Here is a 47,279-nt window from a genome sequence, read left to right as displayed (position 1 = left end):
ACGATGCGGCCGGGGAGCGCGCCCACGTAGGTGCGCCGGTGGCCGCGGATCTCCGCCTCGTCGCGGACGCCGCCCAGCGCGACCCGGACGAACTCACGGCCCATGGCCTTGGCGACGGACTCGCCGAGCGAGGTCTTGCCCACGCCGGGCGGGCCGACGAGCGCGAGCACCGCGCCATCCCCGCGCCGCCCTCCCCGGGCTCTCGGCTTCGCTCGAGCAGGGGGGACCCCCATTCCACGCCCAGCCCCCGGTCGGCACGCCGCTTGCGCACCGCCAGGTACTCGGTGATCCGTTCCTTGACGTCGTCGAGGCCCGCGTGGTCCGCGTCGAGGACGGCGCGCGCGCCGGGGATGTCGTAGGCGTCCTCCGTGCGCTTGTTCCACGGCATCTCCAGGACCGTGTCGAGCCAGGTGCGGATCCAGCCGCCCTCGGGGCTCTGGTCGGAGGCGCGCTCCAGCTTGTCGACCTCCTTGAGGGCCGCTTCGCGGACCTTTTCGGGGAGGTCGGCGGCCTCCACCCGCGCGCGGTAGTCCTCCGACTCGTTCCCCGGGTCGCCGTTGAGCTCGGCCAGCTCCTTGCGGACGGCCTCGAGCTGGCGGCGGAGGAGGAACTCGCGCTGCTGCTTGTCGACGCCCTCCTGGACGTCCTTGGCGATCGACTCGGCGACGTCCTGCTCGGCGAGGTGCTCGCCGAGCTGCTTGGCGGCGAGCCGCAGGCGGACGACCGGGTCGGCGGTCTCCAGCAGCTCGACCCGCTGGGCCACGGTGAGGAACGGCGAGTAGCCGGCGTTGTCGGCGAGCTGGGAGACGTCGTCGATCTGCTGGACGCGGTCCACCACCTGCCAGGCGCCGCGCTTGCGGAGCCAGCTCGTGGCGAGGGCCTTGTACTCCTTCATCAGCTCGGCGACCGCGCCGGGGAGGGGGTCGGGGGTGACCTCCTCGACCACCGTGCCCTCGACCCAGAGCGCGGCGCCCGGACCCGTCGTCCCGGCGCCGATGCGGACGCGGCGCAGGCCGCGGATGAGCGCGCCGGGGTCGCCGCCGGAGAGCCGGCCGACCTGCTCGACGCTGCCCAGGGTGCCGGTGCCGGCGTAGGTGCCGTCGAGGCGCGGGACGAGCAGGACCTTCGGCTTGGACCCGTCCCGCGCGGCGGCCTGGGCGGCCTCCACGGCGGCACGGACCTCGGCGTCGGTCAGGTCCAGGGGCACCACCATGCCCGGCAGGACGACCTCGTCGTCGAGGGGCAGCACGGGCAGGGTGAGCGGTGCGGACGTCGAAGCCATGATCTCCCCTTCGGCAGGCAAGTTGAGCTGTACCGACTCAATGCTCAGCAGGCTACCGATGTTCCCCGGACCGTGTTCGCTCTGAGCGATCAGGCCGCCCGGCGGAAGGCGCGGCGGTAGTCCGTGGGGGTGGCGCCGAAGTGCAGGGTGAAGTGCCGGCGCAGATTGGCGGCCGTGCCCAGCCCGCTGAGCTCCCCGACGCGCTCGACCGGCAGGGCGGTCGTCTCCAGCAGCGACTGGGCGCGGGCGAGCCGCTGGGCGAGCAGCCACTGGAGCGGGGTGGAGCCGGTCGCGGCGTGGAGCCGGCGGTAGAAGGTGCGCGGGCTCATGCCGGCGCGGGCGGCCAGGTCGTCGACGGTCAGCGGCCGGTCGAGGTGCTCGGCGGCCCACTGGAGGACGGGCGCGAGGCCCTCGTCCCCGCTCTCCGGGACGGCGGTCTCGACGAACTGGGCCTGCCCGCCGGGCCGGTGCGCGGGCACCACGAGGCGGCGGGCGAGCTGGTTGGCGACGTGCGCGCCCAGGTCCCGGCGCACGAGGTGGAGGCAGAGGTCGAGGCCGGCGGTGACGCCCGCGCTGGTCAGGGCCGTGCCGTCGTCGACGTAGAGGACCGAGTCGTCCACCTCGACCCGGGGGTGGCGGCGGGCGAGGGCCTCGGTGTGCATCCAGTGGGCGGTGGCCCGGCGGCCGTCGAGGACTCCGGCGGCGGCGAGGGCGAACGCGCCGGCGCACAGCGAGACCATGCGCGCCCCGCGGTCGGCGGCGCGGCGCAGCGCGCGCAGGAGCTCGTCGGGCAGTTCGCGCTCCCCGTCGAGGCACGCCTCGGGGACGGACGGGACGATCACGGTGTCCGCGCCGTCCAGCCCCTCCAGGCCGTAGGGGGTGCGCAGACTGAAGCCGGTGGGGGCGGGCGCCGGGCGGTCCGGGGAGCGGCCGACGGCACAGAGCCGCAGGTCGTACCAGGGGTCGGCGAGGTCGGGGTGCGGGATGCCGAAGACGGTGCAGACGACGCCCAGTTCGTAGAGGTCCCAGAAGGGGACGTCGTCGTCGATCACGGTCACGGCCACGGAACCAGCGCTCATGACCGGATCGTAGCCAGCGGCCTGGCAGGAATTTTGCGGGAGTGGTCAGTCCTGCCACTGTCGGGCCATCGCCGGCGCTGCGAGGCTGAGGACCGCTTGACCGACTTCCTTCCCCGACACCTCAACTCCCTTGAGAGACCTGGAGACACCCCTCATGAGCGCGAACGTGACGGTCCTCGGTCTCGGTGCGATGGGCACGGCGCTCGCCGGCGCGTTCCTGTCGGCCGGGCACCGCACCACCGTCTGGAACCGGACCGCCGGCCGGGCGGACGCCCTGGTGGCGAAGGGCGCGGCGGAGGCGGCCGGGCCCGCCGAGGGGCTGGCCGCCTCCGAGCTGGTCGTGGTCTGCCTGGCGACGTACGGGACCGTCCGCGAGGTCCTGGACCCCGTGGCGGACGGCCTGGCGGGCCGTACGCTCGTCAACCTCACCTCCGGCACGCCGGAGGAGGCCCGCGAGACGGCCGCGTGGGCGGCGGCGCACGGCGCCGCGTACCTCGACGGCGGGATCATGACCACCCCGCCCGGCATCGGCGACCCCGGGTTCATGCTGCTCTACAGCGGCGAGCGGGCGGTCTTCGACGCCCACCGCGAGGTGCTCGCCGCGCTCGGCGACCCCGTCCACCTGGGCGCGGACGCCGGTCTGGCCTCGCTGTACGACACGGCGCTGCTGGGCCTGATGTGGGCGGCCCTGACCGGCTGGCTGCACGGCGCGGCGCTGGCCGGGGCGGACGGCGGTACGACGGCGACGGCGTTCACCGAGGTCGCGGGCCGGTGGATGAAGGCGGTCGGCGTCTTCATGAACACCTACGCCCCGCAGGTGGACGCCGGGAGGTACCCCGGTGACGACGCCACACTGGACGTCCACGCGGCGGCGGTCGAGCACCTGGTGCACGCGAGCGAGGCGCGCGGGATCGCGAGCGGGCTGCCGGAGGTCTTCCGGGAACTGACGCGGCGCGGCGTCGAGGCCGGGCACGGCCGGGACAGCTGGGCGCGGCTGGTGGAGTTCGTCCGCGGGGAGGTCCGGGCGTGACGACGGGGGTGACGGCGGCCGTGACGACGGGCGTGACGACGGACTGGGCCGGGCTGGTCCTCGACGCGGCCGAGCGCTGCACGGCGGTCCTGGAGGGGGCGGGCGGCGACTGGTCGCGGCCGGCCGGGCGGCTGGAGTGGTCGGGGCACGCGACGCTCGACCACCTGGCGCTGGGGCTGACGGGGTACGCGGGGCTGCTGACGGCGAAGCCGCGGGACCGCTACATCACGCTCTTCGCCTCGCTGGACCCCGCGGCGCCGGTCTCAGCGCGGCTGGAGGGCATCCGCGTCGCGGCGTCGTTCCTCGCCTCCGCCGTCCGGGCCACCGCCCCGGCGGACCGGGCGTGGCACCCGTGGGGGCACGCGGACGGGCCCGGCTTCGCGGCCATGGGCGTCGTGGAGACCGTCGTCCACACCCACGACATCGCCGCCGGCCTGGGCCTCGCCTGGACCCCGCCGGACGACCTCGCCGCCCCCGCGCTCGGCCGGCTCTTCCCCGGCGCCCCGCGGGGGCACGCCCCCGGCGAGACGCTCCTGTGGTGCACGGGACGGCTCGCGCTGCCCGGGCACGGCCTGCGCGGGGAGTGGCGCTGGGACGGCCGCGTGCGCTGAGGCGGCGGCCGCGCGGTCGGCGTCGCGCAGCAGGGCGTGGCAGGCGCAGCCGGTGAGCAGGGCGATCGGGTGGCCCCAGCTGGCCAGCGGGTCGGCGAACTCGACCAGGTCCTGGGCGCACATGAGGGACGCGCCGCCGAGCAGGATCCACTTGGGGCGCGGCGGCTGGAGGCAGGCGAGCGCCCCGAGGGCGGCCATCAGGCCGAAGCTGATGCCGTAGTCGAGCCGGTGGAGGGAGGCGGCCGGGAGGCGGCCGGCGGCGACGGCTCCGGCGACGGGGAGTTCGGTGGCGAGGGTCGCCAGCACGTGGCCGAGGAGGAAGACCCCGGCGGCGCGCAGGCTTCCGACGCGGCGTTCGAGGGCGCCGAGGACGGGGGCGAAGGCCGGGCCGAAGAACGACCAGAAGCCGCCCGCGACCCACAGGGCGCTGGCGACGAGGACGACCAGGGGCCGGTCGGCGAGGTGGGCGGCGTCGGTGCTGGAGTCGCGCAGCAAGCGGTTGACGGTGGCCTGGTCGCCGAACTCGGTGTAGGCGGCGGTGGCGAGCAGCACCAGGCCGTACCAGAAGGTGAAGGGGGTGGCCCGGGGGGTGGGGACCCACTGCCGCAGGGCGCGGAGGCGGCGGCGGGCGCCGGGCGCGCGGGGAGCGCTTCGGGCCGGCGCTTCCTCGCGCGCGCCGGCGGGGTCAACCGCGGTCACTCGGCCGGGCCCCTTTCTCCCCTGGGCGTGCTCGGACTCGGGCGGCGGCCCGTGGGGCGCGGCCGCACTACGAAACCCTACGGCTCCTGGCCCCGGGAGGAATCACGTTCCGGCCGTGAGGCCGCCCACGCTTGTCAACCTCTTAACCTTCCGATGCGTCCGTCGAACACCAACGATCACCGGAGGCCCGTATGTCCGCTCCGTTCCCGTCGAAGTTCACGTCGGAGTTCACGTCGGAGTTCACGTCGAGGACCGCGCCGGAGTCCACGTCGCGGTCCACGTCGGAGTGCGCGTCCGGGGGGCGTTTTTCGTCGGAGGAGCGTTTCCCTTCGGAGGAGCGTTTCGCGTCGGAGGAGCGTCCCGTGACGCTCGACCGGCGCGAAGGCCCGTACGGGGAGGTGGTGCTGCGGCGGCGCGGCGCCTCCCCCGGCGTCCTGGAGATCATCGAGAACGGCTGTTTCCTGATGGACACCTCGGACGGCCGCTCGGAGCGGCGGCTGGTGGACGCGGCGCTCGCGGCCCTGCCCGCCGGCCTGGCGGCGCCCGAGGTGCTGATCGGCGGGCTGGGCGTGGGCTTCTCGCTGGTCCGGGCCGCCGAGGAGGCGCGCTGGGGGCGGATCACCGTCGTCGAGCGGGAGCCGGCCGTCGTCGAGTGGCACCGGGCCGGACCGCTGGCGGAGATCTCGGCGGCCGCGCTCGCCGACCCCCGGGTACGGATCGTCCAGGCCGATCTCGTCCGTCACATCCGCACCACAGGGGAGCGTTACGCCGCGCTCTGCCTCGACATCGACAACGGCCCCGGCTGGACCGTCACCGACGACAACGGCAGCCTCTACTCCCCCTCCGGCCTCAGGGCCTGCCGGGAGCGACTGCTGCCCGGCGGGGTGCTGGCGGTCTGGTCCGCACAACCGTCCGCCGAGTTCGAGAAAGCGCTCCGGAATGCCGGGTTCGACGGGGTAACCACCGAAGAGATCAGCGTTGCCCGAGGCGTCCCGGACGTCGTCCACCTCGGCGTCCTCGCCGCGTAGCCGTCCCCCGCCACCTGCCCGTACCCTGCTTGCCACAGTTGTGAGGACCGGCATTCGGGACCGGTGTTCAGGGCTGCCGTTCGGAACCGCCAGGCCCCTCGCCGGGGCCGGCGCCCCGGCCGGCGGACCCGGCGCCGGGGGACGCTTAGGGGCGGGGCGCATGGAGCAGACACACATCGGCCCGGGCGGCACCGCAGCCTCCGCCGGGGCGCAGCGGCGGGTCCTCGTCGTCGAGGACGACCGGACGATCGCGGAGGCCATCGCCGCCCGGCTGCGGGCCGAGGGCTTCCAGGTGCGGACCGCCGGCGACGGCCCGGCGGCGGTGGACACCACCGAGGCGTGGCAGCCGGACCTGCTGGTCCTGGACGTGATGCTGCCGGGCTACGACGGCCTGGAGGTGTGCCGCCGGGTGCAGGCGCAGAGACCCGTGCCCGTGCTCATGCTCACCGCCCGGGACGACGAGACGGACATGCTCGTCGGGCTGGGCGTGGGCGCCGACGACTACATGACCAAACCGTTCTCCATGCGCGAACTGGCCGCGCGCGTCCACGTCCTGCTGCGCCGCGTCGAGCGCGCGACGCTGGCGGCGCACACCCCGCGCAGCGGGATCCTGCGGCTGGGCGAGCTGGAGATCGACCACGCCCAGCGGCGGGTGCGGGTGCGGGGCGCGGACGTGCACCTCACCCCGACCGAGTTCGACCTGCTCGTCTGTCTGGCGAACACCCCCCGCGCGGTGCTCTCCCGCGAGCAGCTGCTGGCCGAGGTCTGGGACTGGGCCGACGCCTCCGGCACCCGCACCGTCGACAGCCACATCAAGGCGCTGCGCCGCAAGATCGGCGCCGAGCGGATCCGCACGGTGCACGGGGTGGGGTACGCGCTGGAGACCCCGGCCGCATGAGGGGCACGGGCCGCAGATGACCGACTGTCCGCCGCCGGGTCCGGCGGCCCGGGTCTGGGAGGCGCTGCGCCCGCTGGACCCGTACCGCTCCGTCAAGGCCGCGCTCGGCTGGCTCGTGGTCGGCTCCGTGGTGATCACCACCTTCCTGGTCTTCGTGGCCTTCCGCTCGGCCACCGGCTTACGCGTGATCACCGTCTTCTCGATCATCGCCTCGCTGCTGATCACCCAGTTCGTGGCGCACGGCCTCACCGCGCCGCTGGACGAGATGACCGAGGTCACCCGGGCGATGGCCGGGGGCGACTACAGCCGGCGGGTGCGCGCCGGGCGGCGGGACGAGTTCGGGGCCCTGGCCCACGCCTTCAACCGCATGGCGGCCGACCTGGAGGCGGTGGACACGCACCGCAAGGAGCTGGTCGCCAACGTCTCCCACGAGCTGCGCACCCCGATCGCGGGGCTGCGGGCCGTCCTGGAGAACGTGGTGGACGGCGTCTCGGCCGCCGATCCCGAGACCATGCGCGCCGCGCTGCGCCAGACCGAGCGGCTGGGCCGCCTGGTGGAGCACCTGCTGGACCTCTCGCGGCTCGACAACGGTGTCGTGCCGCTGCACACGCGCAGCTTCGAGGTGTGGCCCTATCTGGCGCAGGTCATCAAGGAGGCGAGCCTCGCCTGCGGGGCGGGCTCGTCGCCGCGCGTCCGCAAGGACGTCCATCTCCACCTCGACGTCCAGCCGCCGGAGCTGACGGCGCACGCGGACGCGGAGCGGCTGCACCAGGTCGTCGCGAACCTGGTGGAGAACGCCGTGCGGCACAGCCCCCCGCACGGCCGCGTGACCGTCCGCGCCCGGCGCGGCGAGGGCCCCCAGTCGCTGGCCCTGGAGGTCCTGGACGAGGGGCCGGGCATCCCCCCGGCGGAGCGGCACCGGGTCTTCGAGCGGTTCAACCGGGGCGGCTCGGGTCACCACGGGCCGGACAGCGACGGCGGGACGGGGCTGGGGCTGGCCATCGCGCGCTGGGCGGTCGATCTGCACGGCGGGAGCATCGGGGTGGCCGAGTCCCCGCGGGGGTGCCGCATCAAGGTCACTCTTCCGGGAGACCCCCGTTGATCAGTCTTGACGTATGGTCGGGGGCGGAGGCACACATTCGTCCGGATGTGCGGCGTGCTTCGGCGAACCCGAAAGCGCGCGGGTCCGGGGCGGGACGGGGGAAACCTCGTGTGTTTCCCGGTGAGTCATGCCCCGAAACCCCGGAGCGAGTGTGACTTAGGCGACGACTGGCCTCGGCGACCTGCATGGGAGCCCCTGACAGGCGTAGCCTTTATTCCCGCTGTCCACCACCTTAGGAAGCGGAAGAGGGCGGTTGCCGCCGTGTCGCCACAGTCCCCGAACTCATCGAGCATCTCGACCGACCAAGACGGGCAGGGCAAGAGCCCTGCTGACGTGTTCGGTCCCAACGAGTGGCTCGTCGACGAGATCTACCAGCAGTACCTCCAGGACCCGAACTCGGTCGACCGAGCCTGGTGGGACTTCTTCGCCGACTACAAGCCGGGCAAGGACACAAGCTCTGCTGCGGCGCAGCAGGCCGTGACCGGGGGGACGACGCCCCCCGCCACGCCTCCGGCGGCCGCTCCTCCGACGCAGCCCGCGCAGCCCGCGCAGGCCGCCCCCGCGCAGCCCGCCGCCCAGGCCCCGGCCGCCGCGCCGCAGGCCCCGGCGAAGCCCGCGCAGGCCGCCCCGGCCGCGCCCGCCGCCGCCCCGGCGAAGGCCCCCGCGAAGCCCGCGGCCGCCAAGCCCGCGGCGAAGCCCGCCACCGAGGCCCCCGCCGGCCCGGAGTACGTGACGCTGCGCGGCCCCTCCGCGGCGGTCGCGAAGAACATGAACGCCTCCCTGGAGCTGCCGACGGCCACGTCCGTCCGCGCCGTCCCGGTGAAGCTGCTGTTCGACAACCGCATCGTCATCAACAACCACCTCAAGCGCGCCCGCGGCGGCAAGGTGTCCTTCACGCACCTCATCGGCTTCGCCATGGTGCAGGCGCTGAAGCTGATGCCGTCGATGAACTACTCCTTCGCGGAGAAGGACGGCAAGCCCACCCTCGTCAAGCCCGAGCACGTCAACCTGGGCCTGGCGATCGACCTGGTGAAGCCGAACGGCGACCGCCAGCTCGTGGTCGCGGCCATCAAGAAGGCCGAGACGCTCAACTTCTTCGAGTTCTGGCAGGCCTACGAGGACATCGTCAAGCGCGCCCGCGTCGGCAAGCTGACGATGGAGGACTTCACCGGCGTCACCGCGTCGCTGACCAACCCCGGCGGCATCGGCACCGTGCACTCCGTGCCGCGCCTGATGCCCGGCCAGGGCCTGATCATCGGCGTCGGCGCGATGGACTACCCGGCCGAGTTCCAGGGCACCTCCCAGGACGCCCTGAACAAGCTGGGCATCTCCAAGGTCATGACCCTGACCTCGACGTACGACCACCGGGTCATCCAGGGCGCCGCCTCCGGCGAGTTCCTGCGGATCATGCACCAGCTGCTGCTGGGCGAGAACGGCTTCTACGACGAGATCTTCGAGGCGCTGCGCATCCCCTACGAGCCGATCCGCTGGCTCAAGGACATCGACGCCTCGCACGACGACGACGTCACCAAGGCCGCCCGCGTCTTCGAGCTGATCCACGCGTACCGGGTGCGCGGCCACGTCATGGCCGACACCGACCCGCTGGAGTACCGCCAGCGCAAGCACCCCGACCTGGACATCACCGAGCACGGCCTGACCCTCTGGGACCTGGAGCGCGACTTCGCGGTCGGCGGCTTCGCCGGCAAGTCGATGATGAAGCTGCGCGACATCCTGGGCGTCCTGCGCGACTCGTACTGCCGCACCACCGGCATCGAGTTCATGCACATCCAGGACCCCAAGCAGCGCAAGTGGATCCAGGACCGCGTCGAGCGCCCGCACGCCAAGCCGGAGCGCGAGGAGCAGCTGCGCATCCTGCGCCGCCTGAACGCCGCCGAGGCGTTCGAGACGTTCCTCCAGACCAAGTACGTGGGCCAGAAGCGGTTCTCGCTGGAGGGCGGCGAGTCCGTCATCCCGCTGCTGGACTCCCTGCTGGACGCCGCCGCCGAGGCCCGCCTCGACGAGGTCGTCATCGGCATGGCCCACCGCGGCCGCCTCAACGTGCTGGCGAACATCGTCGGCAAGTCCTACGCCCAGATCTTCCGCGAGTTCGAGGGCAACCTCGACCCGAAGTCGATGCACGGCTCCGGCGACGTGAAGTACCACCTGGGCGCCGAGGGCATCTTCACCGGCCTGGACGGCGAGCAGATCAAGGTCTCGCTGGCCGCCAACCCGTCCCACCTGGAGACGGTCGACCCGGTCGTCGAGGGCATCGCCCGCGCCAAGCAGGACATCATCGGCAAGGCGGGCACGGACTTCACCGTCCTGCCGGTCCAGCTGCACGGCGACGCGGCCTTCGCGGGCCAGGGCGTCGTGGCCGAGACGCTCAACATGTCGCAGCTGCGCGGCTACCGCACCGGCGGCACCGTGCACATCGTCATCAACAACCAGGTCGGCTTCACCGCCCCGCCGGAGTCCTCGCGTTCGTCGATGTACTGCACCGACGTCGCGCGGATGATCGAGGCGCCGATCTTCCACGTGAACGGTGACGACCCCGAGGCCGTCTGCCGGGTCTCCCGGCTGGCCTTCGAGTTCCGCCAGACGTTCAACAAGGACGTCGTCATCGACCTGATCTGCTACCGGCGCCGCGGCCACAACGAGTCGGACAACCCCCAGTTCACCCAGCCGCTGATGTACGACCTGATCGACAAGAAGCGCTCGGTGCGCAAGCTCTACACCGAGTCGCTGATCGGCCGGGGCGACATCACCCTGGAGGAGGCCGAGCAGGCCCTCCAGGACTACCAGGGCCAGCTGGAGAAGGTCTTCGTCGAGGTCCGCGACGCCGACGCCGACCCGGCGCCGGTGGAGGCCCCCCCGGCCCCCGAGGGCCCGGAGTTCCCGGTCGCCGTCGACACCGCGATCTCCGCGGAGGTCCTCAAGCGGATCGCCGAGTCGCAGGTCACCACGCCGGAGAACGTCACGGTGCACCCGCGTCTGGTGCCGCAGCTCCAGCGCCGCGCCGCCAGCATCGAGGACGGCACGATCGACTGGGGCATGGGCGAGACCCTCGCCTTCGGCTCGCTGCTGATGGAGGGCACCCCGGTCCGGCTCGCCGGCCAGGACTCCCGCCGCGGCACCTTCGGCCAGCGCCACGCCGTGCTCGTCGACCGCGAGACCGGCGAGGACTACACCCCGCTGCTCTACCTCTCCGAGGACCAGGCGCGCTTCAACGTCTACGACTCGCTGCTGAGCGAGTACGCGGCGATGGGCTTCGAGTACGGCTACTCGCTGGCCCGCCCGGACGCGCTGGTGATGTGGGAGGCCCAGTTCGGCGACTTCGCCAACGGCGCGCAGAACATCGTCGACGAGTTCATCTCGTCCTCGGAGCAGAAGTGGGGCCAGACGTCCGGCGTCACGCTCCTCCTCCCCCACGGCTACGAGGGCCAGGGCCCGGACCACTCCTCGGCCCGCATCGAGCGCTACCTCCAGCTCTGCGCCCAGAACAACATGACGGTGGCCATGCCCACCCTCCCGTCCAACTACTTCCACCTCCTGCGCTGGCAGGTGCACAACCCGCACCACAAGCCGCTCATCGTCTTCACCCCGAAGTCGATGCTGCGCCTGAAGGCCGCGGCGTCGAAGGCGGAGGAGTTCACGACGGGCTCGTTCCGCCCGGTCATCGGCGACGACACCGTCAACGCGGCCGACGTCCGCAAGGTCGTCTTCTGCTCCGGCAAGGTCTACTACGACCTGGAGGCCGAGCGCCGGAAGCGCGGCGCCATGGACACGGCCATCCTCCGCATCGAGCGCCTCTACCCGCTCCCCGGTGCGGAACTCCAGGCCGAGATCGCCAAGTTCCCCAACGCCCAGAAGTACATCTGGGCCCAGGAGGAGCCGGCCAACCAGGGCGCCTGGCCGTTCATCGCCCTCAACCTGATCGACCACCTGGACCTGGCCGTGGGCGCCGACATCCCCGCCCCGAGCGCCTGCGCCGCGTCTCCCGCCCGCACTCCTCCTCCCCCGCGGTGGGCTCGGCGAAGCGCCACCAGGCGGAGCAGGTGGCGCTGGTGAACGAGGTGTTCGACGCCTGATCCGGATCTCCTTGATCCGTCGGCCGAACGGCCCGGGGCCCGTACCCTCGCTTTGCGAGCGGTACGGGCCCCGGGCCGTTTCCCATGCCCTACTCTCTGAACGCGAGCATGTCCCTTCCCCAGGAGACCGCCATGAACCTCTCCACCGAGTTGCCGGACATCCCCCGCACCATCGGCGGCATCGCCGATGCCCTGGACGAGAGATGGCACAGACGCTTCTGGGACGACGTGCGCGGCGTCGACAGCCCCGGCGCCCTCGGCCTCCTGCTGAACGACTGGTGGCGGCAGGCCGTCGTGGACACCGCCGGCGACGACCCCGAGGCCCGCGCGGCCCTGGAGGACGCCGCCGACCTCCACCTCATCGAACTCGCCCGCGCCGAGAGCGACGGCAGCACCCTCACCCACGCCGAGGTCGGCAGTACGCCCGTCCGGCCATAGCGCCAGCACGGGTAGGTGCCCGTACCGCGCCGCAAGCGGTACGGGCACCGACCCGTTCGCAGGTGAAGTCGTGACGGCCGCGGCGCCCCCTGCCCAGGCGTGCAGGACTCAGCACGTTCCCGAACGGGTCACTTGCTTGGTGCGCAGAAGCAGAATGCGACTCTCCTCAGCTGCTCGTGGTCACTTGAGGAGCTCGATGCCTCCGTGGGTCCCGTTTCCGTCGACATCGGAGTACAGGCCGAGGTTGCCATTGTTCCAGCTGATCAGGATGTCGTTGACGCGGTCGTCGTTGTGGGTGAAGGCCCCGGTGGTGAGAATGTGGGCGTTCTTCCAGGCGGAACCGGCGTCGTGGATCTTGGTGCGGCCGTGGTAGCCCTTGGCGTCGACGCCCGGGAAGACGCTGGTCTCCCCGTCCTTCCACTGGATGAGCAGGTCGGAGGTCTTCTTGCCGTTGAATTCCCCGGCGCTGATCTGGGTGGCGTTCTTCCAGGAATTGGCCGCGGCGGACAGTTGGGAGTAGCCGTTCAGCCCCTTGCTGTGGACATCGGTGTACAGCGAGGTGGATCCGTTTTCCCAGAGCACCAGCACGTCGTCGCGCAGGCTGTTGCCGCCGTAGCGGCCGACGGTGATCAGCCGGGCGTTGTTCCAGAAGTTCTTGGGGTCCAGCTGGCGCTTCTTCTTCAGCGTCGTCTCGTTGTGGGCGCCCTTCAGGTCGAGGTGTCCGTACTCGGTCACCTCGGCGTCCTTCCAGCGCACGAAGAGTCCGTCCGTGCCGCTGCCGGCGAAGTTGCCCGCCGCGATGACGCTGGCGTACTTCCAGTCGCTGCCGGCCTTGGCCACCTTGTGCTCGGCCGAGAACGGTGTCTTGGGGTCGGTGCTGTCGGATCCCGGGAAGATGCTGGCCGAGCCGTCCTTCCAGATCACGAACAGGTCCATGCGACGCTTGGCCGCCGCCCCGGCGGCGTTGGTGAAGCGGCCGGAGGCCAAGTGAGCCACGTTCTTCCAGTTGGCCTGCTTCAGGACATCCCGGTAGGCGACGGAGTGGATCCATCCGGTGATGTCGTCGACCCGGGTGTTCGCCGCGGCCCGGCTGGTCACCGATTCATCGGTTCCGAAGCAACCGCCCTGCCCGGACATGCTGTTGATGCCTGCCAGCTCGTAGCGGCCGCCGATCTCCCGGAAGGCTGGGCCGCCGGTGTCGCCCTGGCAGACAGCGGCGTCGGGCGACTTGCCGGACAGGCTGATTGAGGTGCTCTTCACCCCGTCCACGGTGAATCGCGCGTGGTGGAGCCGGTCGGGGACCCATTCGTCGCGGGTTCGTCCGTAGCCGGCGACCCAGAGGTCCTCGCCCGGCAGTACGGCGTTGGCCCCGAGCCCGATGGGGGTGACCCCCGTGACCGGCGTGGCCAGTCGGGCCATGACCAGGTCGCGGTCGGTACGCGGGACGAGTTCGACGACCTCCACCACGCTGCCGCCACCACGGGTGAGGTCGGTGCGACCAACGGTGGCGATCGTCCGAACCTTCGGCGTACCGGCCCGCACAGTCAGGCTCCGCGCCGGATCGTCGGCGAAGCAGCTGGCGGCGGTGACCAGCCACTGCTCCCCCACCAGCGCGGCCGAGCAACTGCGCTCGCCTCCGATGTCGAGCTTGGCCGTGAACGCGAATGCGTCGTCCTTGGCCGGCTCACCGACCACCGCGTTCGCGGGAGCGGCGGTCAGCAGGCCTGCTGTGACGGCGGATAGGGCAAGTCCGGTGATCCACGCGGCGCGTGGACGTATGCCAGGCATTCGTTTGATCCTCAGCGAATTATTAGTGGTGTGGTGAGTCGCGCAGTGGCGAGGTCAGCCCTTGACACGGAGCTTGACCAGAACAGCGGGGCTGCCGGTCGGGTTTACGCCCTGGCCGACCACCTTGGTGTCGTACTTCGACAGTCCAACCTCGGTGGTGCGGCCGTCGGTGGTGAGGCTGGCCTGGACGAGGTAATTTCCGGCGGTGATGGAGATGACCTTGGGTATTTCCAGGGTGAGTTCGCCGGTCTTGCCGGTCCCCGTGACTTTGAAGCAGTACTTCCCGCGGTCGACGTTGTCGAGGTTGTTGGTATTGACGACGATGTCCTGGGTTGCAGCGCAGTCGGACAGGAGGATGTGACCGTCGCCCTTTCGGAGGGCGATACCACGCTCCTTGAGAATCTTCGCCGCGTTGGGGTACTCGAAGCCCTCGACCGCGTAGGACAGCGACGGGTCGTCAGCCGGGTTGACCGAGGGAGCGGCCGCGCTAGTCGTAGACCCTATGGCCAGGGCGGCGGAAACGGCTCCAGCTACGGCAGCAACGAGCGTCCCGCGCAGGGTGGACCTCATCGAGTTTTCCTTTCGACGGGGTTGGCGAACAAAAAAGGGCCGCATCACGGATGTCGGAGAGCGGCACCGATCGAACCTACCACCCTGGCATGACCGTGCGATGAGATGCCTGACGCCGCATCAGTCTCATCCATCTACCTTTTGGGTAACGACTTGACATTGCATCATCCAGGCACCACCCGGCTCCGCTTCCGGCAAGGACTGGCCTGTTCTGACCGTCCCATACGGTGCTTCAGAATCCTCCGGCTATGATCACCGGCGCTAATTGACTGCACGTCAGTCACTTCACCAATTCATGAAGGTAGTTCGTGAGATATAGACCTTGCTTGAAGAGGATGAGGGGCGCGCCCGCGTTCGTCATACGCCTGCTGTGCCTGGCCTTGCTGCCCTTGGCTATCCTCGTCGGGTTGCTAGGCGCTGCTCCTGCCAGGGCGGCGGAGGAGTTGGATACCAACAAGTTCAACCTCTCCGATGTGCTGTGGGACACGGATCGCGGCAACTTGGTCGAGCGGTGGATGAACGGCGGGCCGGGAGTCAAGGCGGCGGCTGAGGCGGCGCTCCTAGGTTCCGATGAGGACGTACGCCGCTTCCTCTACCGCGAGGAAGAGCTCGCGCAGCTTGGGGACGACCGTGTCGCAACGGCCCGGATCTACAGTCTCGGTGGGCCGACGTTGCGCGAGGCTGCTCAGGAGGTCCTGGTCAAGGGCTCCGAGGAGGACATGCGGAAGTTCCTCGAGGAGGGTTGGCAGACCCCGTTCGAGGCCGACCAGCGGATCCTGGTCGCACAGGCAATCAACGAGGGTGGTCCTTCTCTGAAGGAGGCGGGCCAGAAAGCGCTCCTCGGAACGGCCGATGACATGGCCAAGTTCCTGGAGGAGAAGCAGTTCATCGCGCGCGAGGCCGACGAGCGGCTGCGTCTCGTCCAGATCCTCGGGACCGGTGGTCCCGCTACGAAGGAGGCCGCCCAGCTCGCGCTGAAGGGGTCCCCCGACGACGTCCGCGAGTTCCTTGCCGTGGGTCAGCATGTCGCCCGCATGCGCGACCAGGAACGGGCCACTGTCGCCCAGCTCGCGCAGCGGGCGAAGGACGCGGGCCAGGTGGCCAAAAGCCAGACCGAGGCGGCGGCGCGGGCTTCCGACCGGGCCGTGAAGGCGTCCGATCTGGCCAAGAAGCAGGCCCAGAAGGCTGCGGAGGAGACCAAGGCGGCGGGTCAGGACACGGCCCGTGCGGCGCGGTCGGCCCAGCAGGCCGCGGCCGCCGCGCAGGGTGCCGCCAACGCGGCGCAGGAGGCGATAGGCGCGGCGCAGGCGGCCAACTACGCGGCGCGGATGGCCTCCACGGCTGCCGCGAACGCCGCCGCTGCTGCTGCTGGTGCCGCCGAGGCTGCGGCCCGGGCGCGTAACGCGGCTGCGAACGCGGCGAAGGACGCGGGCCGGGCGGGCGATGCCCGTAAGGCCGCCAAGGACGCCTACGCGGCCGCGGAGGCTGCCGAGCTGGCCAGGGACGCCGCCAAGCAGGTGGGTGCCGCTTCGAAGGCCGCAGAGAAGGCCGCGGGCGCGGCCGCGAGTGCCAGCGCCAATGCGCAGGTGGCGGCGAGTGAGGCCGACAGGGCCGGTGGCCTTGCCGGGGTGGCCGACGCGGAGGCGGCCCGTGCCAGGCAGTGGGCCGCGACGGCCCGCGCCCGCGCGGATGACTCCGCTCGGGCCGCCCAGCAGTCGCAGGCTCTGGCGCGTGAGTCGGCGGCCGCCGCGGACGAGGCGGCGAAGGCCGCGGACTCAGCGGCCACGCATGCCCGCAACGCCGGCAAAGCCGCGGAGGAAGCCGCCAAGCATGCGGGGCAGGCGTCCAGTGCGGCCAAGCAGTCGGCCGTCCACGCCATGGAGGCGAAGAAGGCGGCCAACGCCGCGCTCGACGCGGTGAAGACCGCGAACAAGGTGCAGGGCGTCGCCCGCAAGGTCGAGGCCGAGGAACTCAGGGCCCGCACGGCCGCCAGGGTCGAGCAGGCCCGGACCCTGCGGATCGAGCAAGAGCGGCGCCAGGCCGAAGCCGACCGCGCCGACAAGGAGCGCAAGGAACTCGACGAGGAAGCCGACCGCCTCGCCGCCGAAGCCGCCAAGCCCGGTGTCGATGTCAAGGAGGCCGCTGCCAAGGGCCGCAAGGTCGCCATGCGGTCGCTGAAGACCGCAGGCCCCTGGAGCCAGGCCGCCGCCAAGCTCGCCCTCGCGGGCTCCGACGACCAGGTGGTCGAGTACCTGCGGACCGGTCGGCAGGAGGCCCTGCAGGAGGACGAACGCGCCGACGTCCAGCGCCTCGCCGAGGACAGCGGACTGGAATCGGTCCGCAAGGCGGCCAAGGAAGCCCTGAAGGGCGACGCGAAGCAGATAGCCGAGTTCCTGCGCACTGGTCAGCACGAGGCTGCGCTGGGCGACTACCGCCTGCGCGTGGCCCAGATCGTGCACACCGCGGGCCCGGAGCTCAAGAAGGCCGGCCAGGACGCCCTGCTGGACAGCTCCGCCGGCAAGCTCCGCGAATTCCTCAACCGCACGCAGCACATCGCCCGGGAGGCCGACGAGCGCACCCGTGCGGCCCAGCTCATCCACACCGGCGGCCCGGAGGTCAAGGCGGCTGCCAAGGTCGCGATGGAGAGCCCGCCGGAACTCCTGCACCAGTTCATCGAGACCGGCCAGTACTCCGCAGCTCGCCTGGACAACCTGACGGCTACCCACGTCGCGACCGTGCAGCAGCTCATCGCGGGCGCCGCGCGGACCGCGTCCCTCGCCCAGCAGAACGCAGCCCTCGCCTCGGTCGTCGCAGCCAGGGCCGCGAAGGCCGACAAGGAAGCGAACGCCGCCGCCAAGCAGGCCAAGGAATACGCGGGCCAGGCCAGCAAGTTCGCGGGCCAGGCAGCCCAGTACGCCAAGTCGGCCCAAGCCTCGGCCGAGCAGGCCGCGAAGTCCGCACGAGCCGCCACCGAAGCGGCACAAGCAGCGGCACGCGACGCCGAGGCCGCGGAAATCTCCGCTGCCCGGGCCAGCGCATCGGCCCAATGGGCACACCAGTCCGCCGACACGGCCTACGCCGCCGCAGCAGATGCACGCATCTCCGCCGACAAGGCTGGCCAGGACGCCGCCGCGGCCAAGGACGCTGTCGCGAAGATCAAGATCCGTGTCCGCGATCTGAAGGCCGCGGAAAAGGCCATGAAAGAGGCCCAAGGCCAGATCGCCGGCGCAACATCAGAAATCGTCAAGAAACTTCTCGACTTCAAAAACATCGAGGAACAAGCGGCCGGCCAGGAGAAGAAGTGCTCCAAGTGGCGACCCAGCTGCTGGACGGGCTTCATGGGGGTCGTCGCTGAGGTCACGCCCCTGAAGGGCTGGGACCAGTGCGTCTCCGGAGACGATTACCTCGGCTGCCTGGAATTCATCCCGGGCCCGGGCGGAAAGGGCGCGAAGTGGGCCGCCAAGGGCGGGAAGTGGGTCTACGGCAAGTGGGGCAGGAAGGAAGTTGAAAAGGAAGCAGAGAAGGCCGCAGGCAGGTCACAACGCCGCCGCCCTGACCCCGGCTGCAACAACTGTTTCCTGGCTGGCACCAAGGTCCTCATGGGTGACCGCTCCACCCGCAACATCGAGGACATCAAGGCAGGCGACCAGGTCCTCGCAAGCGACCCGGTCACTGGCCGGTCAGCAGCCCGACAGGTCACCCGCGCGATCGTCACCGACAGCGACAAGCACTTCAACGAACTGACGATCACGACCGTCAACGGCCCGAAGAGACTCACCGCCACCTACGAACACCCCTTCTGGGCACCGGACGAACACCGCTGGCTCCCCGCCCGCGAACTCACCCCCGGCACCACCCTCCGCACCAGCGACGGAACCACCGCCCGAGTCCAGGCCAACCGCGCCTACGACCAGCACGCACGCACATACAACCTCACTGTGGACGACCTCCACACGTACTATGTGCTAGCAGGGGGAACGCCGGTACTCGTTCACAACAGCAACGGTGATCTGACTCCTGAGCAGCTGAAGTCCATCGGTTCGTATCGGCAGCTGATCGAGGAGCACGAGGCGAAACTCCGGGATTATCTAGCAAACCCGGATGCCTACGACAACAAGGGGTACCTCAAGAATGCTCCGAATGAAGAGGTACGGAAGCGAATAATTGAGGGACGCGCCAGGCATCTCAGGAAGGAAATACAAACCTTCCACGACAACATCGCGAAAATTACAGGGAGCGCTTGCTGATGGTCGAGATTCCAGTAGACAAGCTCAAGGGTGTCTTCGACTTGCTCATGGAGCGGATCCATGCTGGTGAGCAGATGTTGGAAATCGGTAGAGAGGCATTCTGGTCCGTGCCTCGAGATCAGGCTTACGATGCCTACAATGAGCCGCGAGATCTCACGATCGGCATGCTTTCTGAGTCATGGGGGCACCTGGAAGATATGCTCTCCGATCCTGATCGTGTTGTGGGGCATGGGTTCGTTTGGCTGTCCGAGGTGCTTCGCGCCATCGGTGATGAAGCGACGTCCTGAGGTATTGGCAGCTCTGAATAAGGCCGAATGAGTTTCGGTCATTGAATTCGACTGGCAAACCTGAGGCCCCGTCGGGTGCGTCCTGGCGGGGTCTTCGCTTGGGAGGATGGCAGTAGCTGGCAGCAACGGCAACGAACGCTGGCGCAGCCCCGCTGCCGTCGGCGCCATCCGCGTTGACGCGCTGGCTCTGCAAGGCCGCGCCCAACCAGCGAGCCGCACTGGTCCAGTGGGCCGAAGGCCAAACCACCCCCTGACCGTCGCAGCTCGACTTCACCCTCTTCACTGCCGCCATCACCCATCCTCAGGGAGCATCATCGACACATCGGCCCCTACTTGATGAGCGGCATGGAGCACGCCATGTGGTGGCTGCTCCCCCTGGGCACGACGAAGCAGCTCCCCGCGCAACCCCTGGTCTCCGTACGCCCCAAGGGAGCTGAACTCTTCGTGCCCCCGCCGGGCCGGTATCTGGGCGACCGAGTCTGGGTCTTCCGACCCACACGGCAACCGGTGGAGTGTCCTCACCGATGCCGCCGAGCTGCGCGAAGCACTTGGGGCCGCAGCCTCGCGGCTGATCAGCAGGAATCCTCAGTTCAGATAGGGATTCGGGTGGTTACTGAGCTTGTACTCGTGATGTCGGCGGTGTCGCGGAGCCTGTTTGGGCACTGGTCGTTCGGAATCGAGAGCGCGTCTGCAGCCAGTGACGCACAGCGGCCAGTGTCGCTTCGAGGTCGTTCCACGAACTCAATTCCAGCCACAGCAGGCAGCCGTCCTGGATTCGGCAGGCAGGCTCTCGTTCATCCCGTCACCGTATCTGACCAGCAACTTTAGACTCCGGCTGTGCTCGCTCTATCGCGCCGTAACGTCCGGCGCAGGCATGGCGTCGGTGCTCCGTTTCCGCGGTCCAGGGGATTACTCAAGGGGTCACGGCCATACTCGGCCAGCGGGCGACCTGCTCATCGGCAGATCGCCCGTGGCGTGTTCCCGGACGCGTGGCACGACGCTATATGTCGGCCCTCCCGCAGACTGTTCTGCGGGAGGGCCGACATACGGGACTGTCCCAATGACGCCGGTCAGTCCGCCGGCGCTGTTCGCCAATGCCGGTGGATGATCTCGCGGTAGGCCGCGTGTTCCGGGTTGTGGACGGCGTGTTGGACCGCCCACGTATGGACGATCGTGAAGTCGATGTGGGGGACCGAAGCGGCGTCGCATCGGGTGCACTGCATGGCGAAGGTGACTGGCTTCACCGTCTCGGGCACGGGTCTCATGCGCCCCACCTGTGGGTTGAGTTGGCGGCTTGGACCTTGGCGCTCAGGCGTTCCCCGTCAGTGGCCGGCCGTACGTCGCCGGAGTTTGCCTCCCATTCCGGTCCGCCGCGTGGCGGCCGGAGTTGGAGGTGAGGGCCTTCGTTACCCATGACCTGGCCAAGGCGCCGCTTCGAGTGTCGATCACATACGTTCCGGGAGCGGGCAACTTCCCGGTTGGTGGGTCGTGTTCGGCCTCCGGGCAGGTGCACCGAGAGGTGGTACACGAGGCTATGTTGATCCCGTGCGGACTAAAGGTGATGTAGGTGGTCGGGGTGGCGTACCCGATGGGAGGGGCGGGTTGGTGAAGAGCAGGAGCTTCGTAGGTCGGTTCGCTCCCCCGCCTGAGGAGTTTCCTCACCCGGGCGAGCAGGCGATCGATACGATGCCGCATGTCATCAGCTCCGTTTCAGCTGGTGGCCATGCCCCGGGGCGCTGCCAGGCGTCGCCGGGGTCTTCTGTGTGGCGAACGTACAGCTGCCGAGTAGAGCGGCATAGAGCAGTAAGACGCTATCCACTCATACGTGTTGCAGGTGATTGCTCTATGTTGACTGCCATGGCAGCCGAGCAGCACACCTCGCCCGTCGACCCGACGAAGGCGACCTATGTGTACATGCAGGTCGCGGATCACATCGCAGCACAGATCGAGGCAGGAGCGCTGAAGCGGGGCGCCCGTCTGCCGGGAGAGCGGGATCTGGCCGAGCAGTACGGCGTTGCGATCGGCACGACTCGTCGTGCCATTCAGGAGTTGCGGGAGCGTGGCTTGCTGGTCACGTTGCCCGCCAAGGGAACCTTCATCGTCGAGTGACCCAGGATGGACAAGACGTGCGCCAAGCGGCAGCACGCTCGTCCGCATCCGCGCGGGCGAGCGTCAACGACCGCTTGACGGTCATGGCTCGGGGACGGATCGCAACCGCAGGTGGATCCCGTTGTCCGACTGCCGCACCTCGGCCTCGGTGGCCCGGCCATCCCTGAAGCGCAGGGTGAAGTACGGATCGGCCTCGACGAGGAACTCGATGTTGGCATGTTCTTCTTGGCCGAGTGGTGCCAAGACGACAGCGTCCCACACCCCACCGTCGGGTACAGGGGTGATCCTGACCGGTATGCGCGCTAGTGCTGTGACCGCATAGGTTCACCGGGTTGCTCGTTGTGCTGGTTGGAAGCGTTGACGCTTCCGACCAGCAGGGGAGGCGGGATGGCATCACCGGTCAAGGTCCGGAGGCTGACGGAGCAGGAGGGGCGGAAGCTTCAGCAGACTGTGCGGCGGGGCAGTACGAGCTCGGTGCGGTTTCGGCGGGCGATGATGTTGCTGGCCTCGGCCGGCGGCAGCACGGTCCCGGTGATCGCGCGTCTGGTCCAGGCGGATGAAGACACCGTCTGGGACGTGATCCACCGCTTCAACGAGGTCGGGCTCGCATGTCTCAACCCTCAGTGGGCGGGAGGCCGTCCCCGCCTGCTGAGCAGTGATGATGAGGACTTCGTCATCCAGACGGCCACCACCCGGCCCACCGTGCTGGGCAAGCCCTTCACCCGCTGGTCGGTCCGCAAACTGGTCGATCATCTGCGCAGGAACGTGGCCCGGCCCGTCCGGATCGGCCGCGAGGCCCTGCGGTGCTTACTGGCCCGCCGCGGGGTCACCTTCCAGCGGACGAAGACCTGGAAGGAATCCCCGGACCCGGCCTTCGATGCCAAGCTGGAACGGATCGAGTACGCGGTCAACGAGCGTCCGGACCGTACGTTCGCTTTCGACGAGTTCGGGCCGCTGGGCATCCGCCCCACCGTCGGCTCCTGCTGGCAGAAGCAGGGCAGTCCTGACAGGCTGCCTGCCACCTACCGCCGCACCCACGGCATCACCTACTTCCACGGCTGTTACTCGGTCGGTGACGACAAGCTCTGGGGAATCAACCGGCGCCGCAAGGGCATTGACCACACCTGGGCCGCCCTGCGGTCCATCCGCGCCGCCCGTCCGGACGGCGCCCCGGTCTACATGATCCTCGACAACCTCTCCGCCCACCTGAACTGGCGCATCCGCCGGTGGGCGACGAAGAACAAGGTCGAGCTGTGCTTCACACCCACCTACGCGTCCTGGGCCAACCCCATCGAGGCCCACTTCGGGCCGCTGCGGCAGTTCACCCTGGCCAACTCCAACCATCCGAACCACACTGTCCAGACCCGGGCCCTGCACGCCTACTTGCGCTGGCGGAACAACAATGCCCGCCACCCCGACGTCCTAGCCGCCCAACGACGCGAGCGTGCACGCATCCGCAGCGAACGAGGTCTCCGCTGGGGCGGCCGGCCGCTGTCGACCGCTGCCTGACCCCGCCCAATCCGGCGAGGTCACGACCCTAGTCGTCGAACTCGAAGCCCGAAGTCTCCGCACGGGCAATGATGTCGCGGACTGCCTCGGGACTCGTGACGACGGATTCAACGGCCGTCTTGAGTCGCGCGAGGTCGCTCGAACTCCCGACCGCGCAGAACATGCCAGCCTCACTGTCGAAATCGAGGCGCTCAGCGATGTCCGGCCAGGCAAACCGCACGAGACCTTCCCAGAAGTACCCGTTCGGCTCGTGCCCGGCGGCAGCTACTACAGCATCGGCAGCCAGACCACCGGCATCCAACGTCAGCGAGTGCTCGCCGCCGAAGTCATGCAGGTTGATGATCATTGCGCGATCCTCTCACGATCAGTGCACGGGCTGCCCGACCCCTCGAACCACTCCTCCGGTCCCTTACCGTCCCGACCTCGGTGAACCTTTCCGGTCACAGCACTAGACACGCTGAAGGATGGACCCACCGCTCCAGTTGGCCTGTGCCCTCGTAACGGTCCATTCCACCAAGGTATGTGCACGGAGACACATCGGTCCCCACCTGATGAGCCGCACAGGGCATACCCTATAGCGGCCCCTCAGCCCAGATACGGCTCGAAGTCCCAGTAAGGCCGCGTCCGTTGGCGGGCCGACATGGCGTGGGGGTGTTGGGCGCCCAGGGTGCGGGCCAGGCGTTGGAGGGCGTCTTCCTCTACCTTGCCTGCTTCCTCGTGCTCCCTCAGCGCACGCAAGTCCGCAGCCAAGGCCACCTCGCAGGAGAGCGTGAACGGGTGGTCCTGGCCCAGGATCAGGCGGGCCCGGCGGAGGGTGTCGCGGGAGAGTTCCAGGGCGCTTTCCAGGCGGGCCGTGAAGTTGCGGCCGGCCGCGGCGTTCAGGGCGCAGCCGAGGACCCAGGGGTGGTCCGGGCCCAGGGAGGCCGTCAGGCCGGCCAGGGCCGCTTCGAACATGGTGAGGGCCTCGGCGCGTTCGCCGGCGGCCTGGAGGACGAGGCCGGTGTTGGAGAGCATGCCCGTGCTCACGGGGTGGGCGGGGCCGAGGAGGGTGCGGTAGCCGGATTCGCCCTCCTCGATGAGGGCGCGGGCCTGGCGCAGGTCGCCGTGCTCGCGGCAGTAGTTGCCGTAGTCGACGACGAGGGCGAGGGTCTCGTAGTGGGAGCGGCCGTGGACCTGTTCCATCTGGTCGAGGAGGGTGGCCATGGCGGCGCCGATGTCGTGGGGGATGCCGGCGCGGCGCTGGCAGAGGACGAGGTTGTGGCGGGCGCGGAGGGTGCGGGGGTTGTTGGGGCCGAGGATCTGGATGTGCAGGCGCACACCCTGCTCCTGGCGGGAGAGGGCGTCCTGGTAGCGGCCCATGAGGCGGAGGTCGCGGGCGCAGGCGATGCCGGACATGAGGGTGGCCGCGTGGCGGGCGCGGAGGAGGGTCTCGCGGGCGCGGAGGGTTTCGAGGTCGATGTCGTAGGCCTCGCTGTAGCGGCCGAGGAGACGGAGGCCGACGCCGAGGTTGTGCTGTGCGAGGAGCGTGGTGTAGTCGTCGCGGCCCAGGAGTTCGAGGGCGGAGCCGAGGACTTCGCGCTGCATCTCCAGGGCCTCGCTGAACTGGCCCAGGAAGCGCTGGTCGGCGGCGAGGCAGCTGGTGGCCGTCATCAGGCTCGTGGCGTCCGCGCCGGAGTGGGCGCGGAGCCGCTCCAGGGTCGAGCGGTCCAGCTCGTAGGCGTCGCGGAAGCGGCCGTGGGAGCGGAGGATGTTGCCCTGCTGGACGGTGAGTTCGAGCATGCGGGGGTGCTCGGGCGGGAAGAGGTCCGTCCAGCGGATGCGGATCTGCTCGGCCAGCGCGGCGCCGGTGCTGAACTCGCCGCTGTGCCAGCAGTAGCGCAGCATGTTGAGGACGGCTTCCTGGACCTTGTAGTCGTGACTGCCGAGGGCGCCGGACGGCTCCAGGTGGGGCAGCAGCTCCGCGTAGCGCGGCCAGAGGCGGCTGTCCTGGGGGTTGCCGGGGTCGGCGGCGGCGATCAGGCGGCGGACGATGCGGCGGTAGAGCCGGCGTTCGGCCGGGGAGGACAGCCGGGCGACGATGTCGTGGACGAGGCGGTGCATGTGCACCGACTCCTGCTCCGGACCGGGGTCGTTGGCCTGCACGGTGCGCAGGTCGCGGGTCTCGCGGGTGAAGACGGAGTAGTTGACCAGGGTGTCGAGGGCGCGGGTCCAGCTGGGGAGGTCGGAGACCAGCCAGCCCAGGTGCTCGGGGAGCTGGGCCGGCGGCAGGACGCGGACGAGGCCGACGGGGATGCGGCCGGGGCCGAACGCCGTGCACAGCGTGAGGAGTTCGACGGCGTGGGGCTCGCTCTCGCGGAGCCGGTTGATCAGTATCGACCAGGAGGTGAGGGAGGAGCGGGGGACGTCGGTGAGGCCGGGCTGGGCGTCCAGCCCGGACAGCTCCCCCTCGCGCACCATGCGCAGGTAGTCGGAGACCTCCATGTCGGACTCGCCGAGCCAGGCGGCGGCCTGGACGAGGGCGATGGGGATGTCGCCGAGCTCGGCGGCCACTTCGTCGGCCTGCTCGGCGGTCAGCCGGGGGGCGCGGCGCATGAGGTAGCCGGTGCTCTCGTGCCGCTGGAAGCCGGGGACGTCGAGGACGGTGGCCCCGGCCCGGTCCCAGCTGCGGTTGCGGGAGGTGATCAGGACGTGGCCCCGGCCGGCGGGCAGGAGTTCGTCCGCGACCGCGGTCTCGTCCCAGCCGTCGAAGATGATCAGCCAGCGGCCGTACGGCTCGCCGCGGCGGAGCGCCTCGCGGACGGCGCGGATGCGCTCGCCGGGCTCGGAGCCGGCGTCCAGCCCGAGTTCGGCGGCGAGCTCGCCGAAGCGCTCGCGCTGGGTGCCGCGGGTGTCGGAGTTGACCCACCAGACGACGTCGTAGTCGGAGCTGAAGCGGTGCGCGTACTCGGCGGCCATCTGGGTCTTGCCGATGCCGGACATGCCGAGCAGGGCGCAGACCGCGGTGCCGTGGTCGGCCTCGGTGAGCCGCTCCTGGAGGCGGTTGAGGAGGTCGTCGCGGCCGGTGAAGCGGCGGTTGCGGCGGGGGACGTCGCCCCAGACGGCGGGCGGGTCGTTGGGGTAGCGGGAGCCGGGGCCCTCGGGCAGGGGGCGGCGGGGCGGGCCTTCGGGGAGCTGGAGGCGGGCGAGGAGGCGGCGCTCGGCCTCCTGGGCGCCGACGCCCCACAGGTCGACCGGCTCCAGGACGGCGGTGGCGGGGAGCAGGGCGCGGTTGGTGAGGTTGACGGCGGCGAACCGCTCGGCGTTGGCGTTGACGATGCCGCGGAGGGCGTCGTTCCACTCGCCCTCGCGGCGCGGGCCGAGTTCGAAGAACCAGTCGCTGAGGACGAGCAGGATCCGGCCGGAGGCGAGCAGCAGGTCGCCGAGGGCGTCCTCCAGGGGGACCTCGCGGGGCGGGTCCCAGCGCTGGAGGGTGACGCGGTGGCCGTGGCTCTCCAGGCGGTGGCGGATCCAGGTGGCCCAGGGCCGGTAGTAGCCGGCGAAGACGACGACGAAGTGCTCGTCGACGCGGTCCTGCGCGCCGGTGCCGACCTGATACCGCTGCGTGTTCATGCGCGTCCCTCGTTCCTTCGCAGCACCGCGTGGTCCCCGTGGCCCCGCCCGGCGCGGACCGTGGCGGCGGCATCGCCCTCACTGTACGTCATACGACTGTCACGCACCGCTCGCGCCGTGCGTCACCCCGGGCGGCCGAGCGTCGCGAGGTGCCGTTCCATGCCCCGAGCGAAGTCCCGGCCCGCGGCGGTCAGTTCATTGGATTCAAGCAGGATGGGGACCGCTTCCGCGACCTGTCGGCGGTAGGAATCGCGCCGCTCCAGAGCGCCCTCGCGGGCCCGGGGCGGCAGGGCCGGGCCGCGGACGGCCCGGTGCCAGAAGTCGGCGAGGGCGAGATGGGCGTAGGTGCCCTGGAGGACGCCGGCCAGCGGGCGGGGATCGGGCCGCCAGGCCACCCGGTGGAGGGCGTCGGGACCGGCGGTGTGCAGCGGCAGGAGGTCGTGCAGCACGGCGAGTTTGCTGTGCTGGTTCTCGTGGACGAGGACCTCGGCGAGGTCCGCGGCGGTGGGCGGGAGGGTGGCCAGGACGGCGCCGGGGGCGGAGCGGAAGGTGGCGCTCACCTTGGCCCCGGGGTCGCCCGGCGGCCGCGCGACGGGGACCAGGCAGCGCAGCAGCGCGCCGGTCTCGGCGGCGCGCTCCGGGTCGGCGGCGCGCAGCAGGGCGAGGGCCGCGCGCCAGCGGCGCGTCCACGGCCGGCCGCCGGTGCCGTCGCGGCCGGCGGGCGGCAGGGCGGCGCGGCCGACGCCGCCGGGCGGGGCGCGGTAGGGGTCGAGGTCGTCGAGGAGGGCGTCGCCGCCGGGGAGGCGGCGCAGGCCGCGCCAGCCGCGGCCCGCCCCGGTGACCCGGCCGCCGGCCGAGCGCAGCAGGACGGCGGGGTGCGGGGTACCGGGTCCGGTGAGGCGGGCGGTGCGGGAGCGGGCGGTGAGACGGACGAGGGGGCGGCCGGTCTCCAGCAGCCCGATGCCGGGGAGGGCCAGGACGCCGGTGGGCGTGGCCAGTTCGACGGTGAAGCCGGTGCCCGAGCGCAGGGCGGCGGCCGCGGCGACGGCGCCGAAGTGGCCGAGCCCGGCGGCGAACGCCGGCCCGGCGGGCGCGGCGAGGACGGCGGCGAGCCAGGTGCCGACGGCGGGGTAGTCGAGGGTGTCGCGGACGAGGGGCGCGTGCCGGGATTCCGCGCGCTCCAGCAACCGCCAATGCGCCTCGAAGCGTTCGCGGACGCGGACGGGGACCGCGTCGGACTGCCGTTCCAGGCGGGTGAGCAGGGACTTGAGGAGCACGAGGCGTCTGCTGTGCAGGGCGCGCCGCAGCAGGGCGAGGTCGTCGGGGGCGGCGCGGGTGCGGGCGAGCCGGGCCAGGACGGACGGCGGCACGCGCTGCGGGGCGAGGGCTCCGCCGGCGGCGCGCGTCACGTGCGGTTCCCTCCCGGGGGGCGGTGGCGGCCGCCCTGCGCCCCGCTGGAGTACCAGGTCTCGGCGAGCTCCGCGGGGTCGCGCAGGGCCGCGTCGACGGCGGCCGTCACGCGCGGGTCGTCGAGCGTGCGCAGCCGGCCGAGGCCGACGCCGGTGAGGTCCGGCAGCGGCTCCGTCCCCCCGCCGCCGGTCTCCCGGTCCTCGCGCCTCCGGTCCTCGGTGGCCGCGGGCGAAGTCCCCTTCGCCGGAAACCCGATGGGCACCTTTTCTCCTCCCTTCCGCCGGACCGCCCCCGTCTCAACAGGCGTGTGCGGCTGCTCCGTTCTTCCCGGACGCCGCAATCCGGAAACCCGTTCGGACGCTCCGCGGTCATCCGCCGGACAGCCGCGTGACACCCTCCCTGGTCGCGCGGACCTCGTCCCAGGGGACGTCCACCAGCCGGGCCGTGAGGTCGCGCCACTCCCCCGCCGCGGTCCGGTACGCGGCGAGGGCCTGGCGCCGCAGGCCCATCCGTTCCAGGGCGTCCGCGTAACGGTGCGCGGCCCGGGCGGCGACGACCGAGCCGGGCTCCCCGCCGGCGGCCGTACGGGCCTCCTCGGCGGCGGCCGTGAACGCGTCGGCGGCGTCCGAGAGCGGCACGCCCGGCGCCCGTTCGCGCAACGCGAGCCGCGCGGTGCCCAGTTCGAGCCAGGACTCGGCGCGGGTGGCCGCGTCCGGGGCCCGGCGGGCGGCCTGTTCCAGCAGGTGGCAGCTCTCGTAGAGGTCGGGCAGGAAGCCGAGGCGTGCGTAGCGCAGCACGAGGGCGCGGCCCAGCAGCAGTTGCAGGCGCGGGCGGCCGGGTGCGCGCCCCGGGCTCACGGCGTACGCCTCGCGGAGCACGGCCTCCGCGCGCTGCACCGTCCCGTTGCCGCGCCCGCCCGTCGCCTGCGCGCGCTCCAGCAGCGCGGCGCCCCACTCGCCGAGCAGCGCGCACCGCCGGGGGCTGTCGCGGCCGGTGAGGGAGACGGCGGCGGAGTAGGCGGCGTCGGCCCCCGGCCCGTCCCCCGTGGCGGTGCGCACGCGGGCCTGTTCGGTGCGGGCGTGCAGCAGCTGGAGGTCGTCCGCGGCGGTCAGTTCGGCGCGGGAGAGCGCGTCGAGCGCCTCGGCGGCGGGGGCGCCCGCGCGGCGCAGGGCGCGGGCGAGGTCCAGCAGCGCGGCGCTGCGGCGGGCGGCGGGCGCGTCCTCGGCCTCCAGGAGGCCGCAGGCGGCCCGCAGTTCGGCCGCGGCCTCGGCGGCGAGGAGCCCGGGGGAACGGTCGTGGGCGGCCGCGTCGCGGGGCGCGCGGCGCTCGCCGTGCGGCGCACCCGCACCCGCGCCCGCGCCGTCGCCGTCCCCGGCGGACGGCGGGAGGGGCGACGTGCCGTCACCGAGGGACGGCGGGACGGGCGACGTGCCCTCCCCGGCGCGTCCCGTGGCCGGTGGGGCGTCCGGTGCGGGGGAGCCGGCAGGCCCGGTGCCGGGCCTGCCGGGCTCGGCGGCGGCCGGTCGCCCGCCGCCGTCCCGGGCGGGGGTCCGCGGCGCGGCGAGCGCGGCCTCCCGTACGGCCTCCGGCGGGACGTCCGCGAGGGTGAGCAGCACCCGGCCCAGCTGGAGCCGGCGGGCGGAGGCGGTCGTGGCGGCGGAGGCGGGCAGGGCGCGCAGGACGGCCTCGGCGGCGAGGAGTTCGGCCGGATCGCCGCCGGCCCACGCCTCCCCCGCTCCCCCGCCGGACCCGCCGCGCCCGGCGTCTCCCGCGTCTCCCCGGCCCCAGGCGCTCCGCACCCCTCCAGCGTCCCGGGCGGCTCCCGCGCCCCTCGGGTCCACGCTCTCCCACCAGCGGTCCCAGTGCACAGCGGCCAGCTCCAGTCCGACGGCCGTGCGCCGGGGACCGGCGGGCCCGGCCGGGCGCTCGTACGCCTCCGCGAGCAGCCCGGCCGCCTCGTCGAGCAGCGCGCGGCGCGCGGCCGGGTCGGTGCGGAGGGCCTCGGTGCCGGCGAGGGCGCGGAGGACGCCGCCGAGGACGAGGCGGGCGCGGACGCCCTGGTCGTCCAGGCCGCCGGCGGCGAGCGGGGCGGCCAGCTCCCGCGCGTCGGCGAGGAGCTGGGGGTCGCCCTGGTCGTGCCAGAGCTCCAGCAGCAGCTCCGCCTCGGCCAGCGGGCCGGACTCGGTCTGCGGCGGCCGGTACCAGCGCACGACGCGGGCGGGGACCTGGGCGAACAGCTCCGGCTCCGGGCCGGTGCCGGGGTCGGCAGCGCCGGGGCCCCTGGCGCCCGCCGCCTCCACGGGCCGGCCGGAGAGCCGGGCGACGGCGAGTGCGGAGAAGTTGCGGGCGCTGCGGCCGAAGTGCCGCTCCACGTAGTCGGAGCAGTGCTTGAGGACGAGGGCCGCCTCGCTCCGGTCGAGGGACTGGAGCAGCAACTCCCGCACGCCGTCGGCGAACTCGTACCACGGCCCGCTGTCGTCGCCGGCGCCCGCCGGGGCGGGCGTCCGCCACAGCAGCCCGCCGAGCAGCACCTCGGCGAGCTCCATGGGCCCGGTGTCGGGCAGCATGGCGCGCTGCACGAGCTGCATCACGGGCAGCGCCAGCGGAACGGCCGCCAGGTGGACGGCCAGGCGCAGGGCGCCGGGCGAGGCGGACGCGCGGAAGGCCGCGAGCCGCGCGTCGGCGCCCGGGCCGGTGCCGTCCTCGGCGGGCGGCAGCGTCCGGCGCGGCCCGGTGACGGGGCCGGGCGGCAGCCAGCCGGCCGCGCCGTGGACGGTGGTGCGCCCGGGGCCGGACAGCAGCCGGGCCCAGGCGCCCAGCGCCTCGCGGACGGGCAGCAGGACGGGCACGGGCAGGGCGCCCGGCGGGGGCGGCGGCCCGAAGCCGTCGGGCTCGAAGCCGAGCCGGCCGCCGGCCGCCGGGTCGCGGGTGAGCAGGCCGGGTTCGGCGGGCAGGGCGGTGCGCGGCCACAGCCGGGGCGGCAGCGGCTGGACGACGGCGACGGGGGCGGTCAGCGACCAGTGGCGGAGCAGCCGTTGGGCCTGTCCCTCCTGCCACAGGGGACCTACGCAGTCGCTGAGGACGAGGGTGAGGCGGCGTCCGGTGGGGTCGAGGAACTGCCCGGCGGGGCGCGGGCGGGCGCCCCGGGCACCGGCCGGGCCGATCAGCGGCGTCCCGTCGGCGGCGCGGTGCAGGTGGGCGACCCGGACGTCCCGGAAGACGCCCAACTGGGCGCAGATCTGCTCGATCTCGTCCAGCGTCCGCTCCCAGACGACCATGGAGGCGGAGGCGTCCATCAACAGCTGCATGGCGGCAGCCTGCCTGCGTCCGCGGTGGTGGACGGGGTGCACCACGCCGGTGCGGGCCGCGCGGTCGGCGGTGGCGTCCTCGTCGAGCGGGCCGGGGAGGGGCGCGGCGAGGGAGCGGTAGCCGCGCAGCGGCCGCAGCGCGCGCTGGAGGCCGAGCAGGCCGGGCAGGGAGCCCGCGGCGGGCACCCGGACGGGGAACGTCCCGGCGGGCCCGTCGGCGGCCTCCTCGGCCCGCGGGCGCGGCACGGCGCCGACCCCGACGGAGGCGGGCGGGGGCCCGGAGGGCGCGGCGGGCCGCCGGGACGCGGGGCGCGGCGGGTCCGGGGCGCGGGACGCGGGGCGGTGGGAGGACCCGGCGGCGGGGCCGGGCGGGCCGGCCGGCGGGGCGGCGTCACCGGCCGTGGCGGGCGCCCCGGGATCCGCGGTCATCCGGCGGGCCAGCCACACCGCGTCGGCTATCTCCTCGGCGGTGAGGCCGGGCGCGGCGGACCGCAACCGGGCGACCAGTTCCTCCAGCCACGGCTCGGGGGGCGCCGTCATCGCTCATCACCTCGGGCGGTCGAGCGGCTGCATCAGCATGTCGGCGAGCCGCTCGCGTGTGACGCGTTCGGTGCTGGGGGCGTGCTGGGTCAGGAAGAGGGCGTTGAGGAGCTGGTCGGCGGCGACGACCTCGCCGGGCTCGCGGTGCAGGAAGCGCTGGATGAGCTCCTCGCCGTCGGTGACGGCGTCGTCGCCGAGGTGGGCGCGGACCATCGCGGTGAGCTGCTCCTCGCCGGGCGGTTCGAGGTCGAGCTGGATGCAGCGGCGCAACAGGGCGGCGGGGAAGTCGCGTTCGCCGTTGGAGGTGAGCACGATCAGCGGGAAGGCGGTGCAGCGGACCCGGCCGTCGGCGATCACCGTGCGGCCGCCGTCGTCCGTGCCGACCTCGACCTCGGGCTCGCGGTCGGCGATGCGCTCCAGCTCGTGGAGGGCGAACTCGCCTTCCTCCAGGACGTTCAGCAGGTCGTTGGGCAGGTCGAGGTCGCTCTTGTCGAGCTCGTCGATGAGCAGGACGCGTGGCCGGGCGGCGGGCAGCAGGGCGGTGCCGAGCGGGCCGAGGCGGATGTACGAGCCGATGGAGCGGCGCGCCCCGACGTCGGCGCCGGCCCGCTCCAGCTGGACGTCCTGGAGGCGGGCGATGGCGTCGTAGTGGTAGAGGCCGTCGCGGAGCGTGGAGCGGCTGACGATGGGCCAGCGCAGCACCCGGCCGAGGCCCAGCTCGTGGGCCACGGCGTGCGCCAGGGTGGACTTGCCGGTGCCCGGGGCGCCGGTGACGAGCAGTGGACGCCGCAGGTAGAGGGCGGCGTTGACGGCCTCGACCTCCTCGGGGCGCGGGTGGTGGTTCTCCACCAGGCGGCGCTGCACGCCCAGCCGCCGGGCGGCGCTGGGATCGGCGCCGGGGCCGGTGTCGGGACCGGCCGCGGCGAAGTCCCGCCAGGGCGGTGGCGGCGGCAGCCGCCGGATGCCGTCGTGCGGCAGGCCGGCTCCCCGGTAGATGCGCCAATCGTTCACACTGGGCTCCTTGTTGCCGGTGTGGATCCCGTGGCCTGCTCCGCCCCGGCCCCCACGCGTCCGCCGCTCCCGGGACGAAGGTACTCGTCCGGATCGGGCATGGCGACCGGTCCTGTTCCTCCCTGTCGCTTCCCTGTCACCCGCCGGGTCACACCGGCACGCCCCCTTCCCCGGGGCGCGGGCCCGGCGCGGCCAGCGGCGGGGGCGACAGCGCCGGGTCCTCGGGCGCGTCCATGAGCAGGGCGATCGAGCGGGCCCAACGGGCGTCCTCGTCGGGGGCGTCGGGGTCGGCGCAGCGTATGCGGAGGCTGCGCAGTCTGCGGTGGAGTCCCTCCGCCGTGGTGGCCTCGCACACCAGTCGGGCCGCCTGCTCGTGGAACTCCTCGCAGTCGTCGTGCTCTCCGGTGCAGCACCGCCAGATGACGACCGCGTGCCCGGCGGCGAGGGCGGCCTCCAGCGCGGTCGCGCCGGGGCCGTGCGCGACGGGTCCGCAGTAGACGGGGACGGCGGACGGGTCGGCCTCCAGGAAGCGGGCGTACGCCGCGGCCCGGCTCTCCGGCCGCCGTGCGCCGTGGCCGGGGACGGGCACCTCGCGGCGCAACGGCACGGCGGTCAGGGGGCCCCGGCCGGCGCCGCGCCAGCGGGTGTGCCACTCGGGGAAGGCGGGGTGGTCGCGGCGCCGCCGGTCGCGGACGACGACGACGCGGCGCTGGCCGAGCGGCAGGGCGTGCGGGTCGAGCGAGTCGTCGGCGGCGCCGGGCGGGGTGAGCCGCCAGGAGGCGACGGGCTCGTCGAACAGCTCGCGGGGCAGGACGAGTTGGAGCGCGGCCAGGTGCTCGCCGACGTCGCTCTGGCGCAGCGCCTCGGCGAGCGGCTCGCGCAGCGCCTCGCGCAGCGCGGCCCGGGGGACGCCGCGGGCGTCGTCGCACAGCGGGGTGACGCGGTTGTTCTCCCCGAGGAGCTTGATGCGCCAGGGGTAGCGGTCGCCGTACATCAGGGGGTCGATCTCCACGAGGACGTCGGCGCGGGCGCGGCCGGTCCCGCGCTCGGACGCGACGGCGCCGAGGCGGACCTTGTGGAGGGAGACCTTGTCGCCGGGGGGCCGCCGGCCGGGCTCGGCGGAGCGCTCCGAACCGCCGTGCAGGAGGCGGTGGATGTCCTTGCGGACGGCCTCCTGGAGCTCGTCGGCCTGGATGACGAGCCAGTCGGCGAGGCCGCCGAGCGGCTTCTCGTCGGCGGGGTGCCCGAGGCGGCTGACGGCGGCGGCGACCCGGGCCGCGTACAGCAACACGGCCTCCAGCTCCAGGTCGCGCGGCGGGCCGCCGGGGCGCTCGGCGCGGTCGGCGGCGCCGTCGCGCAGGTCGTAGAGGAGGCCGACGCCCTCGCGCCAGGTGCGCGGGTCGTGCTCGACGCCCGGCTGGTAAGGGTCCTGCAGGACGCGGGTCTTGACCTCGTCGACGAGGGACATGACCTCGCCGGGGCCGGCCGGCTGGGTCAGCTCGGCGAGGCGGGCGAAGAGCTGGGTGCGCAGGACGGGGGTGAACCCGCCGGTGGTGCCGCGCAGTTGCCGCTGGAGCCCGGTCCAGCTGCGGCCGGAGCCGATGGTGCGGTAGTGCCGCAGGTGGTAGCGGTCGTGGGCGCGGACGAGGGCGTGCAGCCGCTCGCGGCCCGGGCGTTCGTTGGCGAGGGCGCGCAGGGCGGTGACGGGGACGGCGAGGCCCGCGGTGCCCTCGCCGCGGCCCTTGCTCACGCCGATGACCGCGCCCCGGCCGGTGTCCAGCACCGGGCCGCCCGAGCAGCCCGCGACGGGGATCTCGCCGCGCATCAGCATCGCGGAGCCGCTGCTGTCGCCGCCGGTGGCCATGCCGGTGCCGTAGCGCCAGCCCAGCTCGCCGAACTCGCGGGACCAGCCGTAGAGCGCGACGGGGGCGGGGACGACGGCCGAGCGGTCGCTCAGCCACAGGCACTCGGCGTCGGCCGCGCCCTCCACCTCGACCAGCGCCAGGTCGGGCAGCGGCCAGCGGCCCGGCGGGGCGCCGCCGGGGCGCGGCGGCGGCAGGGCGAGGACGACCCGGCCCGCCAGGGTGCGCTCCCGCCAGTCGGTGACGTCGAGGGCCGCGCCGCCCCGCAGTACGCCGTCGCCCCCGTTCGCCACGACGTGGGCGCAGGTCAGCACCCAGCCCGGGGCGACGAAGAAGCCGCTGCCCCAGAACCGGTCGTCGTCCCGCCCGGCGCCGGGGGCCGAGATGCGGACGACGGACCGGCGCACGGTGGCCTCGTGGGGGCTCAAGGAGCGCTGGGGGTCACGGGCGTCCGGGGGGCGCCGCCGTCGGCGTCCTCGCCCGGGCCGCCCTCGGTCCAGGTCAGCGTCACATTGACGGACGCCTTGCCGCCCCCGTCGGCGATCATGCTGATGACCTGCCCCGACTGGGCGGACAGCTCGATGCCGAACTCGACCTTGACCTCCTGCGGCCGTGCCGCCGCGAGGCCCGTGCGCAGCGAGCCCACGACCCCGCGCACGACGTCCGACATGCCGCTCGCGAGCCGTGCGACCCGGCGCGCGGCGCTGGAGTCCTGGTAGCCGCCCGCGCCCGGCGCGCGCAGCTCCTGGGCCTCGCTGATCCTGGCCCAGACGACCGTGCCGTCGTCGAGCCGCACTTGGGTGATCCCGTCCGCCACGTGCGCGTCCCCCCGCCGTCCGGTGCACCCCGAGGGTGCAGCCCCGTGTGATGCAGCAGGCTAGTCCTCGGGTCTGACAGACGCGAGAGGCCATGGCCAACGCCGCCTATCCTGGGACTCCCGGAGCGCCCGGGGCCGACCGGGACCGCCGACGGCCGGGACCGCCGGAACGACCCGAACCACCCCAGACGGAGAGAGCGTTGTACTTCACCGACCGCGGCATCGAGGAACTGGAGAACCGACGGGGCGAGGAGGAGGTCACCCTGGGCTGGGTCGCCGAGCAGCTGCGCACGTTCGTGGACCTCAACCCGGACTTCGAGGTTCCGGTGGAGCGGCTGGCGACGTGGCTGGCGCGGCTCGACGACGAGGACGACGAGTAGAAGCGGGCGGGGGCGCCCGGGGGAAGCGCCCTGAGGGGGCGCGCCGAAGCCCCCCGGGCCGCGCTCCGGCCTATCCGCGCCCCGCGCGCCACCGGTCGTAGAGCAGCGTCAGCGCCCCGTCGGTGACGAGCGCGACGCCCGCCGCGCGCCATCCGCGCCGCGCGCACCGGCGCGACCAGACGAGGAGCGCCGCGCCGACGGCGACCTCGGCCGTCCCGAGCGCGCGGGCCCGCGGTCCGCGCGTCCAGACGCCGAGCGCCCCGCGCTCCGCCGCCCGCCAGCCCGGCCAGTCCACCGGCTCGGCCCCCGGCAGCGCCCCGGCCGCCGCGCACAGCCGCCCGGCGTCCGCGCCCGGGATGACCCCGGGCCCGAGGTGGAGGCCGGCCCGGGCCAGGACCGCGACCAGTCCGAGCACCCGCGCCGCGGCGTCCGCCCTGTCGTCGCCGCCGTCCTGCTCGATCAGCCGGTCGAGGGCCGCGCCGTCCAGTACGGGATCGAGGCCCAGCCGGGCCCGCAGGGCGGTCATCGCCTCGTGCCCGCCGAGCGGGGTGCCGTCCGCCAGCCAGGTGTGGCCGACCGTCCGCCGCAGGCCCGCCGCCACCACGAAGCCCGCCCCGTCCGCGTCCCACCACAGGCCGACGACCGGCCAGTCGCCGTCCGCGGTCAGCGCGTGCGCCCAGTCCGCCGTGACCGCGGCCGGGTTGGCGCCGTTGTCGCGCCAGGACTCCCCGGCGGGGACCAGGACGCTCCACCCCTCGCCCGCCGGGGCCATGAGCAGCGGCCGCCGCAGGAGCTGCGCGGAGGGTCGTACGCGGTCGGGCGCGGCCCGGCAGAGCAGCAGGACTCCCGCCGCGGGGGTGTGCGCCGGTGGGTGATCGATAGCGGACATGCGTCCACGCTATGCCACGCCGGGACCGCTTGACTTCGCACAGCCGCGATATATCGTGTTTCGCAGAGACACGATAAGACGCGATATGTTGCGTAGGGGCGGGGCGGCCGGCCGGTCCCCGCCGCCCGCCGCCGCGTCCCTCTCCCCAGGAGGCCCAGATGCCGACACCGCCGGAGTGGTCGCTGACCGCACCGCAGAAGCTCACCTTCGAGGAACCGGTCACCGCGCTGAACGTGCGCCTCGTCAAGGGCACCCTCAACATCGTCGGCACCGACTCCGGGCCCGCCCGGCTCGAGCTGACCGCCGTCTCCGGGCCGCCGCTGCGCGTCACCCTGGAGAGCGGACTGCTGACCGTCGGATACGAGGACCTGCCCTGGCGCGGCCTGCTCTCCTGGCTCGACCGCCCCGGCCGGCGGCGCAGCGTCACCGTCACCCTCACCGTGCCCACCGCCACGCGGGTCGAGGCCGGCGTCGTCGCCGCCTCGGCCGTCGTCTCGGGCGTCACCGGAGCCACGGACGTCCGCGGCGTCACCGGCGACGTCACACTCGTCGGCCTCGGCGGGCCCGTCCGGGCCGAGAGCGTCGCCGGCGCCCTGGAGGCCCAGTCCCTCGCCGGCGACCTGCGCTTCAACTCCGTCTCCGGCGACCTCACCCTCGTCGAGGGCCGCGGCGGCGCCGTCAGGGCCGAGACGGTCAACGGCAGCATGGTCATCGATCTCGCCGAGGGCACGCGCCCCGCGCTCGACCTGACCACCGTCTCCGGCGACGTCGCCCTGCGGCTGCCGGAGGCGACGGACGCGGACGTGGAGGCCACCACCGCGACCGGCCCCGTCTCCTGCGCCTTCGCGCCCCTGTCCGTCAACAGCCCCTGGGGCCCCAAGCGCCTCTCCGGCCGGCTGGGCGCGGGCGGCGGACGGATCAAGATCTCCACCATCTCCGGCGCCCTCGCCCTGCTGCGCCGGCCCGAAGCGGCCGAAGCACCCGAAGGGAAGGTCCTGTAATGGCACCCGTCTTCGCCCACGGCAGGCTGCGCCTCTACCTGCTCAAGCTCCTCGACGAAGCGCCGCGCCACGGGTACGAGATCATCCGCCTGCTGGAGGAGCGCTTCCAGGGCCTCTACGCGCCCTCCGCCGGCACCGTCTACCCCCGGCTCGCCAAGCTGGAGGCCGAGGGCCTGGTCAGCCACGCCACCGAGGGCGGCCGCAAGGTCTACTCCATCACCGGCGCCGGCCGCTCCGAACTCGACGGCCGGCGCGGCGAACTGGCCGAGCTGGAGCTGGAGATCCAGGACTCCGTCGCCGCCCTCGCCGCCGACATCCGGGAGGACGTCCGCGACGCCGCCGGTGACCTGCGGCGCGAGATGCGGCGCGAGATGCGCGAGGCGGGCGCCGCGTTCGGCGACCCCCTCGCCGCCGCGAAGGAGGAGTGGCGGGAACAGGCCCGCCGCGCCCGCGAGGACAGCCGCCGGGCCCGCCAGGAGGCCCAGCAGGCCCGGCGCCAGGCCCGGCGCGTCCAGGAGAACGCGCGGGACGAGGTGCTGCGCATCAAGGAGCGCGTGCAGGAGCAGGTGCGGGAGCACGCGCGGCGCGGGGACTGGCCCACGGGGCTGGTGGAGGGCGTCAACGCGCTGGCCCGGGAGCTGGGTTCACTGGCGGGCGGGGGCCGTGACGGATCGCGGCCGGCGGCCGCCCCGGACTGGGCCTCCGTGGACGACTCCGCGTCCACGGATCCGGTCCGCGATCTCGACCGGCTGCTCGACCGCTTCCGGGACGGGATCCGGGACGCGGCCCGGGACCATGGCGTCACCGCCGGTCAACTGGCGGAGTGCCGCGGGTACTTGGCGGAGGCGGCGGAGCGGGTGGAGGCGGTGCTGAGGGGGCGCTAGCCGTGGGGCGCGGGGCGCCCGGGCCGGGCCCCGCCCTCCCCTCCGGAGGAGGGCGCCCCTCGCGCGCCGCCGCGGCGTCATCGAGTGCCGGACGGGCCGGTCACCGTCACCCTCACCAGCGCACCCGCCCGGAGCGCCCGCAGAAACACCCGGCCCCGCTCCCCCGAGCGCACCACCACCGGCCCGGCGACCTCGAGACGCCCCCGCCCGACCGACACCTCGGTCACCCCCGTACCGCCCGTCACGTACTCCAGCCGGAACCGCCCCTCGTCGTAGGACAGCCCCCGCACCGCCCCCGCCACGGCCACCGCGTAACCCCCCACGGTCCGCTCCTTGTTGGGCCGGAACCGCCCGCCCTCGTCCACCGCGCAGTACCCGCCGCCGTAACACCACTCCCACCCCGCCCACCCGCTCCCGTACCGCCCCAACGACCGCAGCGCGTCGGCGTAGTACCGCGCCATCCCCGGCAGCGAACTGTCCGGCGGACCCCACTCCCCCACCACCACGGGCACCTGCCGCTCCCGCGGATAGCGCACGACGGCCGCCTCGTACGCCGCCACCCAGCCGGCCGACGGGTCGTAGTCCGCGCCCGTCTCCATCGCGGAGTTGTAGAAGTGCGGCGCGTAGACGACCTTCCCGGCGGGGTCGTGGATCCGCCCCAGGGCCGTCGGGACGCCCTCGCCCACCACCGGCGTCGGTTCGACGAAGAGCCAGTGGCGCCGGTCCCCGTCGGCGGACCGGATCGCCGCCGCCAGGCGGTCGTACATCGGCGTCACCTGCGTCGACTCCACGCGCCGCGCCGCGTCCGGCAGGTGCTCGCCCGGCCGCATCCTCCCCATCGGCTCGTTGATCAGGTCGTAGCCGAACACCGCCGGATGGCGGCCCAGCCGTCCGGCCAGCACCGCCCACATGCGCTCCTGCGCGCGCCGCAGGTCGGGGTCCTCGTAGAGGTGCTCGAACGCGGCCTGGACGCCGGGTTCGAAGTATTCGGCGAACCAGTCGCCGGGGTGCGGCCGCCACGGCAGCCCGTCCGTCCGCGTCGCCCACTCCGGAATGCCCCGGTGCCCGCCGAACGCGGGCCCGTAGACGTCCTGGTGGGCGTCGATGACGACGCGGATCCGGTACCGCGCGGCCCAGTCCAGCACGCGCTCGACCTTCCGCAGGTAGCGCTCGCTGTACCGCCCCGGGCGCGGTTCCAGGTCGTCCCAGAAGACCGCGAGCCGCGCGAAGTCGAAGCCGTGGCCGGCCATGTCCCGGAGGTCGCGCTCGGTGATGGCCGAGAGGGCCGCGTCGCCGCGGTGCTCCTTGTCGGCGAGGTTCCAGCCGCGCAGGGTCAGGGCCCGGCCGTGCTCGTCGGTCAGCGGCGGGATGCCGTCACCGGGCACGGCGGCGGCGGGAGAGGGAAGCAGCAGCGTCAGCGCGAGGACAAGCCCCGCACCCCACAGGCGTCTCGTCCGCATCCCACGGTCATACCGTCACGACGACCTTCCCGAACAGCTCGCCCCCGGCCATCCTTTCGAACCCCTCGCGCACCCGGTCGAGCGGCAGCACCGAGTCGATCACCGGCCGGACGCCGGTGGCGGCGCAGAAGTCCATCAGGTCGGCCAGTTCGTCCTTGGTGCCCATGGTCGAGCCGACGACCTTGAGCTCGTGGTAGAAGATGCGCGTGAGTTCGGCGGCGGGCGGGTTGGGGCCGCTGGTGGCGCCCGAGATGACGATGACGCCGCCCGGCTTGAGGGACTTGACCGAGTGCGACCAGGTCGCCGCGCCGACGGTCTCGACGATCGCGTCCATCCGGTGCGGCAGCCGCGCCCCCGCCTCGAAGGCGGCCTCGGCGCCCAGTTCGACGGCGCGGCGCCGCTTGGCCTCGTCCCGGCTGGTGGCGAAGACGCGCAGCCCGGCCGCCGCGCCGAGCACGATCGCGGCCGTGGCCACCCCGCCGCCGGCCCCCTGCACCAGGACGCTCTGGCCCGGCCGGACGCCCGCGTTGGTGAAGAGCATCCGGTACGCGGTGAGCCAGGCGGTCGGCAGACAGGTGGCCTCCTCGAAGGAGAGCTCCTCGGGCTTGGGCAGCAGGTTCCAGACGGGGACGGAGACCCGCTCGGCGAACGCGCCCTGGTAGCGCTCGGTGAGCAGGGAGCGCTTCTCGCCCGGCGCGACGCCGTGGCCGGTCTCGCCGATGACGGAGTGGACGACGACCTCGTTGCCGTCCTCGTCGATCCCAGCGGCGTCGCAGCCGAGGATCATGGGCAGGGCGCCCTCGTCGATCCCCACGCCGCGCAGCGTCCACAGGTCGTGGTGGTTGAGGGAGGCGGCCTTGACGGTGACGGTCGTCCAGCCGGGCCGCCGCTCGGGCTCGGGGCGGTCGCCCAACTCGAGTCCGCTGAGCGGCTGGTCGCGGTCGATACGGGCGGCGTAGGCGGCGAACATGATCCGAACCTAGCCCCGCACGGCGCCCACCGTCCAGGGTGCGCTCCCCCAACGGCCGTATCCGCGGCCGGAGGCACTCCGTCCCCGTTGACCGGCCGCGCCCCCGCGGGGTTGGCTGCCCCGGCCCACGTCCGAGCGGCACCCCGGAGGGGAATCATGCGTTCCAGACGAATCGCCGTGCTCGCCGCGGCGCTTGGGGCCTGCGCCGCCGCCTTGCCCGCGGCCGTGCCGGGGGCCGCGCCCGGCGCCTCGGCGCATCCCCGTCCCCGCATCGAGCGGGTGAGCGTGGCGGCGGACGGCACGCAGGGGAACGCCTCGTCGTCCGAGCCGGCGATCAGCGCCGACGGACGCTACGCGGCGTTCCTCTCCCGCGCCACCACGCTGCCGCCCGACGCGCCGCACACCCGGAAGCTCTACCTCAAGGACCTGCGGACCGGGGCCGTCGAGCAGGCCAACGTGGGGAACGGGTCCGATCCCGGCCTGCGTTGGGTGGACGCGTTCTCGCTCAGCGCGACCGGCCGGTACGTCGCCTTCTCCTCCACCGCCGAGCAGAACGGGCCCGGGCACGTCACGGACCAGCACGTCTACGTCCGCGACCGGCTGACCGGCCGGACCGAGCCCCTGCTGGGCGCGGAGAACGGCAAGGGCTACGCGACGTCCCCCGCGATCAGTGCCGACGGACGGTACGTCGCCTTCACCTCCGACCGCACCGATCTCGTCCCCGGCGGAGGGTCGCGCGAGTGGCACGTGTACGTGCGGGACCGGCGGCGGCACACCACCCGGCGGGTGAGCGTCGCCTCCGACGGCAGCCCGGCGAACGCGCTGTCGCACTGGCCGGTGATCAGCGCCGACGGCGGCCGGGTCGGCTTCCACTCGCCGGCCGACAACCTGGGGGCGCCGAGGACCCATTCCTGGCCCTCGTCCAGCTTCTACGTCCACGACCTGCGCACCGGTCGCACCCTGCCGGCGGCCCGGACCCGGGACGGCAGGGCGGCCGAGACGGTGCTCCGGGCGAGCCTCGGCCCGGACGGGCGGTACGCGGCCTTCTCCTCCGCGACCCCGGGCATCGTGCCGGGCCCGGCCCATGGCACGACCGGCGTCCGGGACTGCTACGTCACCGACCTGCGCACCGGCTCCACGCGGCGGGTGAACCTGGCCCGGGACGGCTCTCCGACCGAGGGCGACTGCTCGGACCCGGTCATGGCGCCGGACGGCCGCCGGGTGTTCTTCACGTCGGACCCGGACGGCATCGTGCCGGGCTCCCCCGGCCGGCGGGGCGTCTACGTCCGGGACCTGCGCACCGGCGTGACCGAGCGGGTGGACGTCTCGGCCGAGGGGGCCCAGGGCGACGCCGCCTCGGGCAACATCTCGGTCGACCGGTCGGGGCACCGGGTGCCCTTCGACAGCTGGGCGCGCAACCTCGTCCCCGGCGACACGAACGATACGGGCGACGTCTTTCTGCGCCGGCTGCCCTGACCGGTGGCCGGCCGTCCTGCCCGACGCTCGACTCTCCTGACCGCGGCGCCTGTTGTGACCGGCGGCCGGCTGCTGTACCCGGCGGGGCCTGTTGTGACCGGCGGCCGCCGCCCCGGCGTGCGGTCGCCCGCCCCCGAACAGCGGTCGCCCGCCCGGCCGGAGCGGTCCGCGGCGGACCGCTCCGGCCGGCACCGGCATGGGCGGCCCCCCGCAGAAGGGGCCGGACACCCCCGGGCGTCCGGCCCCTCCCCCACGCGTGCCTCAGCGGCGCGCCACGCCGTCCCGGCGCGCGGCCTCGGCGACGGCGGCCGTGACCGCCGGGGCGACCCGCTCGTCGAACGGCGACGGAATGACGCACTCCGCGCTCAGCTCATCGGCGACCACCGCCGCCAGCGCCTCCGCCGCCGCCAGCTTCATGCCCTCGGTGATGCGCGAGGCGCGCACCTGGAGGGCGCCGGCGAAGATGCCGGGGAAGGCGAGGACGTTGTTGATCTGGTTCGGGAAGTCCGACCGGCCGGTCGCGACGACCGCCGCGTACTTGTGGGCGACGTCCGGGTGGATCTCCGGCGTCGGGTTGGCCATCGCGAAGATCAGCGCGTCCTTCGCCATGGTGGCGACGGCCGGCTCGGGGATCGTCCCGCCGGAGACGCCGATGAAGACGTCCGCGCCGTTCAGGGCGGACTCCAACGAGCCGGAGAGACCGGCCTTGTTGGTGAAGCCGGCCAGCTCGCGCTTGACCTCGGTGAGGTCCTCGCGGTCGGCCGAGACGACGCCCTTGCGGTCGCACACCGCGACGTCGCCGATGCCGGCCTCGACGAGGATGCGGGCGATGGCGACACCGGCGGCACCCGCGCCCGAGATGACCGCGCGCAGGTCGGCGAGACCGCGCCCGGTGAGCTTCGCCGCGTTGCGCAGGGCGGCGAGGGTGACGACGGCCGTGCCGTGCTGGTCGTCGTGGAAGACCGGGATGTCCACCCGCTCCTGGAGCCGGCGCTCGACCTCGAAGCAGCGCGGCGCCGAGATGTCCTCCAGGTTGATGCCGCCGAAGGAGGGCGCGAGGCGGGCGACGGTGTCGACGAGCTCGTCCACGTCGCGGCAGTCGAGCGCGAGCGGCACCGCGTCCACGCCGCCGAACTGCTTGAAGAGGATGGCCTTGCCCTCCATCACCGGGAGGGACGCCTCGGGCCCGATGTCGCCCAGGCCCAGGACCGCGCTGCCGTCCGTGACCACGGCCACGACCTGGGACTTCCAGGTGTAGTCGTGGACCAGCTCCGGCTGCTCGGCGATAGCGCTGCACACCTTGGCGACGCCCGGCGTGTAGGCGAGGGACAGGTCGTCCTTGTCCCGCACGGGCACGGTCGCCCGGACGGCCATCTTGCCGCCCCGGTGCAGGGCGAAGGCCGGATCGAAGGGCTCGTCCGTGCCTCCCTCGCCTGCCGTGCTCTCGCTGCGAGGGTTGACGATCTCCGCTGCCACTTTATTAGACCCCTTTGTCGTAATTTCCATCGAGGGTAGCCGCCCCCGGTTGCGAGGCGGCGTCGGGCATGCGTCCGGAACCCGGCCCCGCGGTGGTCCACGAAGCGGAACGGCCGCGCCACGTGGGGCGCGGCCGGGGTGGTACGGACACGCGGGCGCGCCGCACAACGCGCCCTGGCCCCGGGTACGGGGTGTAACCGCCCTTTCTACCGGATGAGCGCTACGGCCGACGAGTGAGATCCGCGGATGTGCGCCACGGCACGTGCGGGCCCGCGGGCGGGCGGTGCCGGCCGGTGCCCCGCGTCCAGGAAGTGAGACGAGGAGCCCGTGAGATGCGTCTCGTTCAAGATCCCCACCGAAACGGTCACCGGTGCTCCACAACCCGAACAATCCGCTCCAGGAACAGGGTCATCCCGTTATCCGATTTTGACATTGCGAGCCCCCCGAAGGGTGTAGTCCAGATGGCAAGATGCCCCAAACACCCGAGGTCGCGGCCGCCGGAAAAGTGTGCTCACGGCCGTGGGGTGCAGATCGCGTGAAGTCCGTGTGAAGAGTCGGCTATCCCCTCACCCGCAGGAGGAACCAGCAATGACCGCAAGCACCACCCCTCGCCCGGCCGCCGCCAGGAACCGCTCGGCCGCCGCCGGCGCGATCGCGGTCGCCGGCGCCCTCGCCCTCGTGCTGACCGGCTGCGGCGACCAGACCAAGAACCACCCCAAGGACGGGGACGGCTCCTCCGGCTCCGCGGGCGCCTCCGCCCCGCTCTTCGACAAGCTGCCGCAGTCGGTCAAGAGCTCCCGGGTCGTCCGGGTCGGCTCCGACATCGCCTACCCGCCCGTCGAGTTCAAGAAGGACGGCAGGACCGTCGGCATGGACCCCGACATCGCCGACGCGATCGGCAAACAGCTCGGCGTCCGCTTCGAGTTCAACAACGCCACCTTCGACACCCTCGTCGCGGGCCTGCGCTCCAAGCGCTACGACGTGGCCATGTCGGCCATGACCGACACCAAGGACCGCCAGAACGGGATCGACCCCGACACCAAGAAACAGGTCGGCCAGGGCCTCGACTTCGTCGACTACTTCCAGGCCGGTGTCTCCCTCTACACCCCCAAGGGCAAGACCCAGAGCATCAAGGGCTGGTCGGACCTGTGCGGCAAGAAGGTCGTGGTGCAGCGCGGCACGGTCTCGCACAACCTCACCAAGCAGCAGTCCGAGAAGTGCGGCGACGACAAGAAGATCTCCATCGAGGCGTTCGACACCGACATCCTCGCCCAGACCCGGCTGCGCAGCGGCGGCGCCGACGCCGCGGCCAGCGACTTCCCGGTCGCGGCGTACGCCGTGAAGACCTCCGGCGGCGGCAACGACTTCGAGATCGTGGGCGACCAGGTGGAGGCCGCCCCGTACGGCATCGCGACCGCCAAGGACCAGACGCAGCTGCGGGACGCCATCAAGGCGGGCCTCGACAACATCATCAAGAACGGCGAGTACGCCAAGATCCTGGACAAGTGGGGGGTCTCGGCGGGGGCCGTGAAGGAGGCCAGGATCAACGGTGGCTCCTGACCCCGCCCCTACCGCTCGCTGAAAGGCCCCCTCCGTGACCATCGACACCGACAAGGGCCGGGAGCCCGAGGACGAACGGCCGTCCGCCGCTGCCTCCACCGCCCCCGAGACCCTGAAGGCCATCCCCGTACGGCACTTCGGCCGCTGGGTGGCCGCCGCCGTCGCCCTCGCCGTCCTCGCCCTCCTGATCAACGCGTTCGCCCAGGGCAAGCTCAACTGGGGCGCCGTCCCCGACTACTTCTTCAACGCGGACATCCTCAAGGGCGTCCGCAACACCATCACCATCACCATCCTGTCGATGGTGCTGGGCGTCGTCCTCGGCATCGTCCTCGCGGTGATGCGGCTGTCGAAGAACCCGGTGACGTCGGCCGTCGCGTGGTTCTACATCTGGTTCTTCCGCGGCACCCCGGTCTACGTGCAACTGCTGCTCTGGTTCAACCTGGGCCTGGTCTTCGAGTTCATCAACCTCGGGCCGATCTACAAGGACTACTGGTCGTCCTTCATGACGCCGTTCCTGGCGGCGCTGCTGGGCCTCGGCCTCAACGAGGCCGCGTACATGGCCGAGATCTGCCGGGCCGGCATCCAGTCGGTCGACGAGGGACAGACCGAGGCCGCGCACGCGCTGGGCATGAGCCACGCCAAGACGCTGCGCCGGGTGGTGCTGCCGCAGGCGATGCGGGTCATCGTGCCGCCGACCGGCAACGAGTTCATCAACATGCTCAAGACCACCTCGCTGGTCATCGCCGTGCAGTACTACGACCTCCTGCAGTCGGCCACCAACATCGGCCAGACCTCCGGCGCCACGGTCGAGATGCTCATCCTCGCCGCCGCCTGGTACCTGGTGCTCACCAGCGTCCTGAGCGTCGGCCAGTTCTACCTCGAACGGCGCTTCGCGCGCGGCTCGTTGCGGCAGCTGCCGCCGACGCCGTGGCAGAAGGTGAAGGCCAACCTCCTGTCCCTCAGCAACCGCAGCGCCGTCGGAGGTGGGGCCGCATGACCGCCATGGTGAAGGCCGAGGGCGTCCACAAGTCCTACGGCCCCGTCCAGGTCCTCAAGGGGATCGACCTGGAGGTCGCCCCGCGCGAGGTGTTCTGCCTCATCGGCCCCTCCGGCTCCGGCAAGTCCACCTTCCTGCGCTGCATCAACCACCTGGAGAAGATCAACGGTGGCCGGCTGTACGTGGACGGCGAGCTGGTCGGCTACCGCCAGCAGGGCAACAAGCTCTACGAGTTGAAGGACCGCGAGGTCGCCGCGCAGCGCCGCGACATCGGCATGGTCTTCCAGCGCTTCAACCTCTTCCCGCACATGACGGCCGTGGAGAACGTCATGGAGGCGCCGGTCCAGGTCAAGCGCGAGACCAAGTCGGTGGCCCGGGAGCGGGCGCTGAGGCTGCTCGACCGGGTCGGCCTGGCCGACAAGGCCGGCAACTACCCGTCCCAGCTCTCCGGCGGCCAGCAGCAGCGGGTGGCCATCGCCCGGGCCCTGGCCATGGAGCCCAAGCTGATGCTCTTCGACGAGCCGACCTCGGCGCTCGACCCGGAGCTGGTGGGCGACGTGCTCGACGTGATGCGCTCGCTCGCCGAGGAGGGCATGACGATGATCGTCGTCACGCACGAGATGGGCTTCGCCCGCGAGGTGGGCGACTCGCTGGTCTTCATGGACAACGGCGTGGTCGTCGAGGCGGGCAACCCGCGGGACATCCTGACGAATCCGCAGCACGAGCGCACGAAGTCGTTCCTGTCGAAGGTGCTGTGACGGACGGATCGCCCGTCCCCGGCGGCGGCGTGCGGACGCGTTGTCCGTACGCCGCCGTCCTGCGGTGCCGCCCGCCGTACCGGGTGTAATACCCTGCGTACAACGA

Annotated in this window: 34 protein-coding genes and 2 pseudogenes; 17 read left to right on the top strand and 19 right to left on the bottom strand. The window is 72.7% G+C overall.

Annotated features, from left to right (window positions below; genetic code table 11):
• Both AC230_RS16755 and AC230_RS16750 read right to left on the bottom strand, forming a co-directional pair.
• A pseudogene (locus tag AC230_RS16755) lies at positions 1-1,282 on the bottom strand (LON peptidase substrate-binding domain-containing protein); the annotation flags it as partial.
• Positions 1,283-1,371: 89 nt separating this feature from the next.
• Positions 1,372-2,346 (bottom strand): helix-turn-helix domain-containing protein, encoded by a 975-nt coding sequence (locus tag AC230_RS16750; RefSeq protein WP_422125601.1) that lies wholly within the window; start codon positions 2,344-2,346, stop codon positions 1,372-1,374.
• A gap of 169 nt (positions 2,347-2,515) precedes the next feature.
• Between AC230_RS16750 and AC230_RS16745 the strand changes: the two genes are divergently transcribed.
• Positions 2,516-3,391: an NAD(P)-dependent oxidoreductase gene (locus tag AC230_RS16745; RefSeq protein WP_049716960.1), complete on the top strand. Its 876-nt coding sequence runs from the start codon at positions 2,516-2,518 to the stop codon at positions 3,389-3,391.
• A 263-nt stretch (positions 3,392-3,654) separates the two neighbouring features.
• On the opposite strand, the gene AC230_RS34535 is transcribed toward AC230_RS16745, so the two are convergent.
• The gene (locus AC230_RS34535; RefSeq protein ID WP_338399803.1) at positions 3,655-4,701 is read right to left on the bottom strand and encodes a rhomboid-like protein; all 1,047 of its coding nucleotides are present in this window, start codon (positions 4,699-4,701) and stop codon (positions 3,655-3,657) included.
• A 362-nt stretch (positions 4,702-5,063) separates the two neighbouring features.
• On the opposite strand from AC230_RS34535, the gene AC230_RS16735 reads away from it, so the two are divergent.
• The 5 genes and pseudogenes from AC230_RS16735 (at position 5,064) to AC230_RS16715 (ending at position 12,255) form a co-directional block, all read left to right on the top strand.
• Positions 5,064-5,729 (top strand): spermidine synthase family protein, encoded by a 666-nt coding sequence (locus AC230_RS16735; RefSeq protein ID WP_049716959.1) that lies wholly within the window; start codon positions 5,064-5,066, stop codon positions 5,727-5,729.
• Between the two features lie 160 nt (positions 5,730-5,889).
• Positions 5,890-6,627 carry a response regulator transcription factor gene (locus tag AC230_RS16730; protein WP_049716958.1) on the top strand — a complete coding sequence of 246 codons (738 nt, stop codon included), beginning with the start codon at positions 5,890-5,892 and terminating at the stop codon, positions 6,625-6,627.
• Between the two features lie 16 nt (positions 6,628-6,643).
• Entirely contained in the window at positions 6,644-7,729 is a 1,086-nt protein-coding gene (locus tag AC230_RS16725; RefSeq protein ID WP_049716957.1) for a sensor histidine kinase, read from the top strand.
• Positions 7,730-7,990: 261 nt separating this feature from the next.
• Positions 7,991-11,817, top strand: a pseudogene (locus tag AC230_RS16720) (multifunctional oxoglutarate decarboxylase/oxoglutarate dehydrogenase thiamine pyrophosphate-binding subunit/dihydrolipoyllysine-residue succinyltransferase subunit).
• A gap of 132 nt (positions 11,818-11,949) precedes the next feature.
• Positions 11,950-12,255, top strand: a complete 306-nt coding sequence (locus AC230_RS16715) for a hypothetical protein (protein WP_049716956.1) — start codon at positions 11,950-11,952, stop codon at positions 12,253-12,255.
• A gap of 180 nt (positions 12,256-12,435) precedes the next feature.
• Here AC230_RS16715 and AC230_RS16710 read toward each other — a convergent pair whose 3' ends face one another.
• Positions 12,436-14,043: a S1 family peptidase gene (locus AC230_RS16710; protein ID WP_049716955.1), complete on the bottom strand. Its 1,608-nt coding sequence runs from the start codon at positions 14,041-14,043 to the stop codon at positions 12,436-12,438.
• A 54-nt stretch (positions 14,044-14,097) separates the two neighbouring features.
• Positions 14,098-14,613 (bottom strand): hypothetical protein, encoded by a 516-nt coding sequence (locus AC230_RS16705; RefSeq protein WP_049716954.1) that lies wholly within the window; start codon positions 14,611-14,613, stop codon positions 14,098-14,100.
• A gap of 443 nt (positions 14,614-15,056) precedes the next feature.
• Here AC230_RS16705 and AC230_RS16700 point away from each other — a divergent pair, with 443 nt between their 5' ends.
• Together AC230_RS16700 and AC230_RS16695 are read left to right on the top strand one after the other, a co-directional pair.
• On the top strand, positions 15,057-18,860 hold the full coding sequence (locus tag AC230_RS16700) for a polymorphic toxin-type HINT domain-containing protein (protein WP_198535541.1): 3,804 nt from the start codon (positions 15,057-15,059) through the stop codon (positions 18,858-18,860).
• A complete protein-coding gene (locus tag AC230_RS16695; RefSeq protein ID WP_049716953.1) occupies positions 18,860-19,147 on the top strand; it encodes a hypothetical protein in 288 nt (95 codons plus the stop codon). Before AC230_RS16700 ends, AC230_RS16695 begins: the two co-directional genes overlap by 1 nt.
• Positions 19,148-20,217: 1,070 nt before the next feature.
• Here the strand turns inward: AC230_RS16695 and AC230_RS16690 are convergent.
• Complete coding sequence (locus AC230_RS16690) at positions 20,218-20,412, bottom strand: DUF7848 domain-containing protein (RefSeq protein ID WP_157868589.1); 195 nt, start codon at positions 20,410-20,412, stop codon at positions 20,218-20,220.
• A 592-nt stretch (positions 20,413-21,004) separates the two neighbouring features.
• Here AC230_RS16690 and AC230_RS16685 point away from each other — a divergent pair.
• Positions 21,005-21,256, top strand: a complete 252-nt coding sequence (locus AC230_RS16685) for a winged helix-turn-helix domain-containing protein (RefSeq protein ID WP_049717071.1) — start codon at positions 21,005-21,007, stop codon at positions 21,254-21,256.
• A gap of 81 nt (positions 21,257-21,337) precedes the next feature.
• Here AC230_RS16685 and AC230_RS16680 read toward each other — a convergent pair whose 3' ends face one another.
• Positions 21,338-21,499 carry a hypothetical protein gene (locus AC230_RS16680; protein ID WP_157868588.1) on the bottom strand — a complete coding sequence of 54 codons (162 nt, stop codon included), beginning with the start codon at positions 21,497-21,499 and terminating at the stop codon, positions 21,338-21,340.
• 144 nt (positions 21,500-21,643) lie between these two features.
• Between AC230_RS16680 and AC230_RS32065 the strand changes: the two genes are divergently transcribed.
• Complete coding sequence (locus AC230_RS32065) at positions 21,644-22,765, top strand: IS630 family transposase (RefSeq protein ID WP_049716950.1); 1,122 nt, start codon at positions 21,644-21,646, stop codon at positions 22,763-22,765.
• A gap of 28 nt (positions 22,766-22,793) precedes the next feature.
• Here AC230_RS32065 and AC230_RS16670 read toward each other — a convergent pair whose 3' ends face one another.
• The 8 genes from AC230_RS16670 to AC230_RS32055 all read right to left on the bottom strand — a co-directional run bounded on the left by AC230_RS16670 (position 22,794) and on the right by AC230_RS32055 (position 35,322).
• Positions 22,794-23,111, bottom strand: a complete 318-nt coding sequence (locus AC230_RS16670; protein WP_049716949.1) for an Imm51 family immunity protein — start codon at positions 23,109-23,111, stop codon at positions 22,794-22,796.
• Positions 23,112-23,350: 239 nt separating this feature from the next.
• Positions 23,351-26,374, bottom strand: coding sequence for an FxSxx-COOH system tetratricopeptide repeat protein (gene fxsT, locus AC230_RS16665; protein WP_049716948.1), 3,024 nt, complete (start codon positions 26,372-26,374; stop codon positions 23,351-23,353).
• 122 nt (positions 26,375-26,496) lie between these two features.
• Entirely contained in the window at positions 26,497-27,783 is a 1,287-nt protein-coding gene (locus AC230_RS16660) for an HEXXH motif domain-containing protein (protein WP_049716947.1), read from the bottom strand.
• Entirely contained in the window at positions 27,780-28,046 is a 267-nt protein-coding gene (locus AC230_RS16655) for a hypothetical protein (protein WP_049716946.1), read from the bottom strand. Before AC230_RS16655 ends, AC230_RS16660 begins: the two co-directional genes overlap by 4 nt.
• A gap of 106 nt (positions 28,047-28,152) precedes the next feature.
• Entirely contained in the window at positions 28,153-31,632 is a 3,480-nt protein-coding gene (locus AC230_RS16650; RefSeq protein WP_049716945.1) for an SAV_2336 N-terminal domain-related protein, read from the bottom strand.
• A 6-nt stretch (positions 31,633-31,638) separates the two neighbouring features.
• A complete protein-coding gene (locus AC230_RS16645; RefSeq protein ID WP_049716944.1) occupies positions 31,639-32,643 on the bottom strand; it encodes an AAA family ATPase in 1,005 nt (334 codons plus the stop codon).
• Positions 32,644-32,791: 148 nt separating this feature from the next.
• Positions 32,792-34,933, bottom strand: a complete 2,142-nt coding sequence (locus tag AC230_RS33030) for a VMAP-C domain-containing protein (RefSeq protein WP_198535540.1) — start codon at positions 34,931-34,933, stop codon at positions 32,792-32,794.
• A complete protein-coding gene (locus AC230_RS32055) occupies positions 34,930-35,322 on the bottom strand; it encodes a CU044_2847 family protein (RefSeq protein WP_107082148.1) in 393 nt (130 codons plus the stop codon). The genes AC230_RS33030 and AC230_RS32055 overlap by 4 nt, the downstream gene beginning before the upstream one ends.
• 200 nt (positions 35,323-35,522) lie before the next feature.
• On the opposite strand from AC230_RS32055, the gene AC230_RS16630 reads away from it, so the two are divergent.
• Entirely contained in the window at positions 35,523-35,702 is a 180-nt protein-coding gene (locus tag AC230_RS16630) for a DUF6104 family protein (RefSeq protein ID WP_004937694.1), read from the top strand.
• 70 nt (positions 35,703-35,772) lie between these two features.
• Here AC230_RS16630 and AC230_RS16625 read toward each other — a convergent pair whose 3' ends face one another.
• Positions 35,773-36,591 (bottom strand): hypothetical protein, encoded by an 819-nt coding sequence (locus AC230_RS16625; RefSeq protein ID WP_049716942.1) that lies wholly within the window; start codon positions 36,589-36,591, stop codon positions 35,773-35,775.
• Positions 36,592-36,749: 158 nt separating this feature from the next.
• Here AC230_RS16625 and AC230_RS16620 point away from each other — a divergent pair, with 158 nt between their 5' ends.
• On the top strand, positions 36,750-37,592 hold the full coding sequence (locus AC230_RS16620) for a DUF4097 family beta strand repeat-containing protein (protein WP_049716941.1): 843 nt from the start codon (positions 36,750-36,752) through the stop codon (positions 37,590-37,592).
• Positions 37,592-38,476, top strand: a complete 885-nt coding sequence (locus tag AC230_RS16615) for a PadR family transcriptional regulator (RefSeq protein ID WP_049716940.1) — start codon at positions 37,592-37,594, stop codon at positions 38,474-38,476. Before AC230_RS16620 ends, AC230_RS16615 begins: the two co-directional genes overlap by 1 nt.
• A 77-nt stretch (positions 38,477-38,553) precedes the next feature.
• Here AC230_RS16615 and AC230_RS16610 read toward each other — a convergent pair whose 3' ends face one another.
• Both AC230_RS16610 and AC230_RS16605 read right to left on the bottom strand, forming a co-directional pair.
• A complete protein-coding gene (locus AC230_RS16610) occupies positions 38,554-39,936 on the bottom strand; it encodes a glycoside hydrolase family 5 protein (RefSeq protein ID WP_049716939.1) in 1,383 nt (460 codons plus the stop codon).
• Positions 39,937-39,943: 7 nt separating this feature from the next.
• Positions 39,944-40,906, bottom strand: a complete 963-nt coding sequence (locus AC230_RS16605) for a zinc-binding dehydrogenase (RefSeq protein WP_049716938.1) — start codon at positions 40,904-40,906, stop codon at positions 39,944-39,946.
• 156 nt (positions 40,907-41,062) lie between these two features.
• Between AC230_RS16605 and AC230_RS16600 the strand changes: the two genes are divergently transcribed.
• Positions 41,063-42,382, top strand: coding sequence for a TolB family protein (locus tag AC230_RS16600; protein WP_078871290.1), 1,320 nt, complete (start codon positions 41,063-41,065; stop codon positions 42,380-42,382).
• Between the two features lie 261 nt (positions 42,383-42,643).
• On the opposite strand, the gene AC230_RS16595 is transcribed toward AC230_RS16600, so the two are convergent.
• Positions 42,644-43,858, bottom strand: coding sequence for an NAD(P)-dependent malic enzyme (locus AC230_RS16595; protein WP_049716936.1), 1,215 nt, complete (start codon positions 43,856-43,858; stop codon positions 42,644-42,646).
• A 588-nt stretch (positions 43,859-44,446) separates the two neighbouring features.
• Here AC230_RS16595 and AC230_RS16590 point away from each other — a divergent pair.
• The 3 genes from AC230_RS16590 to AC230_RS16580 are packed head-to-tail and all read left to right on the top strand — an operon-like array spanning position 44,447 to position 47,173.
• Positions 44,447-45,418, top strand: a complete 972-nt coding sequence (locus AC230_RS16590; protein WP_049716935.1) for an ABC transporter substrate-binding protein — start codon at positions 44,447-44,449, stop codon at positions 45,416-45,418.
• Between the two features lie 34 nt (positions 45,419-45,452).
• Complete coding sequence (locus tag AC230_RS16585) at positions 45,453-46,415, top strand: amino acid ABC transporter permease (RefSeq protein WP_049716934.1); 963 nt, start codon at positions 45,453-45,455, stop codon at positions 46,413-46,415.
• Positions 46,412-47,173 carry an amino acid ABC transporter ATP-binding protein gene (locus tag AC230_RS16580; RefSeq protein WP_049716933.1) on the top strand — a complete coding sequence of 254 codons (762 nt, stop codon included), beginning with the start codon at positions 46,412-46,414 and terminating at the stop codon, positions 47,171-47,173. Before AC230_RS16585 ends, AC230_RS16580 begins: the two co-directional genes overlap by 4 nt.
• Positions 47,174-47,279 lie beyond the last annotated feature (106 nt).

Source organism: Streptomyces caatingaensis, assembly GCF_001187435.1.
GTDB classification, from domain to species: Bacteria; Actinomycetota; Actinomycetes; order Streptomycetales; family Streptomycetaceae; genus Streptomyces; species Streptomyces caatingaensis.
Note: the sequence above shows the minus strand (reverse complement) of the source record. Positions and strands in the feature narration are given on the sequence as shown.

Coding starts and splice junctions, on each gene's coding strand:
- AC230_RS16745 (WP_049716960.1), top strand. CDS start 2,516: ATGAGCGCGAACGTGACGGTCCTCGGTCTCGGTGCGATGGGCACGGCG.
- AC230_RS16730 (WP_049716958.1), top strand. CDS start 5,890: ATGGAGCAGACACACATCGGCCCGGGCGGCACCGCAGCCTCCGCCGGG.
- AC230_RS16725 (WP_049716957.1), top strand. CDS start 6,644: ATGACCGACTGTCCGCCGCCGGGTCCGGCGGCCCGGGTCTGGGAGGCG.
- AC230_RS16715 (WP_049716956.1), top strand. CDS start 11,950: ATGAACCTCTCCACCGAGTTGCCGGACATCCCCCGCACCATCGGCGGC.
- AC230_RS16710 (WP_049716955.1), bottom strand. CDS start 14,043: ATGCCTGGCATACGTCCACGCGCCGCGTGGATCACCGGACTTGCCCTA.
- AC230_RS16705 (WP_049716954.1), bottom strand. CDS start 14,613: ATGAGGTCCACCCTGCGCGGGACGCTCGTTGCTGCCGTAGCTGGAGCC.
- AC230_RS16695 (WP_049716953.1), top strand. CDS start 18,860: ATGGTCGAGATTCCAGTAGACAAGCTCAAGGGTGTCTTCGACTTGCTC.
- AC230_RS16690 (WP_157868589.1), bottom strand. CDS start 20,412: ATGAGACCCGTGCCCGAGACGGTGAAGCCAGTCACCTTCGCCATGCAG.
- AC230_RS16685 (WP_049717071.1), top strand. CDS start 21,005: ATGGCAGCCGAGCAGCACACCTCGCCCGTCGACCCGACGAAGGCGACC.
- AC230_RS32065 (WP_049716950.1), top strand. CDS start 21,644: ATGGCATCACCGGTCAAGGTCCGGAGGCTGACGGAGCAGGAGGGGCGG.
- AC230_RS16670 (WP_049716949.1), bottom strand. CDS start 23,111: ATGATCATCAACCTGCATGACTTCGGCGGCGAGCACTCGCTGACGTTG.
- fxsT (WP_049716948.1), bottom strand. CDS start 26,374: ATGAACACGCAGCGGTATCAGGTCGGCACCGGCGCGCAGGACCGCGTC.
- AC230_RS16650 (WP_049716945.1), bottom strand. CDS start 31,632: ATGACGGCGCCCCCCGAGCCGTGGCTGGAGGAACTGGTCGCCCGGTTG.
- AC230_RS16625 (WP_049716942.1), bottom strand. CDS start 36,591: ATGTCCGCTATCGATCACCCACCGGCGCACACCCCCGCGGCGGGAGTC.
- AC230_RS16620 (WP_049716941.1), top strand. CDS start 36,750: ATGCCGACACCGCCGGAGTGGTCGCTGACCGCACCGCAGAAGCTCACC.
- AC230_RS16615 (WP_049716940.1), top strand. CDS start 37,592: ATGGCACCCGTCTTCGCCCACGGCAGGCTGCGCCTCTACCTGCTCAAG.
- AC230_RS16610 (WP_049716939.1), bottom strand. CDS start 39,936: ATGCGGACGAGACGCCTGTGGGGTGCGGGGCTTGTCCTCGCGCTGACG.
- AC230_RS16605 (WP_049716938.1), bottom strand. CDS start 40,906: ATGTTCGCCGCCTACGCCGCCCGTATCGACCGCGACCAGCCGCTCAGC.
- AC230_RS16600 (WP_078871290.1), top strand. CDS start 41,063: ATGCGTTCCAGACGAATCGCCGTGCTCGCCGCGGCGCTTGGGGCCTGC.
- AC230_RS16590 (WP_049716935.1), top strand. CDS start 44,447: ATGACCGCAAGCACCACCCCTCGCCCGGCCGCCGCCAGGAACCGCTCG.
- AC230_RS16580 (WP_049716933.1), top strand. CDS start 46,412: ATGACCGCCATGGTGAAGGCCGAGGGCGTCCACAAGTCCTACGGCCCC.